This is a genomic window from Parafrankia elaeagni (assembly GCF_000374165.1).
Taxonomy (GTDB): domain Bacteria; phylum Actinomycetota; class Actinomycetes; order Frankiales; family Frankiaceae; genus Parafrankia; species Parafrankia elaeagni.
In genome coordinates this window covers 288,358-346,028 of the sequence record NZ_KB893670.1, presented here as the reverse complement: position 1 = coordinate 346,028, position 57,671 = coordinate 288,358, and the positions used below count along the sequence as shown (strand labels likewise).

General features: G+C 70.7%; 40 protein-coding genes (1 of these 40 running past the window's edge). 29 read left to right on the top strand and 11 right to left on the bottom strand.

Annotated features, from left to right (window positions below):
* Positions 1-187: 187 nt before the first annotated feature.
* Positions 188-1,711 carry a GGDEF domain-containing protein gene (locus tag B207_RS0101455; protein ID WP_018634729.1) on the top strand — a complete coding sequence of 508 codons (1,524 nt, stop codon included), beginning with the start codon at positions 188-190 and terminating at the stop codon, positions 1,709-1,711.
* Positions 1,712-1,889: 178 nt separating this feature from the next.
* Here the strand turns inward: B207_RS0101455 and B207_RS0101450 are convergent, their stop codons facing one another.
* Together B207_RS0101450 and rfbC are read right to left on the bottom strand one after the other, a co-directional pair.
* Positions 1,890-3,173: an NAD(P)H-dependent oxidoreductase gene (locus B207_RS0101450; RefSeq protein WP_018634728.1), complete on the bottom strand. Its 1,284-nt coding sequence runs from the start codon at positions 3,171-3,173 to the stop codon at positions 1,890-1,892.
* Positions 3,170-3,718, bottom strand: a complete 549-nt coding sequence (gene rfbC / locus B207_RS0101445) for a dTDP-4-dehydrorhamnose 3,5-epimerase (protein WP_018634727.1) — start codon at positions 3,716-3,718, stop codon at positions 3,170-3,172. Before rfbC ends, B207_RS0101450 begins: the two co-directional genes overlap by 4 nt.
* A 687-nt stretch (positions 3,719-4,405) precedes the next feature.
* On the opposite strand from rfbC, the gene B207_RS0101435 reads away from it, so the two are divergent.
* The 15 genes from B207_RS0101435 (at position 4,406) to B207_RS0101365 (ending at position 27,733) form a co-directional block, all read left to right on the top strand.
* Entirely contained in the window at positions 4,406-6,784 is a 2,379-nt protein-coding gene (locus tag B207_RS0101435) for a glycosyltransferase family 2 protein (protein ID WP_018634725.1), read from the top strand.
* A gap of 36 nt (positions 6,785-6,820) precedes the next feature.
* Entirely contained in the window at positions 6,821-8,695 is a 1,875-nt protein-coding gene (gene asnB, locus B207_RS0101430; protein WP_051102303.1) for an asparagine synthase (glutamine-hydrolyzing), read from the top strand.
* 561 nt (positions 8,696-9,256) lie between these two features.
* A complete protein-coding gene (locus B207_RS0101425) occupies positions 9,257-12,889 on the top strand; it encodes a fibronectin type III domain-containing protein (protein ID WP_154675068.1) in 3,633 nt (1,210 codons plus the stop codon).
* Positions 12,890-13,291: 402 nt separating this feature from the next.
* A complete protein-coding gene (locus B207_RS0101420; protein ID WP_154675067.1) occupies positions 13,292-14,158 on the top strand; it encodes a YveK family protein in 867 nt (288 codons plus the stop codon).
* A 113-nt stretch (positions 14,159-14,271) separates the two neighbouring features.
* Positions 14,272-15,735 (top strand): O-antigen ligase family protein, encoded by a 1,464-nt coding sequence (locus B207_RS32055; RefSeq protein WP_018634721.1) that lies wholly within the window; start codon positions 14,272-14,274, stop codon positions 15,733-15,735.
* Positions 15,732-16,961, top strand: coding sequence for a glycosyltransferase (locus tag B207_RS32050; RefSeq protein ID WP_018634720.1), 1,230 nt, complete (start codon positions 15,732-15,734; stop codon positions 16,959-16,961). The genes B207_RS32055 and B207_RS32050 overlap by 4 nt, the downstream gene beginning before the upstream one ends.
* Positions 16,958-18,229: a glycosyltransferase family 4 protein gene (locus tag B207_RS0101405; protein WP_154675066.1), complete on the top strand. Its 1,272-nt coding sequence runs from the start codon at positions 16,958-16,960 to the stop codon at positions 18,227-18,229. Before B207_RS32050 ends, B207_RS0101405 begins: the two co-directional genes overlap by 4 nt.
* Positions 18,230-18,906: 677 nt before the next feature.
* On the top strand, positions 18,907-20,379 hold the full coding sequence (locus tag B207_RS36610) for a DUF4082 domain-containing protein (RefSeq protein WP_018634718.1): 1,473 nt from the start codon (positions 18,907-18,909) through the stop codon (positions 20,377-20,379).
* A 132-nt stretch (positions 20,380-20,511) separates the two neighbouring features.
* Positions 20,512-21,423, top strand: coding sequence for a right-handed parallel beta-helix repeat-containing protein (locus B207_RS0101395; protein ID WP_018634717.1), 912 nt, complete (start codon positions 20,512-20,514; stop codon positions 21,421-21,423).
* 469 nt (positions 21,424-21,892) lie between these two features.
* Complete coding sequence (gene rfbF, locus B207_RS0101390; protein ID WP_018634716.1) at positions 21,893-22,675, top strand: glucose-1-phosphate cytidylyltransferase; 783 nt, start codon at positions 21,893-21,895, stop codon at positions 22,673-22,675.
* Between the two features lie 5 nt (positions 22,676-22,680).
* Positions 22,681-23,763, top strand: coding sequence for an NAD-dependent epimerase/dehydratase family protein (locus B207_RS0101385; protein ID WP_018634715.1), 1,083 nt, complete (start codon positions 22,681-22,683; stop codon positions 23,761-23,763).
* Positions 23,760-24,992 (top strand): class I SAM-dependent methyltransferase, encoded by a 1,233-nt coding sequence (locus tag B207_RS0101380; protein WP_018634714.1) that lies wholly within the window; start codon positions 23,760-23,762, stop codon positions 24,990-24,992. The genes B207_RS0101385 and B207_RS0101380 overlap by 4 nt, the downstream gene beginning before the upstream one ends.
* A complete protein-coding gene (locus B207_RS0101375) occupies positions 24,989-26,194 on the top strand; it encodes a class I SAM-dependent methyltransferase (protein WP_230204773.1) in 1,206 nt (401 codons plus the stop codon). The genes B207_RS0101380 and B207_RS0101375 overlap by 4 nt, the downstream gene beginning before the upstream one ends.
* 4 nt (positions 26,195-26,198) lie before the next feature.
* Positions 26,199-26,642 (top strand): NUDIX domain-containing protein, encoded by a 444-nt coding sequence (locus B207_RS0101370; RefSeq protein ID WP_035739612.1) that lies wholly within the window; start codon positions 26,199-26,201, stop codon positions 26,640-26,642.
* 167 nt (positions 26,643-26,809) lie between these two features.
* Positions 26,810-27,733, top strand: a complete 924-nt coding sequence (locus tag B207_RS0101365; RefSeq protein WP_018634711.1) for a hypothetical protein — start codon at positions 26,810-26,812, stop codon at positions 27,731-27,733.
* A gap of 90 nt (positions 27,734-27,823) precedes the next feature.
* Here B207_RS0101365 and B207_RS0101360 read toward each other — a convergent pair whose 3' ends face one another.
* The 4 genes from B207_RS0101360 to B207_RS0101345 all read right to left on the bottom strand — a co-directional run bounded on the left by B207_RS0101360 (position 27,824) and on the right by B207_RS0101345 (position 33,122).
* A complete protein-coding gene (locus tag B207_RS0101360) occupies positions 27,824-28,777 on the bottom strand; it encodes a glycosyltransferase family 2 protein (RefSeq protein WP_230204772.1) in 954 nt (317 codons plus the stop codon).
* Between the two features lie 63 nt (positions 28,778-28,840).
* Positions 28,841-30,322: a lipopolysaccharide biosynthesis protein gene (locus tag B207_RS0101355; RefSeq protein ID WP_268258181.1), complete on the bottom strand. Its 1,482-nt coding sequence runs from the start codon at positions 30,320-30,322 to the stop codon at positions 28,841-28,843.
* Between the two features lie 182 nt (positions 30,323-30,504).
* Complete coding sequence (locus B207_RS0101350; RefSeq protein ID WP_035739680.1) at positions 30,505-31,785, bottom strand: class I SAM-dependent methyltransferase; 1,281 nt, start codon at positions 31,783-31,785, stop codon at positions 30,505-30,507.
* Between the two features lie 62 nt (positions 31,786-31,847).
* On the bottom strand, positions 31,848-33,122 hold the full coding sequence (locus B207_RS0101345) for a glycosyltransferase family 4 protein (protein WP_230204771.1): 1,275 nt from the start codon (positions 33,120-33,122) through the stop codon (positions 31,848-31,850).
* A gap of 1,132 nt (positions 33,123-34,254) precedes the next feature.
* On the opposite strand from B207_RS0101345, the gene B207_RS0101340 reads away from it, so the two are divergent.
* From B207_RS0101340 to B207_RS32025, 7 genes are all read left to right on the top strand, one after another.
* Positions 34,255-35,181 (top strand): AAA family ATPase, encoded by a 927-nt coding sequence (locus B207_RS0101340; RefSeq protein ID WP_018634706.1) that lies wholly within the window; start codon positions 34,255-34,257, stop codon positions 35,179-35,181.
* Positions 35,182-35,198: 17 nt separating this feature from the next.
* Positions 35,199-36,317: a DUF58 domain-containing protein gene (locus B207_RS0101335; RefSeq protein WP_326828383.1), complete on the top strand. Its 1,119-nt coding sequence runs from the start codon at positions 35,199-35,201 to the stop codon at positions 36,315-36,317.
* Complete coding sequence (locus B207_RS32040) at positions 36,314-38,683, top strand: transglutaminaseTgpA domain-containing protein (RefSeq protein WP_084691945.1); 2,370 nt, start codon at positions 36,314-36,316, stop codon at positions 38,681-38,683. Before B207_RS0101335 ends, B207_RS32040 begins: the two co-directional genes overlap by 4 nt.
* A 1-nt stretch (position 38,684) precedes the next feature.
* Complete coding sequence (locus B207_RS32035; protein WP_035739609.1) at positions 38,685-41,516, top strand: PKD domain-containing protein; 2,832 nt, start codon at positions 38,685-38,687, stop codon at positions 41,514-41,516.
* A gap of 6 nt (positions 41,517-41,522) precedes the next feature.
* Entirely contained in the window at positions 41,523-44,057 is a 2,535-nt protein-coding gene (locus tag B207_RS36605; RefSeq protein WP_051102301.1) for a serine/threonine-protein kinase, read from the top strand.
* A gap of 59 nt (positions 44,058-44,116) precedes the next feature.
* A complete protein-coding gene (locus B207_RS39385; RefSeq protein ID WP_018634700.1) occupies positions 44,117-44,254 on the top strand; it encodes a hypothetical protein in 138 nt (45 codons plus the stop codon).
* A gap of 73 nt (positions 44,255-44,327) precedes the next feature.
* Positions 44,328-46,046, top strand: coding sequence for a hypothetical protein (locus tag B207_RS32025; RefSeq protein WP_195905214.1), 1,719 nt, complete (start codon positions 44,328-44,330; stop codon positions 46,044-46,046).
* Here the strand turns inward: B207_RS32025 and B207_RS0101305 are convergent.
* Entirely contained in the window at positions 45,944-46,621 is a 678-nt protein-coding gene (locus B207_RS0101305) for a TetR/AcrR family transcriptional regulator (protein ID WP_051102324.1), read from the bottom strand. The genes B207_RS32025 and B207_RS0101305 overlap by 103 nt on opposite strands.
* Positions 46,622-46,700: 79 nt before the next feature.
* On the opposite strand from B207_RS0101305, the gene B207_RS0101300 reads away from it, so the two are divergent.
* The 5 genes from B207_RS0101300 to B207_RS0101275 all read left to right on the top strand — a co-directional run bounded on the left by B207_RS0101300 (position 46,701) and on the right by B207_RS0101275 (position 51,520).
* Positions 46,701-47,585 carry a helix-turn-helix transcriptional regulator gene (locus tag B207_RS0101300; protein ID WP_051102299.1) on the top strand — a complete coding sequence of 295 codons (885 nt, stop codon included), beginning with the start codon at positions 46,701-46,703 and terminating at the stop codon, positions 47,583-47,585.
* A 173-nt stretch (positions 47,586-47,758) separates the two neighbouring features.
* Positions 47,759-48,388, top strand: a complete 630-nt coding sequence (locus tag B207_RS32020; protein ID WP_035739608.1) for a DUF4232 domain-containing protein — start codon at positions 47,759-47,761, stop codon at positions 48,386-48,388.
* A gap of 216 nt (positions 48,389-48,604) precedes the next feature.
* Positions 48,605-49,954 carry a wax ester/triacylglycerol synthase domain-containing protein gene (locus tag B207_RS0101285; protein WP_018634694.1) on the top strand — a complete coding sequence of 450 codons (1,350 nt, stop codon included), beginning with the start codon at positions 48,605-48,607 and terminating at the stop codon, positions 49,952-49,954.
* A gap of 34 nt (positions 49,955-49,988) precedes the next feature.
* Entirely contained in the window at positions 49,989-50,960 is a 972-nt protein-coding gene (locus tag B207_RS0101280; protein ID WP_230204769.1) for an alpha/beta hydrolase family esterase, read from the top strand.
* Positions 50,961-51,040: 80 nt separating this feature from the next.
* The gene (locus B207_RS0101275; protein ID WP_018634692.1) at positions 51,041-51,520 is read left to right on the top strand and encodes a hypothetical protein; all 480 of its coding nucleotides are present in this window, start codon (positions 51,041-51,043) and stop codon (positions 51,518-51,520) included.
* Between the two features lie 73 nt (positions 51,521-51,593).
* Here B207_RS0101275 and B207_RS0101270 read toward each other — a convergent pair whose 3' ends face one another.
* Positions 51,594-53,264, bottom strand: a complete 1,671-nt coding sequence (locus tag B207_RS0101270) for a protein kinase family protein (protein WP_026310546.1) — start codon at positions 53,262-53,264, stop codon at positions 51,594-51,596.
* A 149-nt stretch (positions 53,265-53,413) separates the two neighbouring features.
* Positions 53,414-54,343, bottom strand: a complete 930-nt coding sequence (locus B207_RS32015; protein ID WP_018634691.1) for a TetR/AcrR family transcriptional regulator — start codon at positions 54,341-54,343, stop codon at positions 53,414-53,416.
* Between the two features lie 358 nt (positions 54,344-54,701).
* Here B207_RS32015 and B207_RS0101255 point away from each other — a divergent pair, with 358 nt between their 5' ends.
* Positions 54,702-56,225, top strand: a complete 1,524-nt coding sequence (locus B207_RS0101255; RefSeq protein WP_018634690.1) for an MFS transporter — start codon at positions 54,702-54,704, stop codon at positions 56,223-56,225.
* Positions 56,226-56,261: 36 nt separating this feature from the next.
* On the opposite strand, the gene B207_RS0101250 is transcribed toward B207_RS0101255, so the two are convergent.
* Together B207_RS0101250 and B207_RS0101245 are read right to left on the bottom strand one after the other, a co-directional pair.
* Positions 56,262-56,999 (bottom strand): YceI family protein, encoded by a 738-nt coding sequence (locus tag B207_RS0101250; RefSeq protein ID WP_018634689.1) that lies wholly within the window; start codon positions 56,997-56,999, stop codon positions 56,262-56,264.
* A gap of 208 nt (positions 57,000-57,207) precedes the next feature.
* A protein-coding gene (locus B207_RS0101245; RefSeq protein ID WP_018634688.1) for a SulP family inorganic anion transporter crosses the window boundary here: on the bottom strand, positions 57,208-57,671 show its final stretch. 1,204 nt of this gene lie beyond the right edge of the window; only the last 464 of its 1,668 coding nucleotides appear in the window; its start codon lies beyond the right edge, outside the window; it ends in the stop codon at positions 57,208-57,210.

The window sequence follows — 57,671 nt, the reverse complement described above, 5'->3', positions numbered from 1 at the left end:
CGGGATCTTGATCCAGTTGACATGTCATGCGGCCGGAGGGCGTCAGGCGACGGCGGATGGAGGTCGGTGAGCGACGGCTCGATCTCGGACTCGCACGGCGGTACCGCGGCTCATGGCTGCTCGCGGCGCCGGAAACAGGGTTCGGCCCGTCTCACCTCGGGCAGTGGGGCGTGGGCGTGGCCTGAATATGAAGAGGCTGTTCGCGGCGTGCGGCGAGGCAGGCCGGGTGCTGGCTGCCAGGGACTGGTCCTCCACCACCCTGAATCCGCCTCGGGACTGGAGCCCGAGTCTGCGGACGGCGGTCTGCATCTGCCTGGAGTCCCGGTTCCCGATGATTGTCATGTGGGGATCGGAACTCGCCTATCTTTACAACGACCCGTGTATACCTCACCTCGGTGACAAGCATCCGGCTGCAATGGGCATGCCGCTGCGGCTGGTCTGGCCGGAGGTCTGGGAAGAGCTGCGCCCCCTGTCCGCCCGGGTGATGTCCGGCGGTGGCGCGACGTGGTCGACGAACAAGCTCCTCCTGGTCCGCCGGCACGGCTACCTGGAGGAGGCGTACTTCACCTTTTCGTTCAGTCCCTTGAGAGAAATGTCCGACGGTGGGCGTATACGGGGAGTCCTGTCGACCTATCAGGAGACGACTCAGGAGGTTGTTCGTTCCAGACGTCTCGCCTGTCAGCGGGAACTCACCGCCGCCCTGACGCGGCTGCGGACGCAGCGGTCCGTGTGCATCCGCGCGCCCTCGGTGCTGGGAAACCATCCGGAGGACATTCCGTACAGCATTGTGCTGCTCTGGGGCAGATACCCGTCGTTGTCGACACCGCAGTTGGTCACGACATCAGGACTGGGCGGGCGGCAGGCTACCCGGCGCGCTCTCGCCGCGTTCGACAGGAGTGGCCTCCTGTCCGAGGTGGTCAATGAGACGCCGCTGGCGGGCGGTCGAGTTGTCTCCGGGCTTCGGGGATGGGAGTCCGTCCTGTTGGCCGACGGTTCTCCCGCGCCGGCGACCGCGGTGGTGGTGGCGTTGAGGAACCGTACGAGTGCCGCGCCTGTCGGCATCCTCGTTGTCGGGGCCAGTGAACTCCTTGCCCTGGATCAGGACTACCGGGATTTTGTCGAAACGATTGCCGGTCAGATCTCGTTTGGTCTGATGCTGACGCGCGCGCGCGAGGCCGAGCGCACCCGTGCGGCCTCCGCGCGGCGCAGTTCTCTGCGCGATGCTCTCACCGGGCTGCCGAACCGGATCTCGTTCCTGCGGAATCTTGGGAAGGCGCTTCTCCGATCCCAGCGGGGAAACGGTCGGGTGGCCGTCCTGTTCATCGATCTTGATGGCTTCAAGGCGGTGAACGACACCCTGGGCCACCGCGCGGGTGACAATCTTCTCTGTGAGGTCGCGAGCCGCCTGCGGCGAACCGTCCGGCCGGCCGATGTCGTGGCACGGTTTGCCGGTGACGAGTTCGCGGTGCTCTGCGAGGAGATCGAGACGATGGGTGCGGTCGAGACGATTGCCAGCCAGGTGGTCGAGGTGCTCACGCTGGCCGGGTCCGGTGACAGGCCCACGATTGCCGCCAGTGTCGGGGTCGCTCTGTCCGGCCCGGGACTCCTCGACCCCGAGGAGCTGCTCAACGCCTCCGATATCGCGATGTATGCCGCCAAGCGGCAGGGGCGGGGGCGCTATCTCCTGTATGAGGAGTCCATGAGGAGCTGATGAGGTGCTGTGCGGTGAAGGGGTTCGTGCCGGACCACCTGCCCCCGCCGGACCACCTGCCCCCGAGGTCTGGCCTCCCAGGATGGGGTGGAGACGAACGCGGCCCGGCCCGACAGCGGACGCGCGGTTCGCTGCCGGGCCGGGCCGGGCCGGGCCGGGCCGTGGACGGTGTCGGTTGTCAGGCGAAGAGCTTCTCCTGCTCCTCGCGGAGCGTGTCGATCAGCCGTCCGGGCGGAAGCGTCACGTCCGCGTACGTGAGCACGTCGTCCTTGGCGACGTCCCGCGTGAGGACGCAGCCCTCGGCGACACCCATCGGCAGCAGGGCGCCGGCCCGGGTGGCGGCCGATGCCTCGGCCACCCCGTAGGTGTCGTAGCCGCCGAGCCCGTCAAGTGCGTGGCCGGCCTTCAGGTCCTGCTTGGCGGTGGCGACCACGTCCACCCGCGGGCCGGCCGGCGGGGCGAGCGCCGCGTCGGCGAAGTCGACCGCTCGGGCGACCGTGTTCGGCACCTCGAAGTGGCACAGGTGGTAAGGCGTGTAGAAGCTGTACAGCGGGCCCGTGCCCAGCTTGTAGAGCTCCAGGTAGTGACGCTGCTTCGGGTCGTCGTGGGTGCCGAGCACGAACACCCCGGGGCCGGGCTTCGACTTCACCACGTAGTCGACGATGCCGCCGAGCTCGCGCAGCTCGTCGACGTCGTACCGGCTCGTCAGCTCGTCGACGTGGCCCTCGTGGTCCCAGCCGTTCATGCCCCGCTTCGGCACGGTGAGCCCGAACGCGTTGGCCACGATCGCCTGCTCGAACGAGATCTTCGTGCCGTCGGCGAAGCTGGTGACCATGTACGGGTCCTGGCCCCAGCGCTCGGCGAAGGCCTTCTGCGTGGTCGGGGTGCGGTACTCGTCCTGCAGGCCCTTGATGTTGCCGGCGACGAGCGGGGTGACGCCCAGTCCGATGACGAAGCGCATCAGGTTGCCCTGCACGCCGGGCTGGTCACCGTCGGCACCGGTGAGCACGACACCGGCCTCGCGGGCGCGGTGCGCCAGCAGCGGGCCGACCGTGCCGTCGAGCTCGGCGTTCATCGTGACGATCGGCAGGCCGCGCTCGATCGCGGCCACGGTCACCCGGGCGCCGAACTCGACCGCGCCGGTGACGTCCACGATGCAGTCGAGGTTCTCGGCCTTGAGCAGCTCGAAGGCGTCCTCGATCACGGCGGGGGTGCCGGCGGCGATCGCGGCGTCCAGCGCGGCGGCACTCTCGACCCGGACCGGCTCGACGCCGGCCTCGGCGTAGGCGCGCTCGCCGTTCGCGAGGGTGCGGTTGGCGACCGCGACCAGGCGCATCCCGGGTGTGGAGTTGACGATCTGGTTGGCCAGGCCGCGTCCCATGAACCCGGCGCCGATCATTCCGACCCGGATCGGGCGGCCCTGTGCCTCGCGCCTGGCCAGCGCGGTGTCGACGATGATCATCGGGCTTCCACCGAGACCTCGGAGAGCAGCGGCCAGGCAGCGTCCTTCGGTGAGACGACCACCGGCTGGATCGGCCACTCGACGGCGAGCTGCGGGTCGTCCCAGCGCAGGCCGCGCTCGGCGCCCGGGGTGTACGCCGTGCTGACCTGGTACAGCACCTCGGCCTTGTCGGTCAGGGTGAGGTAGGCGTGCGCGAAGTCGCGCGGGACGTACATCGCGGTGCGGTTGTCCTCGTTGAGCTCGGCGCCGAACGACTGGAGGTACGTGGGTGACTCGGGCCGCAGGTCGACGATGACGTCGTAGATCGCGCCGCGGTAGCAGCGGACGAACTTCGTCTCGGCGTTCGGCTCCAGCTGGTAGTGGAACCCGCGCAGGGTCCCGGCCTTGTGGTTGAACGAGATGTTGGCCTGCTCGACCAGCGGTTCGAGCCCGGCGTCGACGAACTCCTGCCGGCAGAAGGCACGGGCGAAGAAGCCGCGATCATCGTCGAGGAGCTTCAGATCGACCAGCGCCGCGCCGGCGAGCGGGGTGGTGTTGATCAGCATGTCGGGAGGCTCGTCCAATCCGCTTAGTTCAACTCAATACTACGAGTGACCTTCGGCATCGTAGTAGAACCTCATGGCGGGCTGTCCGCCTCACTGTCATGGGCTGCGGAGGGTGGTCACCCGGATGGCCCGCCAGCGTGACATCCGCGACGGAGAAGCCTTCTTCCGCACGGTGTGGTCGCACGGAGCCAGTAACGGTGCCCCTGAAGGTGTCGACGTCACCACAGGTAATCGATCTGGCGGTCAGCGAGCAGCGCGGCCTCGGTCTCGGCGTCCCGGGCCAGCACGGCCTTTTCGGGTCGACGGTGCTCGGCGACGAAGTCCCGGTCCTGAACCCGGTCGGCTGCCCGGCAACGTGCCCACGACGGACAGATCGGCTTCCGGTGCGACGAGAACCGCACCTACGTCGGGGCGTCCGGGGTGCGTCCGGGACGGGTGCCCGAAGCGGGCCGGGTGGCCGGGTCGTCCCGTCGGGTGGCCGGCTCGCCGTGTGCCCGCCTGAGACAGGGGTCGCGTTCGGTGGCGGCCGAGAGGGGATTTCCGCCGCAGACGGGTCCCTGATGATGCGCACATCCATACGCATAGGATTTCGGAGACATGTCGGCTTGCCGTCGGGGCGTAACAGGATGCAGACCGACGGTGCCGGTGGCTGGGGGAGCCGTGGATATTAGTCGTATAGATCCGCTTTTGCCGGGCAACGGTGGCGGGCCTGTCGAGACGCCGGCTGTCTCCGTCGTCGTCGTCACCTTCAACAGTGCCGCCGTCCTCGGTGAATGCCTGTCATCCCTGCCCGTGGCGGCCGGCAGCGTGCCCGTCGAGATTCTCGTCGTCGACAACGCCTCCCAGGACGACACCCGGGAGATCGCCGCTGCCGCCGGGGCGGGCGTGCGGGTCCTGCCGCTCGGAGCGAACAGAGGTTACGCCGCGGCCATCAACCACGGGATGCGGGCAGCTTCCCCGACCTCCCGCGCCGTGCTGGTTCTCAACCCGGACATCCGGCTGCGGCCCGGGGCGCTGGCCGCCATGCTCAGGGCACTGGACACCCCCGGAACCGGAATCGTCGTCCCGAAGCTGTTCGGTGAGGACGGCACGCTGGCGCTGTCGCTGCGCCGTGAGCCGTCGGTCACGCGTATCTGGGGCGAGACGCTGCTCGGTGGCGACCTGGCCGGCCGGTGGTCGCCGCTGGGCGAGGTGGTGACCTCCGCCCAGGCCTACGCGGCGTCCACCGTCGCGGACTGGGCCACCGGTGCCGCGCTGCTGATCTCCCGCGACTGTGCGCGGGCGGTGGGCCCCTGGGACGAGTCGTACTTCCTCTACTCCGAGGAGACCGACTTCCTGCTGCGGGCCCGCCAAGCCGGCTTCACACTGCGGCTGGAGCCCACCGCGGTGGGTGTGCACCTCGGTGGCGACTCGAACACCTCACCGCAGCTGTGGACGCTGCTCACCGCGAACCGGCTGCGTCTGTACCGGACCCGTCACGGTGCCGCGGCCAGCACCGTCTTCACCGCCGGTGTGCTGTTCGGTGAGCTCATCCGCGCCGCGGCCGGCCGCGCGACGAGCCGGGCCGCGGTGACCGGGCTGCTCACCAGGAGCCAGCCGGGTCTGGTGAAGCGGGCCGGCGGGCAGCGGCCGGCGTCGGCGGGTTCGGCGGGTCCGGTCTCGGCCGCCGGCGGCTCGGCCCGCCGCGACAGGCTGGGTGATCGGCTCCCTGCGGTGCTCCCGATCCCGCTGCCGCCACCCGGCCCTGCCGCCGGTTCCGGTGCTGGTGCCGGTTCTCGCCTTGGCCGCCGGGCCGGCCGGCCCGGGCGGGCAGCCGGAACCGGGGTGGAGGGCGTCGTCGAGGCGCCGATCGTGTGCTTCTCCGGCCAGGACTGGTGGTACCACAACCGGGCCCATTCCGACTTCCAGCTGATGACCAGGATCGCCGCCCGGCGCCCGGTGCTGTTCGTCAACAGCCTCGCGATGCGCATGCCGCTGCCGGGCCGCAGCACCCAGCCCTTGCGGCGGATCCTCCGCAAGGCGCGGAGCATGTCGCAGGGAATCCGGACCCCGCGGGCGGACCTGCCGGCCTTCCACGTCTACTCGCCCGTGCTGCTGCCGTTCTACGGCAGTCAGGCGGGGCGCGCGCTGAACGCCTGGGTGGTGCGCCGGCAGGTCACGGTGGTCGCCCGTCGTCTCGGCATGGCGGAGCCCGTCTTCTTCGTGACGATGCCGACCGCGTGGGACGTCGTGAAGACGCTGCGCAGTTCCGGCGTCCTCTACAACCGGTCGGACAAGCATTCCGAGTTCACCGAGAGCAACAGCGCCGTCGTCGGTGCGTTGGAAGACGAGCTGTCGCGGCACAGCGATCGCATTCTGTACGTCAGCCACGAGCTCATGGAACGCGACGCCGCCGACGTCGGGGACCGGGCGTACTTTCTCGGCCACGGTGTCGACCTCGACCATTTCCGCGCCGACACCGCCGGTGCCGTGCCGGAGGACATCGCGGGTATCCCGGGGCCGCGGATCGGTTTCTTCGGTGCCCTCGACGACTACACCGTCGACTTCGACCTGCTGGAGCGGGTCGCCGCCGAGATCCCGGCGGCGAACCTGGTCCTCATCGGGGACGCGACCTGCTCGATGCGCCGGTTCGAGGCCTACCCGAACGTGCACTGGCTCGGGTTCCGCCCGTACGAGACGATCCCGTCCTACGGCACGGCCTTCGACGTGGCGATCATGCCGTGGCTGCGGAACGAGTGGATCCGGTTCTGCAACCCCATCAAGCTGAAGGAGTACCTGGCGCTGGGGCTGCCGGTGGTCACCACGGACTATCCGGAGATCGCCGGTGACCGGGACATCGTCCGGGTCGCGGAGAACCCGCAGGACTTCATCCAGCTGATCCGGCAGACGCTCGCCGACGGCGGCCCGGGGGATCCCGCGAGCCGGCGCGCGCACGTCGCGGCGGATTCGTGGGACGCCCGTGCCGCCGAACTGCTCGAACTGGTGGACAAGGTCGCCGCCAAGACGTCCGGCCAGGGGGCGGGAGCGGGCCGCAGGGACCGCGGGAGGGGCAGACGGCATGACTGACGGCATGGCTGACCAGAGTCCGGGGGTGAGTCGCTGATGTGCGGAATTGCAGGCGTCATACGTTTCGACGGGGCGGCCGTGGACGCGGAGCTGCTGTCGACAATGACCGGCATGCTCGTTCACCGGGGCCCCGACGCGGAGGGTTTCTGGGTCGACGGGCCGGTCGGTTTCGGGCACCGCCGCCTTTCCATCATCGACCTTTCGGGCAGCGCCCAGCCGATGGCGGCCGCCGACGGCCGGCACCACATCTGCTTCAACGGTGAGATCTTCAACTACCGGCAGCTGCGGGCGCAGATAACCTATCCGTTCCGTACGGGGGGCGACACCGAGGTCGCGCTGGCCACCTTCGCCACCAAGGGCGCCGCGGGCCTCGACGATCTCATCGGGCAGTTCGCGTTCGCCGTCCACGACACGGAAAGCGGCCAGACCCACCTTGTCCGGGACCGGGTGGGCGTGCTCCCGCTCTACTACTACCTGGACAGCACGCAGCTGGTGTTCGCCTCGGAGATCAAGGCGATCCTGCCGGCGCTGCCGCGGCGGCCGAGCGTCGACCACGTGTCGGTCGCCGACTATCTGGCAGCCCGCTCCGTGCCGGCTCCCCGGACCCTGTTCGACCGCATCCACAAACTGCTGCCGGGGCACCTGCTCACCGTCGCCCGGGACGGAAAGTCGCAGCTGCGCCGGTACTGGAGCCCGCCGTCCGTCGACGAGGTGCGACCGGTGGAGCCGGAGGAGGCGGTCAACCGCCTCGACGAGGCACTCCAGCGGGCGGTGGAACGCGCGACGGTCGCCGACACCCCGGTCGGCTCCTACCTTTCCGGTGGCGTCGACTCGAGCCTGGTCGTCGCCCTGATGACCCGGCAGACCGACGAGCCGGTGCACACCTTTTCCGTCGGTTTCGGTGTGCAGCGCCATGACGAGCTACCCATCGCCCGGTCCGTCAGCAGTTTCCTCGGTACCCGTCACCACGAGCTCGTCGTCGGACCGGACGACTTCTCCGACCTGTGGTCCACGCTCACCTGGCACCGGGACGCGCCGGTGTCCGAGCCCGCCGACATCGCCGTCCACCGGCTGGCCCGCCTCGCCCGCGAACACGTGCGGGTCGTGCTGTCCGGCGAAGGTGCCGACGAGCTGTTCGGGGGCTATCCCAAATACCGGATGGCCGGCCTCACCTCGCGCGTCGGGCTCATCCCGGCCTGGCTGCGCGGGCCGGTGTTCCACGAGGTCCAGCGGGTGCTGCCGGCGAACGCGAACCGGCTGCGGATCGCGCTGCGCGCCCTGGGCGAGATGGACGAGCAGGGGCGCCGTGAGGGCTGGTTCGCGCCGTTCACCGGACGAGAACGTCAGGAACTGCTCGGCTTCGCCCGCCGGGAGCGGGGCCGCCTGCTGCCCGCCGAGACCGGCGACGCGCTGCGCGGCATGCTCGAGGCCGACGTCCTGGGATGGCTGCCGGACAACCTGCTCGAACGAGGGGACCGGATGACCATGGCGGCGTCGGTGGAGATGCGCCCGCCGCTGCTCGACCACGAGCTCGTCGAGTTGGCGTTCCGGATGCCGTCGGAGGTGAAGGTGCGCGACGGCCAGGGCAAGTGGGTCCTCAAGCAGGTGGCGCGCAGGTACCTTCCCCCCGAGATCGTGGACCGCCGGAAGATCGGTTTCCGGGTTCCGCTGGACGAATGGTTCCGTCGCGGCCTTTCCGATTTCTCCCGGGACATGCTGACCGGGCAGAGTTCGTTCGTCGGTCATCTGTTGGGTACGGCGGCGGTGAAGCAGCTACTCGAGGCTCACGAGCAGGGCCGGCGTAACGAGGAGATCAGGATCTGGACCCTGCTCTGCCTCGAGGTCTGGCACAACGTGTTCTTCCGTGATGACGCCCCGGTGCGGACGGTGCGGCCGGTGCCGACGGTATAAGCGTGCGGGCTGTGGCCGGGCGGGGATGATCCACGCTCGGCACGGTTCCTGCGCGGAGAGTGTCGCCGGCGATTTCGGCTGCCCGGGCCGGCCCATTCGGTTTTCGGGCGGCAAGTGCAGCGAAATGTCCGGAAACCGACGGGTAGGCGACGCCTGTCGAGGACCTTTCGGTCATCCGTAGCCAGACGTCTGACCACGGTCTATATTGGGCGCTCCGACAGTATGGGCGGCGCCCGTCGGCGGTTACCGGCGGGCTTGCCGCGATCCGGGAGCATTGCTTTCGCCGATCATGGTGCCCGTTCACAGGATCCTGTCCCTGATCCCCCGGGCCGAGAGCGGTATGCCATCTCCTCGTTACGCGGGGCACCCGGCCGGCCGCCTGTTTGTTCCACCGGGCGTCCGTCAGATCTGTGGAACAGCTGTACGTATATGTCATGAGTTAAGTAGCCGGAGGGCGCAGTGCAACCAGTTCGACATGCGGTCCGGGGGACGGCCCGCGCGCCCGGCCGGAGGCTTCGCCACCTGCTGGTGGCGGGCCTCCTGGCCGTCATGCAGGTGGTCGTGATCGTAACACTGTCGGTGACCCCGGCCCGCGCCGACAGCGGGCCGCCGGTCGGGGACGAGTTCTCCGGCAATGCGCTCAACTCCGGGCTGTGGTCCGTGGTCGACCCGCTCGGCGACGCCGCTGTCAGCGTCACAGGCGGCCAGCTTTCGATTGCGATTCCGGGCGGTACCCCGCACGATTTCTGGAGCCCGGAGCTGAATTCTCCCCGGATCCTGCAGCCGGTGGCGGACCAGGATATCGATGTGCAGGCCCGGTTCACCTCCCCGGTAACCCAGGCGAGCCAGTCGCAGGGGCTGCTCGCTGTCGGCGGAGATCGGGTCGTCCGTTTCGATCAGTATTCCGACGGTAACAGCTACCATATCTTCGCGGCGACGTTCGAGAACCCCAGTTCTCCGACCATCCGCAATGTCGCCCAGGTCTCCGTGCTCACTCCGGTGAACCTGCGGCTCACCCGGACCGGGGATGACTGGACGCTGCGTTGGTCGCCGGACGGTGTCTCCTGGAACACTGCCGCGACCTTCTCGTTCGCGGTGGACCTCGAGCATGTCGGTGTTTTCGCCGGCACCGCCCGGACGCCCTCGCCGGCCTTCACCGCCCGGGTGGACTATTTCCGCACGGTGACCGCGGACTCGACGCAGCCGACAGTCAGTCAGGTCGCTGCCGCCCCGTCGGTCGACGGCGCCACCGTGACCTGGACTACCGACGAACCGGCGTCCTCGACTGTGGAGTTCGGCCCCACCGCTGGCTACGGCGACTCGGCCGGTACCTCCGCCCTCACGACCAACCACCAGGTGGAACTGGTCGGGCTGTCCTGTGCCACGAGCTACCATTTCCGGGTCCTGTCCACGGACGGCGGTGGCAACACCGCCATCGGTTCCGACGGGACCTTCACCACCGGCACCTGCCCACCGCCGGACACCACGCCACCGCAGATCAGCAACATCGACGCCCAGCCGACGGCGACCGGCGCCGTGATCACCTGGTCGACGGACAAGCCGGCCAGCTCGAGGGTGGACTACGGAGGCTCGGCCTCGTACGGGCACACCGCCCAGGGGCCGAACAACACGACCACGCACACGGTGACGCTGGGTGGACTGAGCTGCGGCACCGCCTACTTCTACCGGGTGTCCTCGACCGACGCCGCGGGCAACCAGGCCCTCGGCCCGGCCGGTACGTTCACGACCACTGCCTGCCAGGAGGAATCGGTCAGCACCGACGAGTTCTCCGGAACGGCGCTGAACACCTCACTGTGGTCACTCATCGACCCGGTCGGTGACGCGACCGTCGCCGTCGAGCAGGACCGGTTGCGGTTCTCGGTCCCGCCCGGGCTCTCACACGACTTCTGGATGCCGAACCAGGCCCCGCGGCTGATGCAGGGTGCCGCGGACGCCGATATCGCCGTCGAGGCCAAGTTCGATTCCGCGGTGACCGGACGCTTCCAGTCGCAGGGCCTGGTGGCGCAGGACGCCGCGGGCAGGCTTCTCCGCTACGACACCTATTCCGACGGCAGCAGACAGCTGCTGTTCGGCGCCACCTTCGCCAACGGCACGCCGAACACCGAGCTCGTCGCCGAGCTTCCCTCGACCACGCCGATCCATCTCGGGCTGCGGCGGGTCGGTGACGTCTGGACGCTGCGCTGGTCGGCCGACAACGCGACCTGGAACACCGCGGCGACCTTCACCTTCGCCATCGATCTCGCCGCGGTCGGGGTGTTCGTCGGGAACGCCGGCGACAACCCGGCGACGACGGCTCAGGTCGACTACTTCCGGGTGACCGGCTCCGGGGGGTCGACGCCGCCGCCCACGCCGCCGCTGACGATCAGCGGCGTCAGCGCCGCGCCGGACGGCACGTCGGCCGACCTGAGCTGGACGACCAACCGTGCGGCGAACAGCAGTCTCGACTACGGCACCACGACTGCCTACGGGCAGACCCTGCAGGACTCGGCGCAGGTCACCGCACATCTGATCACGGTCACCGGCCTGCAGTGCGCGACCACCTACCACTACCGGGTCACCTCGACGGACTCCGCGGCGGCGGTGGCGACCAGCCCCGACGGGACCTTCACCACCGCTGCCTGCGGGCCCCCGGACGGCGAGGACCCGCCGGGCGGCGGGTCGGATGCCTTCACCTCGGACGACTTCTCCGGACCGCTCGACACCGCCCGCTGGACGGTGCTGGACCCGGCCGGGGACGGGCAGGTGGGCACGACGGGCACCAACGTGGCGCTGTACGTCCCCACCAACACCACCCATGACATGTGGACAGGGCAGAAGACCGGGTTGCAGCTGCTGCAGGCGGCTCAGAACACGGACTTCGAGGTGGAGACCAAGTTCGAGACCAGGCTGGAGCTGACCAGGCAGACGATCGGCATGCTGGTCAAGCAGGACGCCGCCACGTTCCTGCGTTTCGACCTGACCACCGAGGGCTCCCAGGCGCGGATCTTCGCCGCCACCATCGCGGGCGGCTCGGTCGAGGTGCGGCTGAACCAGGTCGTGCCTGCCACCGATGCCGTCTACCTGCGTATCCGCCGCGAAGGCACCAACTGGACGCTGCGGCACTCGGGCGACGGTTCCAGCTGGACCACCGACGCCACGTTCGCCTACGCCACGACGGTGCACCAGGTCGGGCCCTATGTGGCGAACAGCCTCGGCCCGGCCGCGGTGGCGTCGGTCGACTATGTCAGCAACCTGGCGGCACCGGTCGACGACGACGGGGGTGCACCGCCCGCGCAGACCCAGCCCGGGCAGATCCAGCCGTTCTACGGCGACACCCTGGACGTCGGTGTCCGCGGCTTCCCGCAGCAGTGGGTCGGCGTGCTGGGGCGGGCAAGCGATCCTGACGGCGTCGCGCAGCTGTGGTACTCGCTCAACAACTCGGCTCCGCGGCCGCTCAACATCGGCCCGGATCAGGCACGACTCCGGGCGGCGGGCGACTTCGTCGCCGAGCCGGACCGGGCGGAGCTGCTGCCCGGGACGAACACGGTCGCGCTGACCCTGCTCGACCGCCTGGGCCGGCGGACGACCCGCACCGTGACACTGAACAACGTCAACGGTGCCGCGCCAACGCTTCCCCACACGGTCGACTGGGGGGATGCCGACAGCATCAGTGACTGGGGCCAGGCAATCGACGGCCCCTGGCAGATCATCGGGGACACGGTCCGCATCCTCGAACCCGGCTACGACCGGCTGATCGGGATCGGCAGCACCGAATGGCCGGCCGGCTACGAGGTCACCGTGCCGGTGACGGTGCACTCGCCCCACTCGGAGGGTGCCGGCATTCTGGTCGGCTGGTCGGGCCACACCGGAAACCAGCAGCCCCGAATCGGCCATCCCTACGGTGCGCTGGCGTGGTTCCGGGACAACCGGCTGGAGCTGGTGGACACCAATGCGGTGTCCGTGACCACGAAGGTCGCGGTCCTGCCGCTGGATGTTCCGTACAATTACAAACTGCGCGCCGAGCCGCAGGGCAATGGCAACAGCCTGTACAGTTTCAAGGTCTGGCCGGTGGGTTCTCCGGAACCCGCGGCCTGGGATCTGAGCACGACGCTACCGAGCCGCGCGGGGTCGACACTCCTGCTGGCCAACAGCGTCGACGCTTCGTTCGGCACGGTGGTGGTGAACCCGCTGTAACACGGTTCGGAAGCGACACAGTCGGGACCGCGATGTCCTGACAGCCGGTGGTGGGTCCCGTTCGTCGGACGGGATCCACCACCCATGCCTTTTCCAGATCTGCCCGACTGGGGCCGGACCGGCAAGGGGTGCTGTGGAGCGTCTGGAGCGGTGCGGAGCGCCGTGCCGCCGTCGGGGTACCGGGTGTTCCCGCCACGCGGCCCCCGCCCACGGATGATCATGTTCGCGTTATGATCAAAAAGGTGGGAAGATGGTCCCCTGTATGCCCTGGGATGACGTATGGCACTATGTCTCTGCAGTGCAGGTTCAGGGCGATGCCGGTGGGCGTGGTTGCGGTGGAAGCGCCTGGAGTGCCCATGAACATTGTCAGTGAATTGGGCTAGGCCTTCCGGGGGGTTTCAGGTGGATTTGGTCTATATCGTCGGTGCCACTCTTCGGCGCTGGTACGTGGCATTGCCCGTGGTGATTGTCGCCGGGATCTCGCTGCTCTTTGTGCGGTCATCTCTGCCGACCGTGTACCAGACCGCGACGACCGGTCTCGTCATCGGGCCGCAGGAGAGCATTATCGGCAATGCGACGGTGGAGGTTAACCCGTTCGTCTACCTGGCCGACTCGGTCAAGGTGATGGCGATCGCCGGTGCCTCCGTGGCCAACAGCCAGCAGGTGCGGGACAAACTCGCAGCCGAGGGACTCGACGCCGACTACTCGGTCGCCGTGCAGCCGGGCACCTCGTTCATCGACATCATGGTGAGCGGCACGGACAAGGAGGTGACCGAGCGGACCACGGAGCGAGTGCTTCGGGAGGTGACGGACATCGTCCGGGGCTTCCAGGAGAAGAGTCCGGAGGGCCAGCGGATGTCGGTGCAGGTCCTGCAGGAGCCGAACGTGTTCGAGACTTCGCCGGACAGCAGCCAGCGACTGATGCTGGTCATCGCAGCCCTGGGGCTGGCGGCCGCGATCGGTGGCGCGGTGACCACCGACCTCGTTCTCGGCCGTCGGGCGGCCCGGGCCGGCGGCGCTGCCCCCGGCCCGATCCCCGGTGGCCCACTCCCGGGACCGGGGCCGGCGGCCGCTCCTTCGGCGGAGCGGTCCGGTCGCCGGGAACCAGGTGAGACCGAGGCCGGCAAGGCCGGCGAGGCCGGCGAGGTCTCACCCGACACCATGCGGCTCAATGCCTTCCGCGAGGGCTCACCGCGTCCTTCGGAGCCGGGGAGGAGCTGGTACGAGGATGATGCGCTGGCCAAGTCCTCGGCGCCGAGGCGGCCTTGATGCCGGTGCGGCAGCACGCTCCCGCCGGCCCTGCTGACAGCCCTCCGTCAGATCCCTCCGGGCCGGGCTGGGGTGCTACCGCCGCCCGCCGTCCGCTGTCCGCCAGCAAACCGGTGGCGGCCCTCGCCGGGGGGATCTACCTGGCGGCCACCCTTCTCGCCGCGATAGTGGCCCCGCCCGGGGCCGCCCTGCTGTTTTTCGTGGTGGCCATCGCGCCTATCGTCATTCTCTGCCAGTGGGACGCGGTCTCCGTGTTGACGCTGGCGATCGTCTCGTTGTTCGGGCTGTCCGCCCGGTACTCCCTTGGGGCGGGCTCGCCGGTCGCGCTGATCGGCCTGCTCTGTTTCGTCCTGTGGGCGCTGGCGATGCTGCTGGGCCGAGGACGGGTGCGTGAGCGCAGTCCGGTGCGTGTCGCGACCCTGGTGCTGATCTGGTTTCTGCTGATCGGTTACGGCATCGCCTTCACCCGGGTGCTCAGCGTCGCCGAGACGAGTAACGGGCAACGGCAGTTCCTGACCCTGGTCGGGGCTGCCGGGCTGACACTGCTGGCCGCCGACCAGATCGGTGATCGCCAACGGCTGGACGTCCTGCTGCGCCGGGTGGTGGCGATGGTGTCCTTCATGTCGGTGATCGCGATCGTGCAGTACGTGTCCGGGCAGGATCTCAGCGAGTACCTCGTTCCCCCTGGTTTCTCCCAGTTGAGTGTGACCGACGCGGCGATCGCGGAACGGTCGGACCTGCGGCGGGTCGCGGGCACCGCCGGCCATCCGATCGAGTTCGGTGTGGTGCTCGCCATGGTGCTGCCGCTCGCGCTGCACTATGCGCTGACCGCCGCCCCCGGCCGCCCCCGGCAGTGGGCCTGGGTGCAGGTGATGATCATCGGAATGGGTCTGCCGCTGAGCATCTCCCGTTCGGCGGTGCTCAGCCTCATCGTCGCGCTGATCACGCTGGCGGTGGTCTGGGACGGCCGGCGGCAGCTGAACTTCCTCGGCGCCGTGCTGGTGTTCGGGGCGTTCTTCAACGTCGCGGTCCCCGGTGTTCTCGGGACCCTGCGGGCGCTTTTCCTGTGGGCGGGTGAGGACCCGAGTGTCAGCGGCCGTACCGACGACTATGCCCAGGTGTGGGCGATGGTCGCGGAGCGCCCCTTCTTCGGCCGCGGCCTGGGCACGTTCATTCCCTCCGAGTACTTCTTCCTCGACAACCAGTTGTTGGGTTCCCTGCTCGAGGTGGGCTATGTCGGCCTCGGGGCCCTGCTGGTGTGGATCGTCGTCGGGCTGTCCTGTGCCCGCGGGGTCCGGCGCCGGGCCTCGGCACCGGCTGACCGCCAGCTCGGGCAGGCGCTGGTCGCCGGGATTCTGGCGGTCCTCACGAGTTTCGCGACCTTCGACACGCTCAGCTTCAAGCAGGCCACCTTCACGCTGTTCCTTCTGGTCGGTTGCGCGGGAGCCCTGTGGCGGCTGACCGCGGCCGACCGCGGTGCCCACCGCTCTGACCACGCCGACGAGACCGGGGTGACGGGAGCCACCATGGCAGCAGGAGCCGTACGGCCCACGCCCGAGCCGGGTGTACGCGCATGACGGCCGCCCCGCCCCGATCCGCCCCGCCCGGCCTCCGCGGGCGACGGACGCCCGAGAACGGTGCCGCCGACATCGTGCTGGGGCTGGCCTGGGAGACCTGGGCCGACATCAACCGCCGTGAGTTCGCCTTCTCCGGCGACCGCCTGTTCGCTCACCTGTACTCGTCGGAGCGGGTGGACCGCCTGATGCTGGTGGACGCCTGGCGCAGCATGGTGATCCGCCTGGCGCGGCGGATGCTCGGCGGGGGAGGGAGTCTCCCGTTTCCCACCGACGGCGAGACCAGTCATCTGACGCCGATGCGGCTGCGCCGGGACGATTCGACCGACCCTGAGCGGATCATCGCCGACTACCGCCGTTACGACGAGGAGGTCGCCCGGACAGCGCGTGACCGCGGGCTGCGCGAGCCGGTACTGATCGCCACGAATCCGTTCCACGCGGCGGCCGCGGCCGAGACGGGCCGCTGGCGCACCGGAGTGTTCTACTGCTGGGACGACTTCGCCGCCCACCCGGCCTTCTCCAGGTGGCAGCCGGCGCTGCTCGACTGCTACCAGCGGATCTCGCGTGGCGGCATGCCGGTCGTGGCCGTCACCGAGGCGATCATCCGGCGGATCGACCCGCGGGGCCCGGCGCTGGTGCTGCCGAACGGGGTGGAGCCGGCCGAATGGACCAGCCCGGGCCCGGTGCCGCCGTGGTACGCCGCGCTGCCCCGGCCACTGCTGCTCTACATCGGCGCGCTCGGCCCGCGCCTCGACCTCCCCGCCCTGGAAGCGATGGCCGAGGCCAATCCCTCGGGCAGCGTGGTGCTGATCGGCCCCTGTTCCGATCCCGAGTACCTGGCCCCCCTGGTGCAGCATCGCAACATTCACGTCCGGGGTCAGCATCCGCGGGCGGCGGTGGTCGCCATGACCGCGGCCGCCGACGTGTGCCTGATGCCGCACGTGAGCTCCGCGCTGACCGAGGCGATGAGTCCGCTGAAGCTCTTCGAGTACCTGGCCGCGGGGCGACCGGTGGTCGCGACCGACCTGGGTCCGGTACGTGCGCTCCGGGACGCCGGCTACTTCGGGGACGCGGTGCACCTCGCCCGGGATCCGGCGCAGTTCGTCGACCAGGTCGCCCGCCTGCTCGACGAGCCAGCCGGGCCGGAGGCCGCCGACTTCGTCGCCCGCAACTCCTGGGCGCGGCGGTTCGACGAACTGTTCTCCTTCGTCCTGGACGGCCCGGCATGAGAGCACAGGTGGGTCTGCCCCCGCGGGTGCTCTACAGCTTCCCGCACCCGATGGGCGGGCCCGGAATCGGGAACCTGGCCTATCATCAGGTGCTCGCGCTGTGGCGGCAGGGCATCAGTGTGGACGTCATGTGCCTGAGCCTCGCCCGCCCGCTGCCCCCGGGGGTGCGTGTCATCCCGACTCTGGCCGCCGCCGGGTATCGGCTGCCGCCCCGGGCCATCGGGGTGAGGCGGGCCCGCGACTACCACGACCGGCTCGTCGCCGCCGTCGTCCGCCGGGGGCGCCACAACGTCGTGCATGCCTGGCCGCGGGCCTCCCGGCGCACGCTGACGGCGGCCCGTGCGGTCGGTGCCGCCGGCCTGCGCGAGGTGCCCAACACGCACACCGGGCAGGCGTTCGAGGTCGTCGCCCGCGAGGCCGAACGCATCGGGTGCCCGCTGCCCGAGGATGCTCCGCACGCGTTCAACCCGGACGTGCTGCATACGGAGATGGCCGAATGGGCGGCCGCGACCCGGCTGCTCGTGCCCTCGGAGGTGGTCGCCGAGACGTTCCTGGCCCGTGGCTTCACCGAGGACCGGATGGTCCGGTACCGGTACGGGTACGACCCGCAGGCGTTCCCGGTGCCGACGGAGCAGGAGTTCCACCGGCCGGCCGGCGCGCCGCTGCGGGTGGTCTTCGCCGGGTACTGCGATGCGCGCAAGGGCCTGCACCTGTTGTTGGAGGCCTGGGAACGGGCCGACCTGCGCGGCCGGGCCGAACTGACCGTCTGCGGGGCGTTCGAACCCGGGTACCGGACCCGCGTCGCGTCGGACCTGTGCCGGCAGGAGGTGCGCACGCGGGGCTTCGTCGAGGATGTCTCCTCCTTCCTGCGCGGTGCGGACATCCTGGTTCTGCCGTCCGTCGAGGAGGGCAGCGCTCTGGTGACCTACGAGGCGCAGGCGAGTGGCTGCGCGCTGGTCGTCTCCCGCCAGGCCGGCGCCGTGGTGACGCACGGCGAACAGGGGCTCGTCCACGAGGCGGGGGACGTGACGGCGCTGGCCGGGGATCTGGCCAGGCTCGCCGATGACCGGCAGTTGCTGACACGGCTACGCCGAGGGGCTCTGCGCGCGCGGGATCACCTCACCTGGGACCGGGCGGGGGTGGCGCTGATGGATGCCTACTGCGAGGCGTTGCGGGACGTGTCCGGGCCACAACGTGGCGGCAGGCCGTGCCTGACGCGGACGCCCGCGAGCGGCAGTGAGCCGTCGCTCGTGAGCCGTGGCCCATGAGCCGTCGGCGGGCATCCGCACGCGGACTGGTCGGGTGACGCCCGGGTACACCGGTGGGCCCGCGTGGACGGGGGCAGAGCAAGGATCACAACCCGTCGAAAACGGAATATCAACCATCCCACAATGTCTCGCGGCAGGTCTGCCCAGATGTGACGCCGCAGGACATTGCGAATACACTTGAACGCGGGTGGGGAAGACTAGAGGTTGTGAAGGATAGGTGAGAAAAGAGCAACAATTCACACCTAACTGCTTTCCGGAGTCTTTCGGTGTGTTCGGTGAATGATGATGAATTTGTGAACAGATTCGCTGAACGCAACACCCGTCACGGCCCCTGGGAGCAGCTTGCTGTCCGTAGCCCGACTGTCCGGGCTGCCGCAGTGGCTCTGGCTGGAGGCGGCGCGGGCCTGTCCGCTCGCTCGCCGGGCGGCGTTCCCGCCTGGGTGGGAACGCCCTGCCAGGAGCGACACGGCCGACGAGCCGGTCCCGAAAGGGGCTCGCGGTCAGGTCACGGACAGTGATCCTGAACAACACGTCGTTCGGCCCGCCCAACATTCCGGGGGGCGGTCGGTCTGACTGCCAGAGGATCTACTATGGATCAACGTGCCCAATCGCATCCGACCCGAAAGTCGTCCCGGCCGTCCGTAAGACGCAGACGGTCATTCGGCATCGTCGTCACAGTGGCTGGCACGCTGCTCGCGCTGCTGTCCGCCTGCGGCCCTCTGGGCTCATCGGGGGGAGGCGCTCCAGGAACCCAGAACGGCGCCGGTGGCGATCTGCAACCGGCGACGGCCTCGTACCAGAGCAACCAGGCGATCAACGTCGGCACGTCCTTCAAGCTCCTCGGTGACGCCCAGATCACCGGGATCCGTTTCTGGAAGGCCGCCGCCACCGTCGGTCCCTTCATCGGCAAGCTCTACAGTTCGGACGGCCGGTCGCTGGCGACGTTGCAGGCGGACCCCGGTGCCAAACAGGGCTGGGTCGAGGCCGGGTTCACCAAGCCGGTCACCCTTGACCGCAAGAGCAGGTATGTGGTGTCCGTCTTCTTCCCGCGCGGGCACTGGGCGGTGACCCCGCGGTACTTCCAGGAGAAGGGGCCGCGGCAGCTCGGACCGGCCGAGCAGCTCCAGGGCGCCTACATCTACGCCTCGGCGGTGAGGTTCCCCACGTCGACAACCACGGACCTGCTGTTCGTCGATCCGCTGTTCTCGCCGGTCACCAGCCCGACGCCGTCGGCGGCTCCGTCGACCACCGCGACGCCGACTCCCCGGGCGACCGCCACGGCCACCCCATCCGCGCCGGCGACCACCGTGCCGGCGACGGTGCCCGCCACCTCACCGGCGCCGAAGCCGTCGAGTTCCCCCAGCTCGTCCACTTCCCCCAGCTCGTCCACGCAGCCGCCCGGCTCCTCCACCGCCGCGTGTGGCCCCCGCCCGACCACAGGCACCACCGGCCCGCCGGCGGGTACGCAGCTGACGTCGCACCCTGGCGGTGAGATCCGGCAGAACGGTGCGGTGCTCGACGGGCTGCAGTTTGCCAGTAAGGTCTCGATCTTCGCGGACAACGTGACGATCAAGAACTCGGTCGTGAACGGTAGCATCATCATCTCGGGCTCCAACACGACCATCGACCATGTGCGGACGAAGGGCATCGGGATCAACCGCGGTCCCCTGCAGGTGATCCGGTACACCGAGATCACGGGCGGCTCGGATCACATCCACATCGACTCGTCGGCCACCATGGTGTCCGATGTGCGAGTGGAGAACAGCTACCTGCACGGCCCGGTCCCGCCGCCCGGCGCGCACATCGACGGGATCCAGGTCCGTGGCGTCAACGGGCTGCGGGTCACCTGCTCGAACCTCGACCTGGGGCCGTACCAGACGACCTACAACGCGGCCATCTACCTGGAGTGGGCCTCCGGCGGTAACCGGAACGTGACCATCGAGAACAACTGGATCAATGGTGGCGGCTTCACCGTCTACGTGGATGCGGAGAACCTGCGGATCGCCAACAACCGGTTCGGCCGCGCCGCGCACTGGGGTCCGTGCAACAACGACCGGCTGAACAGCGGCGGCGGGCAGCGGGCGTTCGTCAGTCAGAACAACGTCTGGGATGACACCAGCGCGGCGCTGAACCTCTGCCGCCAGGGCTGACCGCAGGGGGCTCCGCAGTCCGGACACCGGCCGCCGCCATCAGCTGACGGGGCGGGCCTGACGGCCCGCCCCAAGGGGGAGGGGGACGATGTCCGGCCTGAGGTCTGCCAGACCCGGAGCATCTGTTCGAGTGTGGACACGGTGAGCTGGCGGCGGATGCGGCCCGCGCCGCTGCTCGTGGTGGCGCTCATCGTGATCGGCGGGCTGTCGGCGATCCTGGCCTGGGCCTTCGTCGGTGGCGACGGCTCCGGGGGCGGTGGGGGCGCCTCGGGGCCGTCGGGCGCCTACCTCGCCACACCTCCCGACAACCCCTGTCCGGCCCGGCCCACCGCGGTCAACACCGGCCCGCCGCCGGGAACGTCCCTGACGCCGCACCCAGGCGGAGAGATCAGGCAGGGCAACGCGATCCTCGACGGCCAGGAGTTCTCCGGGCTGGTGACGATCTACGCGAAGAATGTGACGATCAGGAACTCGGTCGCAGCCGAGGGCATCGTCATAGCGGGCAGCGACGCCACTATTGATCATGTGCGGACCAGGGGTATCGGGATCAATACCGGTGATCGGCATGTGATCCGGTACACCGAGATCTCGGGTGGTGCGGACCAGATCCACATCGACTCCTCGGCCATGCTGGTGTCGGATGTGACGGTCGAATCCAGCTACCTGCACGACCCGAATCCGCAGCCGGACGCGCACTTCGACGCGATGCAGGTCCGTGGGGTCAGCGGATTGCAGGTCAGCTGCTCGGACCTCGATCTGGGCCCGTATGAGTCGACGTACAACGCGGCTATCTATCTGGAGTGGGTTGCCGTCGGTAATCGCGATGTGACCATTGACCACAACTGGATCAACGGTGGTGGCTTCGCCGTCTACGTGGATGCGGAGAACCTGCGGATCACCAATAATCGTTTCGGTCGCGACGCGCACTGGGCGCCGTGCAACAATGACCGTCGGAACAGCGGCGGTGGGGTGCGGCCGTTCGTCAGCAAGGGCAATGTGTGGGATGACACCGGCGCCCCGTTGAACCTCTGCGGCCAGGGCTGAGCCGGCCCGTCGCCGCGGTACTGCGGTGACGGGCCGCGAGTGCCCTACGTGGGTGTACCCGTCCGGGTATAGTGCTGGCGGGCCGCTGAGACAGTAGGCCCGACGATCATGTGCCTGGGGGGGAGTTCGCATGAGCGAGGTGACCGGCTTCCTCCTGCCCTCTGGGCGATCGCGAGAACCCTGGTGGGCTGGCCGGAGACTCTCGGTAACCGCCCGACGGGCAATCCCGGCTGCCGCCGAGGGCGCTCATGCCGGCTGGAAGGCCGGGGACCGCCGCCACGAGAACCGTTCCAAGGCGCTGGGATCGCGCGACGGGCCTGCCCATCGCGCCGTGGCGGCCGTTTCCGTCCACCTTCCTGTTGACCGCTTCTGATCGTTCCATCAAAATTCTCGGTCGCAGCCGGTTAACGGGACATGCGATCGTGTTATCCGGACAGTGCTTCGGTGACGTCGGATCGTGGGGGGAAACATGAAAGTCGGCATTCTCGCGGGTGGCCTCGGCAGCCGGCTTGCGGAAGAGACCACCATCAAGCCCAAACCGATGGTGGAGATTGGCAGCCAGCCGATCATGTGGCACATCATGAAGTACTACGCGCATTTCGGTTTCACCGATTTCGCGGTGGCACTCGGCTACCGCGGCGAGTACATCAAGCGGTGGCTGGTCGACTACGCCTCGTTGGCGAACGACCTGACCGTCTCCCTGCGGGACGGCACCGTGCGCCAGCACACGGCCGACGGTGAGCGTGAGGACTGGAACATCGGCCTCGTCGAGACCGGCCAGGACACCAACACGGGCGGCCGGATCAAGCGTCTTCAGCCCTGGATCGGCACCGAAGGAACCTTCATGCTCACCTGGGGTGACGGTGTCTCGAACATCGACCTCAACGCGCTGCTGGAGTTCCACCGGGCGCACGGCAAGCTCGCGACGCTGACGGCGGTGCGTCCGCCGGCCCGGTTCGGCCACCTCGAGATCGACGACGACAGCCAGATCACGGAGTTCTCCGAGAAGCCGCAGACCGGCGAGGGCTGGATCAACGGCGCCTTCTTCGTCCTCGAGCCGGAGATCTTCGACTACATCGAGGGCGACGCCACCCAGTTCGAGAAGGAACCGCTGGAGGAGCTGGCCAAGGACGGCCAGCTCATGGCCTACCGGCACGGCGGTTTCTGGCAGTGCATGGACACCCTCCGCGATCGTCGGCTGCTTCAGTCCATGTGGGACTCGGGTAGCGCCCCCTGGAAGGTCTGGTTCTGACACCGATGCGCATTCTCGTCACCGGCCACGACGGGTACATCGGTACCCGTCTGGTCCCTCTCTTCCAGCAGGCGGGCCACGAGATCCTCGGGCTGGACAGCGGCCTGTTCACCGACTGCACGATCGGTGCCGAGCCGGCCTCGATCCCCGCGGTCCGTGTCGACATCCGGGATGTCACCCCCGACCACTTCGAGGGCGTCGACGCGGTCGTCCACCTGGCGGCGATCTCCAACGATCCGCTGGGCAACCTCAATCCGCAGACCACCTACGACATCAACGCCCACGCCACCATCGGCGTGGCGCGGGCCGCGAAGGCGGCCGGGGTCAGCCGGTTCGTGTTCTCGTCGTCCTGCAGCCTCTACGGCGCGCACGGTGACGCTCCGATCGCCGAGAACGCGGAGTTCCTCCCGGTCACCCCGTACGGCGAGTCCAAGGTCATGGCAGAGAAGGAACTGGCAGAGCTCGCTGGTGACGACTTCAGCCCGGTGTTCCTGCGCAACGCGACCGCCTACGGGCTGTCGCCCCGGCTGCGCGGCGACCTGGTGGTGAACAACCTCACTGGGTATGCGGTGACCACCGGCAAAGTGCAGATGAAGAGCGACGGCACCCCGTGGCGTCCGCTGGTGCACATCGAGGACATCGCCCGGGCGATGCTCGCGGTCGTCGAGGCGCCCCGCGACCTCATCCATCTGCAGGCCTACAACATCGGCCGGACCAGCGAGAACTACCAGATCCGCGATGTTGCCAAGATCGTCGAGGAGATCGTGCCGAACAGCCGCATCACGTTCGCCGAAGGGGCCAGCCCCGACAAGCGCAACTACCGGGTGGACTGCGACCGCTTCGCCGAGACCTTCCCGTCCTTCCAGCCGGTGTGGACCGTGCGCAAGGGCGTCGAGGAGCTCTACGCCGCGTTCCTGGCCACCGAGCTGTCGTACGACGACCTGATCGGCGCCCGGTTCCAGCGGATCCGGCGAATCCAGGAGCTGATCGACCAGGGCCTCCTGGACGACACGCTGCGGTTCACCTCACCGGGATCCGCCGCCCCTGCCGCTACGACAGCGGGCGCCGCGGGCGCCGACAGATCGTGAGCGACCTGCTGGGCTGCCGCTCCTGCGGGCAGACCGGGCTCAAGCCGTTCCTGGCTCTCGGCACCACGCCGTTGGCCGACGCGCTGGTCACCGCGGAGCGGCTGGGCGAGCCGGAGCCGCGGTTCCCGCTCGACGTTGCCTTCTGCTCAGCGTGCTCGTTGGTGCAGATCCTGGAGGAGGTGCCGCCGGAGCAGCTCTTCGTCGAGAACTACCTGTACTTCTCCTCGTTCTCCGAGCACCTGCTGGGGCACGCCCGTGAGCACGCGCTCGGGCTGATCTCCCGGCGCGGGCTGGGCGGTGACAGCCTCGTTGTCGAGCTCGCCAGCAACGACGGCTACCTGCTGCGTACCTTCGTCGAGCACGGCATCCCGGTACTCGGGATCGACCCGGCGCCGGACCAGGCCGCCGCGGCTCAGGCGGCCGGCGTGCCGACACTCGCCGAGTTCTTCGGTACCGACCTCGCGCGCCGGATTGTCGCCGAGCACGGGCACGCCGACGTCGTGATCGCGAACAACGTGATGGCGCACGTGCCCTTCCTCAACGACTTCGTGGCCGGGATGGCCCTGCTGGTCGCCGACGACGGACTGATCACAGTCGAGAACCCTTATGTGCGGGACCTGATCGAGCACCGCGAGTTCGACACTGTCTACCATGAGCATTTCTGTTACTACTCGTGCACGTCGGTCGACACGCTCGTCCGTCGGCACGGTCTTTTCCTGAACGACATCGAGTACTTCCCCGATCTGCACGGCGGCACCCTGCGCTGGCACATCGGCCCACGCGAGCAGGTCAGCGATGCCGTGCGCCGCTACCTGGCGAACGAGGCGATGGCCGGGCTGACGTCCTTCGACTACTACGTCGATTTCGGTGTGGAGGTCGAGCGGATCCGCCGCGACCTGCGGTCACTGCTGGAATCCCTGCGGGCGGACGGGAAGCGGATCGCCGCCTACGGTGCCGCCGCCAAGGGCAGCACGCTGATCAACTACGTCGGCATCGGCACCGATCTGGTGGACTTCGTCGTCGACCGCAACGTGCACAAACAGGGCCGGTACATGCCGGGCGTGCACCTGCCGGTCCGCGAGCCGGCAGCGCTGCTGAGTGAGCAGCCCGACTACGTGCTCCTGCTGGCCTGGAACTTCGCCGACGAGATCATGCAGCAACAGGACGAGTACCTACGGCGGGGCGGAAAATTCATCGTTCCCGTCCCGACCCCGAGGATCGTGCCGTGACGCAGCATGCCGTGACCCGGCCCATCGACCAATGTCCGGCCTGTGGCGACTCGAATCTCACGCCGTTCTACGCCAAGGATGGCGTTGCCTCGCACAGCTGCCTGCTCATGGACGACGAAGCAGAGGCTCTGACTTTTCCCAAGGGTGACCTGAGGATCGTCTTCTGTCAGAACTGTGCGTTTGTTTTCAACACTCACTATAATGGCTCGCTTGCCGCTTACTCTGCTCGCTACGAGGAGACGCAGGCGTTCTCGCCGCTGTTCCGGGATTTTGCCCGAGATCTCGCGAAGCGTTGGGTGGAGAAGTACAACCTGCACGATTCTTCGGTGCTGGAGCTTGGGTGCGGCAAAGGCGAGTTCCTGGTCAACATGATCGAGGAGGGAGCTGGCTCCGGTATTGGCATCGATCCGGGAGTGCACCCGGAACGGATCGACCCGGCGTTGGAAAGCCGGATCACCTGGATTGCCGACTACTACGGTCCGAAGTACAGCCATCTGAAGGCCGACGCGGTGGTGTGCCGGCACACCATGGAGCACATCTCACCGGTCGGTGACTGGATGCGTGACATCCGCGCTGCCATCGGCGACCAGCCTGACACGGTCGTCCTGTTCGAGCTGCCGGACGTGTTGCGCATCCTGGAGGAGGCCGCCTACTGGGACGTGTACTACGAGCACTGCTCCTACTTCAGCGCGGGCTCGCTGGCCAGGCTGTTCCGTGCGACAGGGTTCGAGGTGCTGGAGATTACCCGGGAGTACGACGACCAGTATCTGGTGATCGAGGCTCGGCCGACGGCGACCCCGGCGCCAGGCGAGCCGCTCGCGATCGAGGACGACCTCGATCGGCTGCGCGCCTCCCTGGAACCGTTCGAGCAGTCGGTTGCAGCCAGTCTGGCGACCTGGGCGGACGAGATCCGCACGGTGCGCGCCCGGGGCGGCCGGGTCGCGATCTGGGGCTCTGGCTCCAAAGGGGTGTCCTTCTTCGCCGGGCTGGGCGAGACGGCCAGGTCGGTCGACTACGCCGTCGACATCAACCCGTACAAGCACGGCAAGTTCATGGCGGGAAGCGGCCACCGGATCGTGGCTCCCGAGCAGCTTGCGGCAGACCGGCCCGAGCTCGTCATCGTGATGAACCCGATCTACCTGACCGAGATCGGCGAGCTGCTTCAGAGCCTTGGAGTGCGTACTGATCTGCGGGCAGTCTAGCGCTGTGACGGAGTCGGTTACGGCGAACTCGTTGGTCGTGGGCGGCAGCGCGGTCATCACCGACGAGCGGGGATGGATTCTGCTGGAGCGTCGCCGCGACAACGGGCGCTGGGGCCTGCCCGGGGGTGGCATGCAGATCGGCGAGTCGTTCGCCGACTGCGTGGTCCGCGAGGTCTGGGAGGAAACCGGCTTCGAGGTGCGGGTGGACCGTGTCGTCGGCGTGTACTCCAACCCGGACAACATCATGGTCTACCAGGACGGCGAGCGCCGTCAGGAGTTCAGTGTGTGCTGTGCGTGCACGATAGTCGGCGGTGAGCTACGGGTGAGCCATGAATCCCTGGCCGTCGAGTTCGTCGCCCCGGCGGGCTTTGACGGGCTGGAGTTCCACGAAAGCGCACGGCTGCGGATCCAGGACTATTTCGCGGGTGGACCGACAGTGCTACGATGACCCTCCTTCGCGCTGGGTCGTGTGCCCGGCCGGAGGTGTGTTTCGAGGGCCGCCGTCAGCGGAGACCAGGATCGCTGCCGCACTGCGCAGACAATGGAACAGGCTTGGTGGGGACGGTCTGCCTGCTGTTTTTCGCAGCGTGGCCGTTCAAGCGTTAAGGACAAGCTATGACCGCGATATTCGCCGATGCCGCGATGCCTGACGACAGGCGGCGGACCCTGATTTACCAGGGGAACATCTTCGTCGTCGCGCCGAACGCGGCCACCCTGGCGCTCACCGAATTTGCTCGTGGTCTGCTCGAGGAGGTGTTTTCGCCGCATCATCCGACGCGGGCCCAGTACGAGATGCCGGTCGAGAGGTTCGTGGAGATCTTCGGCCCGGTCAAGCCTCGCTTCATCCACCATCCACGGACGAAGGATCTGGTGCGCGATGTGGTGGAGCAGCTCGGCGCTGACCTGGCTGAGACCTACATCGACGTGCCCAGGCTGCGTGGGGTGACCAGCGATGGTTACCTGACCGCCGGAGCCGGTTACGCGTTTCCCCTGCATCGTGACGTGTGGTGGTCGGCGCCGCTGGCGCAGATCAACTGGTGGCTGCCGATCTACGACTTCGAAGCGGAATCCTCGATGGCGTTTCACCCGCACTACTGGGAGAAAGGCATCAGTAACGGGTCGGAAGAGTTCAACTACTACGTCTACAACGCGACCGGGCGGGCACAGGCAGCGCAGCACATCAGCAGGGACACGCGGAAGCAGCCTGGCCCCCGAGAACCCGTACAGCCGGACCCCCAGCTTCGAGTCGTCTGCCCTGTCGGCGGAATCATCGGGTTCTCGGCGGCGCAGATGCACTCGACGGTGCCGAACACCTCGGGCCGTACGCGGTTCAGCATCGACTTCCGCACCGTGAACGTCTCCGACCTCCGCGAGGGCCGGTCCGCGCCCAATGTGGACAGTTACTGCGAAGGCACCAGCCTGCGTGACTTCCGGCGGGGTACCGACGGGGCGCAGGTTCCCGGCGAACTGGTCGCACGGTACGACAGCGGGGAGGTCCCGGAGGGCGCCGTGCTGGTCTACGAGCCGACGTCACGGTAATCCCGACCTCGACACGACACATCCTCACGGCAGCAGGAGGACCATCACCACCGATCCGCCGCATATCCGTCGAAGGTTGGAGGCGACACGCTACTGGATTCCCGCGCGGGGCTTCCCGGTGATCGCGGCGCGTGCTTCGCCCGCCATGTGCCGCCAGTAGGGGCGCGCCCAGTTCTGGGTGACGGCATCCAGACAACGACGCCGCTCGGCAAGATCCAGCTCAGCCTTCCGCACAGAGCCGATCAGATGAACGGTCATCTGTGTCATCGGCAGGGACTTACGCTTACGCAAGGCGGGGTCGAACCACGCCGCCCGGTCCTGGTAGTCCGGATTCGCGTTGACCGAGTTCTCCTCGTGGAACCGCCGGAAGAAAAGCCGCTCCGGCACCTCCAGAAAGCGGCCGCGCAGGGCCATCTCAGCCAGAAACACGACGTCTGACCCCACGAACCGATCGATCAGCCGAGTCTCGCGGACCACCTCGGACCGCATCACACCGAAAACAGGATGGTACTCCGTCCGGGCGGCGAGGAAGTGGGCCAGGCGTTCGTGCGGGGCCCGCTCCCGCAGATCCATCCCGTCCTCGAAATCGCCCACGACCTGGTCCTGCTTGTCGATGAGGGAGGTCTTCGGGTAGGCGAGCACGGCCTCTGGGCCGAAGTCCTGCAGCGCTGCCACGCACCGGGAGACGAGAGTCGGCGCGAACAGGTCGTCGTGCGCAGTCCACCGGAAGAAATCGCCCTCCGCGGCGTCAAAAGCGCGGTTGTAGTTCCAGGCGGCACCACGATTTACCGGGGAGCGCAGGTAGACGATCCTGCCGTCCCGTTCCGCTGCCTCCCGGCAAAGTCGCTCGGTGATGTCGGTGCTGCCATTGTCCAGCAGGAGGAGCTGAAGGTTCGGGTAGTCCTGCGCGAGCAGTGACCGAAGCGCTCCGGCCAGGTAGTTCTCGCCGTTGAAAACCGGTAGGGCAACTGTCACCAGTGGGAAGCCGCGGTCCGCCGCCACGCTGCCGTCGTCACCTTCGGCATTTCCGGACGGCTTCGTCAACGTGTTCTCGCTGGGTTTTGCTGTCGTGCTCACAGGCACGTTCCCCTCCCCTGAGAGCCGGTCTCAGCCGCTCTGTGGCAGCGCCTGGCTGACATCATTCTGGTTGGATTGAGCTTGAGCTGCCGGCGCACTCGGGCGACCGACCCCGGCGAATCGCCGAAGATCTTGTAGGGCATCCGGACGCAGGACCGCCATCAGGCCGACGTAGCAGGCCCCTCCCGCGGCGACGGAGCCTACCAGGTTGGCTGCGGCCGGCAGTCCGGCCAGCGTTGCACCATACTGCACCACGGCTGTCAGCGCGGCGGTCACCAGCGTGGTCCATAAATACGGCCAGATGCTCTGGAACAGTTCGGAGATCCGAGCGTTGATGAGTCGGAACGGGATGATGAAGCCCGGTGGCAGCAGCAGGATGATGACGATTCCATAGGCCGCCGCCACACCGTTTGTGCCCCAGGGCAGCCCGGCGAAGTAGCTACCGAGCATCAGCAGCCCGGAAAAGATCCCCCAGCGCAGGTACAGGTCCGTCCGGCCCTGGGATTCGAAGATTGTTCCGGTGCTGAAGCTCACCGCCTGGATACCGCCGATCGGTGCCAGGATCTGGATCAGGGGGACCAGTGGATCCCACTGCTCACCGAGCACGACGTGGACGAGGTTGTCCGCTACTACAGCCAGCACAGCCATGGCCGGAAAGCAGAGCATCGCGCAGACGGCGCAGGCTCGGAAGTAGATCCGGCGCACCTCCGCGTGATCATCCTTGATGCGTGACAACCCGGCGAACATGACCTCCTGCAGTGAGGTCAGCACGGAGGTCACCGGGTACATCAGCACCCGCTGTGCCATGCCGTAGAAGCCGAGCGGACCGGCGCCGAGGAAGCGGCCAACGATGATCTTGTCGCCGTTCAGGAGAAAGAAGTTGAAGACGTTGAACGCGCTCAGGTTTGCGCTGAAGCCGAGGAGCTGGCGGATATCGGTGAAGGAGAAGTGGGCGTTCGGCCGCCACGGCGAGGCGAACCAGACGATCACGGTGGTCATCGTGTAACCGGCCACGTTGCCGACGACCAGCGACCACACCCCCGCGCCCAGGACGCCGAGGACGATCGACGAGACGCCGTTGACCAGCGTACCGATGATGTTCGCGGCGGCGACGGGGGCGAACCTCAGATCGCGGCGCAGAAGCCACTGCTGTAGGTCTCCGGCGCTGAGCACGAACAGGCTGAGCCCGATGACCTGCAGCACCGGAGTCAGCGCGGAGTCACCGTAGCCGGCGGACACCAACGGCGCGAGCAGGGCGAGCAGCCCGGTGATGGCCACACCCAGCCCGAGGTTGAAGAAGAACACGCTGCTGAGCAGGCCTTGGTCGACATGGTCGCGCTGGACGACGGCCATGCCCGTCCCGAAGCCGCGCAGGATCTCCAGGAAGGACAGGACAACCAGCGCCATGACCATCAGCCCGAACGCCCGGGGCTCCAGGATCCGCGCCATGGCGAGCTGGACGACCAACCGGATGATCTGCACCCCGACCTGGTTGATCGACATCCAGCGCACGCCGCTCACCATCGAGCCGGCAGCGGGTGCCTGACTTCCGGGCACAGTGCCGTCCGACCCCGGGCCAGCCGGCACAGCGCCGCCCTGTTCCGGCCGGCTCTGGTGGGATCGGCGCCGGTGCCGACCACCCCCTGCCTCGCGGCCCTTGACCAGACCACGCACTGCGTCGCCCCTAGCTTCGGTCAGAGGGGAACAACGTCCACCCGGACATCAAGATCGTCGAGAAGCGCCCTGACCTCGTTCAGGTACAGCGCGTTCGCCAGCAGCACCCGGGTGACGGCCGTGCCGGGGACCTCCTCAGGTGCGATCACCTGGTGGCCCGTGCCCGGAATGAAAGTTCCCTGCTTGTTCGGATTGAGATCGACGACTCCCAGGACCGCCGGCCCGGGCCCGATGACGTTGAGAAAGTTCACTCCCTTGGAACCAGCCCCCCAGACGAGCACACGTGCCTGATCGGACGGTGGCGGCTCCGCGATGGAGCCGTTCTGCAGGATCTCGATGGTCAGGTCAGGCATTGTCGGGCCGGTGGGTGGGATGGTCGAAACATCGAGCTCACGCATCCACCGGCTGATGACGTCGGGATAGCGGCGGCCAAAGCTGCGCGCGTGCTCGACATAACGACTGACCGCGGCCAGGTCCTCGCCCGGCGCGAGCATTCCCGAGGGAGCTGCGGCATCCTCCGGCCCGGCTGTTTTCGCTTCGACCCACAGAAACTGCTCGCCGAACGCCGTGCCGCCTGCCGTGACCTCGAAGCCGGCTGCGGTGACTACGCCACTCAGGCCCGCCGGAGAGAAATACGTCACATGTGGGTAGATGTAGTCCCAGGCCCCGGCCTCGCTGAGCAGAAAGCCGCCGTTGGGCACCTCGAGGTAGATCGATGCCTCGCGGTCCCCGAGAGCCTCGCGGATGTTCTCCAGGAAGGCGCGCGGGTCCGTTACGTGTTCGAGGACGTGCCGGCAGACGACGAAGTCTCCAGGGAGGTGGCGGTAACGCGGACCGTAGTAGTCGACGACGAAGGCGACGTCGACATCCTCGGCCCGCTGCGGCCCGATGTAGGTCGGGTCGTACCCCGTCCCGGACGTGCCGGCGAGACTGCACAGCTCCCGGAGAAAGTCACCCTTGCCCGAACCGATCTCGACGACAGGACGGCTGGCGAGACGATGTGTCGTGATCAGGCGGTGCGCCAGCTCGGTCGCGTAGGCTCGAAAGGTGCTCGAATAATGCAACGAGTTGTCATAGTGGCCGTCGTATTCGACCAGGTCGGGGTCGAAGGCGACGTTGACGAGGGTCCCGCACCTGCCGCACAGGTGAAGGTCGAGTGTCCGCCGCAGTGCGCCGAGTGCTTCATCCCTGGTCGCGCAGAGGACTCCGGTGAGGACCGGCGAACGCTCAACCAGGAACAGGGGCTCCAGGCCGGTGGCCTGACAGGCCGGACAGGTCCCTCGCGGTTCGGATCCGGGCACGGCGCGATCCTCGAACTCGATGTGGTCGGGGCTGGTCCGGCGTGGGGTCATCCGGCGTGGGGTCACGAGGCGGAGGTACGGCCCGACACGCCGCTGTCACGGGCGACCGACCTGCCGAGCAGGCGGTCGTAAACCCCGACATACTGGCGGGCCGAATGCCGCCAGGACAGCTCGTTCTCGATCCGCTCCCGCCCGATCGTGCCCAGCTTGCTGCGCCGCTCCGGATCGTCGATGAGCTCGGCCAGGGCCCGCGCGAACGCCGACGGCTCGTCGGTGGTCGCGTAGACCGCTGCCTCCCCCGCGCTCACCCGGGTCTCGGTCAGGTCGAAGGCCACGACCGGTAGGCCGAACGCCATGTACTCCAGCGTCTTGTTCATGGTCGAGACCTCGTTCAACGGGCTGCGCGGGTCGGGCGAGAGGCCGACGTCCGACGACGACAGGTAATCTTTGATCATCGTGTCGTCGGCCCGGCCGGTGAACTCGACCCACTCCTGGAGCCCCAGCCGGCCCACCTGTGTCTTCAGATCAGCGAGACAGTCGCCGAAGCCCATGAGGACGAAGTGGCAGTCGGTGCGGCCAAGCACGTGGACGTAGTGGTCGATCGCCTCCACCAGGCCGTCGACGCCGTCCTGAGGCCCCATCACACCAAGGTAGGCAGCCATGTGCGGACGGCCTCGGCGTAGCTCCGGACGAGGCGGCACCGGCTGCATCTTGGCCAGGTCGGGGCCGCTACGCACTACTGTCACATCCTCCGGGGGACGCCGCCCCCGGGTGAGCGCGATCCGGCGGTAGGACTCGTTGGTCACGAGAACGTGGTTCGCGAACCGCTGGTTGCCGCGTTCCAGCACCAGCAGGAGGCGGTACAACAGATCGTTGTCCCGGCGGAAGCGGGACTGGTAGACCTCCGGACACAGGTCATGGTGATCGAAGACGAACTTCTTGCGGAACAGTCTGTGGAACAGCGCGAGCGCCCAGTAGGTGTCAGGCGGGTTGCATGCCTGGATCACGTCAAAACCCGGTTTTCTGGCGGCCGCGAAGGACAGGAAGAACGTCCGTAGCCAACAGTAACCGAACTCGAAGGCGTAACTGGCCAGCCCGGTGGTGGCCGGAGCCCCGCGGTAGGTCCAGATATGCACGCCGTCAACGACCTGGTACCTGCGCTCTTTCGGCCCGCGCGGACAGATGACCGAGACGACGTATCCGGCCCTGATCAGGGACTGCGCTTCCTGCCAGACGCGCCGGTCGATACGGACCGGCAGGTTCTGCACGATGATCAGCACTCGCCCGCGGGGCTGGCGCCCGGCGTCGGCTCCGGCGGCGTCCTGTGGCTCGGGCAACTGGGTCCGCTCCATACCGGCGTGGTTGTCGAGTCGCGGCGTTGTGGTCGACTGCTCACTCGTGACGGCCTCAATAACCGACGAGCTGCGACCGGCGTCTTCCTGTCCCACCATCCCCCCCAGGCGGTATGGGAACCAACTCGCCGGCCGTTCGGCCGACGTTCACCCTCCAGGAGCGCCCCTGACCCGCGAGTGAGGTGAAGCGGTCACATTGCGGAGGAGCCGGAGTGCCGGCGGCAGACCAGTGGTGGACCGGTAGCCCACGCACGACAGTCTGTCAGATCTACGCGCCACGGGAATGCTACCCCGACCGGCCGAGGCGCCGAGGGCGCCTCCCGATTCGCCCGGCGGAATCTGATCGCCGGCGATCGGGTTCTCTTGCTTGCTGTCACCCCAAGGTTACGCATTGTTGTTTTTGCTTTGAGGTGGTGTGGCGACCTGCAGGTTTGGTGTTGGCGGGTGGCCAGCGCCTCGCGCTCCCGGACGATCTCATCGATCAGCGACGAGCCGGCCGCCGGACCATCGGCCGAATCCCCGTACGGAGCCCGACCCCGGTCTACCCGCACTCGCTGGTCTGGCGCCGGGACAACGCCCATCCCGTCCTCGGCATGCCTGTCGATCACCTTGCATCCACGCGAGTCAGCCGGCCGTCAGCCACATCTCGGTGAGCAGTCCATACCAGGTTGCCAGGCCCGCTGTTCGCGCGACCCGCGCGGCCGCCTCCGGCCGCCGCGCGCGTGCTCGCCGACGAGGAGCAGCGCGCCTCGCCGGCCGTGGCGGCTGTTCTCGGGCCCGCCGCTGACCGTCCCCGGGGGGCGCGGGTGAGGCGGCGCGGTGCGGGCCGGCCTGCCGTCACCGCGAGGGCGTCGGAATCGTGACATGGTGGGCGTTGTGAGGGTTCTCTACTACTCTGTCGGGCTTCCGTCTAGTCTGTCGTAGCTGTGGTGCCGGGGCTTCGTCCGCTTCATTCCTCTACGTGGCCCGGCGGAAGCCGGGCGGCACGATCGCAGGGATGTCGTGGGCACCCGGATCCGTGCAATACTGGGGGAATTTTCGAGGGATTGTGAATACTCATGCGGGCTCGGTCACGTCTGCGGCCGATGTTGACTGGTTCGTCGGGCAGCACCGGTTGTTGACGGGTAATGTCACTCAGTTCTTCCGCGGCAACACCGCCGTCGTGGAACTTGTGCTGACCTGCATGTATGCCGAGGGGCACCTGCTTCTCGACGATGTCCCGGGAACCGGGAAGACGTCACTGGCGAAGGCTGTCGCCCATTCCGTCGGCGGGTCGGCGCGGCGGGTGCAGTTCACCCCGGACCTTCTCCCGTCGGATGTGACCGGGGTGCAGATCTGGGACGAGCGGTCCCGCTCCTTCGAGTTCCATCACGGGCCGGTCTTCGCGAACGTCGTGCTCGTCGACGAGGTCAACCGGGCGTCGCCGAAGACCCAGTCGGCCCTGCTGGAGGTGATGCAGGAGCGGCAGGTCACCGTCGACTCGGTGACGCATCCGGTGCCGCGGCCGTTCGTCGTGATCGCGACCCAGAACCCGGTGGAGCACGGCGGGACCTACGAGCTGCCGGAGGCACAGATCGACCGTTTCATGGCCCGTGCGTCGGTGGGGTATCCCGGCCACGAGGCGGAGGTCGAGATCCTCACCGCGGGCACGCGGGGCGCCGCTCCGGAGGATCTCGAGGCGGTTGTCACCATCGCCGACCTCGTGCGCATGACCAGTGTGGTCCGCGGGGTGTACGTCTCCCGGGAGGTGTTCGACTACATCGTCATGATCGTCGCTGACACGCGCCGCCGGCCGGAGCAGATCCGGCTCGGCGTGAGCCCGCGCGGGGGGCTGGCACTGGCCCGTGCGGCGCAGGCGCGGGCAGCGGCGAACGGGCGGTCGTTCGTGACGCCGGACGACGTCAAGGCGCTGGTGCCCGAGGTACTGGGACACCGGATCATCCTACGTCCCGAGGTCGCGCTCGACGGCGTCACCGCGGACGGCATCCTCGGCCAGATCGCAGCCTCGGTGCCCGTCCCGGAGCACCGCGCCGCCCGGGGATGATCACTCGGTCGGGCTGGGTGGCAGTGGCCGTCACGGTCGTGCTGTTCGCGAGCGGGCTGGCGCTCGGTTATCGGGAGCTGGTCGCGCTGGCGTCCACCGGCCTGGCGACGCTGGCGGCGGCGGCCGGGTGGATGGCCGTCCGCCCGCAGGTGCGGATCGTGCGGCGGATCGAGCCCGCGCGGGTCACCGAGGGCGGCGCGGCGCGCGGGCTCCTGGCGGTGACCAACACCGGAACCCGTCGCTGCCCGCCGTTCCTCGCCGTCGAGACGGTGGGAGGCAGGCGGGTGCGGGTGGCGGTCCCGAGCCTCGCGGCTGGCGAGACGCGGGAGGTGGCCTGCCTGCTGCCCACCGACCGGCGGGGGATCTTCCCCGTCGGTCCGCTGACCGTCGGGCACAGTGACCCGTTCGGGTTGTTCCACGCGGCGCGGTCGTACCCGTCGCAGGCGCGGCTGACAGTCCAGCCGAGGCCGGAGTCCGTCCTCCCGCCGCCGACCGGGCGGTCACGTGAGACCGACGGCCGGACCTCGGCTGCCGCACCCACCGGTGGCGTGGCGTTCCACAGCCTGCGCGAGTACGTCCGCGGCGACGACCTGCGGCTCGTGCACTGGCCGTCGTCGGCCAGGACCGGGACGCTGCTGGTCCGGCACAACGTGGTGCCGCACGAGCCGCGGATGGTCGTCGTCCTCGACACCAGCGCCGCGCCCTACACCGATGACTCCTTCGAGGAGGCGGTGCGTGTCGCCGCGTCGCTGACCGTCGCCGCCTTCGACGGGGGCCTGCCCGTCGACGTGCGTACCACCTCCGGGGCGCGGTTCGCGGCCGAGAGGGGGCTGTCGGCCCGCGGGGAGCTGCTCGACCTGTTCGCCGCCGCACACCGCGGCGAGGACGACCCCGGCCTCCCGGCACTGCTGCGCCTCGGGTCGGCCGGCGACGGCGCGGCGCTCGCCGTCGTCACCGGGGCGCCGGTACCGGCCGCGCTGGGAGCGGTCACCGCTGTCCGGCGGCAGTTCGCGATGCTCAGCGTGGCTATGATCACCAGCGAGCGGGTGGCGGCGCCCGCGGGGGCGTTCGTCGTAAACGCCGCGACCAGCGGGGCGTTCGCCGCCGCCTGGAACCGGGCGGTCGCCGTCCGATGAGACAACTGCTGAGACGACTACGGCGGCCACCAGGCACGGGGCGGGCATGGCCGAGGCCGGATCTGGCCTGCCTCCTCGTCTGCCTGTTCGCCGTGGCGTGGGCCGCGAGCACCCTGTTCACGGGCTACGGAGCCCTGGCTGTCCTGGCAGGCGCGGTGCTCGCGGCCGCGGCGGTCGTCACGGTGACAAGCCGGCGCACACGGCGGTTCGACGTGCTCGCGGCCGTCAGCGTGGCTGGCTTCGCCGGCTACTCGCTGGTGACCCTGTTCGGGCCGCTGAGCACGCACGGCCCGTTCGGTGCCCGCGCCTTCGTCCCTGCGCTGCGCGCCGGCTGGTCCGCCCTGCTGACGACTGGTGTTCCCGCCGACCCGGAAGCCGTCCTGCTGGTCACCCCCGTGCTGCTGGTGTGGCTGGCGACGGCGGCCGCGGTGGCGCTCGCGGTCACCACCGGGGCGGCGCTGCCGGCGCTGGTGCCGGTGCTCGCCGGGTTCGTCGCCGCGCTCGCGCTGACCGCGTCCCACAGAGGTGGCACGCTGCCGGCGGCCGTCCTGCTGGGGCTGTCCGGCCTCGGCTTCGTCCTGGTCAGAGCCGAACCGCCCGTCTCGGGCGACGGCGCTGCCGCTCCCGGCGACGGCGCTGCCGCCCCGAGCGGAGTCGTTCGCACCGGGGGCGGCGGTGGGCTGTCCGGGCGGTTGCTGCTCGGCCTGCCGGTCGTGGTCGTGGCGGTCGGGCTGGGGGCGGTGGTGGCGATCGTCATGCCCTCCCGCGCCCCGGCCGATCCCCGCACGCTCCACGACCAGTCGGTCTCGTTCAGCCGGGAACTGAACCCACTCGTCGAGGTACGGGGTCAGCTCACCGCCACACCGCCACGCCGGCTGGGCACCGTCCGGCTCGCGTCGTCCACCGGTCGGCTCCCCGTGGACCGGGTGACGACCGCTCTCCTCGGCGACTTCGACGGCGCGCGCTGGCGCAACGGGAACACGTTCGTACGGGCGGGTGGCGTTCCCCCGGAGGGGGAGCTCGCCCCGGTGGAGCCGGCGGTGACGGTGCGTGCGGACATCTCCTTCGACACGCTTGCCTCGCCGCTGCTGCCCGGCGTGGGCTGGCCCACCCGGCTCGCCGGCGCCGGCCTGGCCGTCGACTCCGAGACCGGTGCGCTGCTGGCGACCGGGCCGCCCGCGGACGGCTACCGCTATCAGCTCACAGCGGCGGTGCCCGCACCCGACCAGCCGCGGCTCGACGCCGCCGTGCCCGGATCCGGCCCGGAGTTCGCCCGGTACCTCGGCGTGCCGGCGGGTCTGCCCGCGGATCTCGTCGCCGTGGCCACCACCGCGACAGCGGGCGCGCGGACCCCGTACGCCCAGCTCACAGCACTGGAACGGTACCTGCGCGATGCGGCCCGGTTCCCCTACGACCTGAACGGGCGTCCCGGCCAGTCGTACGGCTCGCTGACCCGGATGCTGACCAGCCCGGACCAGCAGGAGCAACGCGGGTACGCCGAGCAGCATGCAGCCGCGTTCGCCCTGCTCGCGCGGGTGAAGGGCTTCCCGTCCAGGATCGCGGTCGGCTATCTGCTCGCCCCCGGCGGTGACGGTGGCCAGGGCGTGTTCGAGATCAGCCAGTCGCGGGCGCACGCCTGGCCCGAGGTCTACCTCGACGGGATCGGATGGGTGCCGTTCGAACCGACGGACACCAGCGACCTGGACCGCCAGTCGCCCGTCGACGCCGCCAGCGCGGAGGGCGACGGAGCCGCACCGCCGGAACCGGACCCGGCTGTTGACGAGGCGCCGCTACCGAAGGTGGAACCGATCCCGCTGCTCCACGCGCCACCGTCCGGGGGCGGCGGCGCGATCCGGTCGGCCACGCTGTGGCTCCTGATCGTGCTCGCTGCCGTGCTGGTCGCGGTCCCGCCGCTGCTCGTCGCGGAGAAGTGGCGCCGGCGCCGGCGCCGGCGGGGAGGCGGGACGCCCGAAGCGCGGATCGCGGGCGCCTGGCGGGAGGCCCGCGACCGTCTGTGGGACTGGGGCGTGCCACCCGACCGGTCACGAACAGCCACCGACGTGGTCGAGGACGCGCGTGCCCTCGGAGCGCCCGCCGCCGAGGTGGTGGAACGGCTGGGTGTGCTCATCACCGCGGCGGCGTACGCCCACCCGGGCAGCGTCGGCCCGGCGGACGCCGCCCATGCCTGGGCGCTCGTGGACGACCTGCGCCGAAGGCTTGGCGAAGGACGTCCGCTCACCCGCCGGCTGCGCGCCGCGGTGAACCCGCGCCCCCTCCTCGGCCGGCGTTTCCCGCTACCGCCACCGCACCCGCGTTCGCGTTCGCGCGCCGGTGTGCCCGCGGCGTTCACCGGCAAGGGGGCATGACATGGCTGGCACCGCACCCACCGGGCGACCGCGACGTCGGGCCGGGGCCCGGCGGCTGGAGATCGGCGTGGCGGTCGCGCTGCTGCTGAGCGGGCTGATCGTCGCCGGCACCGCGACCGGGCCGCGCCAGCGGGCGGTCAGTTTCAGCGACGGCAAGGCCTGGCTGGTGTCGGACGCCGTCGGGCAGGTAGCGCTCGTCGACGGCGTCTCGGAGAAGATCGTCACGCAGGTCACGGTGGGTGCTCCGAACCTGCCGCCGGGGACACTGGCCGCCACCCAGTCGGAGCTCGACGCGTACGTCACCGACAGCGCGGCCGGCGTCGTCGGCCGGGTCAGCGGCGCCACCTATGCCTGGACCGGTCGGGAGGGAGTGGCCGAGCCCGGCGACCCGGACCAGCTTTTCGCCGGTGCGCACGCGCTCTACCTGGTCAGCGGTCGCTCGGGCATCGTCACCACGCTCGACCCGCAGACCATGCGGGTGCGTGGCCGGCAGTCACTGGCCGCCCGGATCGGGCCGGACAGCGGCGTCGTGGACGAGCGCGGCTGGCTGTGGGTGATCGACGGCATCACCGGCGACCTGGTCTGGTTCGACGGGACGACCCGCCGGGAGCACCGGGCCGCGGTCGACCCCGAGCACACCCGGCTGGTCCTCGTCGACGGGCGTCCCACCCTGGTCGACCTCGGCGGGCGCCGGGTGGCACCCATCACCGCCGATGGTGCGATCGGGACGTCCACCTGCCTGGACGTCGCGCCCGGCGACACCACGGCCCGCGTTGCCGGAGACCCGCAGGAGCCCCGGGTCCTCGCGGCGATCGGCAGCCGCGGCGTCCTGATGATCGCGGATCTGGACAGTGGGCGCTGCCAGTCGGTCGTCGACCTCCACGCGGCGAGCCACGACCTCGGGGCGCCGCTGACCGCGGCCGGGCGGGCCCTCGTCCCGGACTACACCTCAGGCCAGGTGCACATCGTGGACCTGACAACCGCCGAGCTCCTCGCCGCGCCCGAGGTGCTCCCCGAACGCCGCCGGTTCACGCTCGCCTCCCAGGGCGGCTTCGTCTTCTTCAATGATCCGTCCAGCGACGAGGCGGGTCTGATCCGTCCGGACGGGTCGACGGCGGCCGTGCGCAAGTACCTCGCCGCGGACGCTGCGGACGCTGCGGACGCCCGAGGCACCGGCGGCACCGGCGGCACCGCCGGGGCCGGGGCTGGCGGAGGCACCGGTACGGGCACCGGGAGCGGTGCGGGCGCCGGGGGCGAGCCGCCGACGACCCCGCCAGCCGGTCCCTCGACCGAGCGGACCCCGCCTGTGGCGTCCCCCGGCCCGGATCCCGGAGACACCACACCACCTCCCGGTCCGGACCCGGCTCCTCGACGTCCACCCGGGCAGCCGGGGACCCCGCCGCCGTCCGGCCCCGGTGTCCCCGGCGGTCCCGGTGACCAGACAGATGACCAGACAGGAGACCAGCGGAACCTGCTGCAGATCGCCGCCAGTGAGACCGCCCCTTCGGTCGGCGAGGCCGTCGTCCTCCGGGCCACCATGGCCGACAACACCGGTGTGGACAGCGTGACCTGGAGCTTCGGCGACGGCGACGGCGCCACCCTCGCCGGCGGCCGCGCGAACCATGCCTGGGCGGCACCCGGCAGCTTCGTCGTGACGGCCGATGCATCCCTCGCCGACGGCCGGTCCGTCACCGCCGTCGCCACCATCCCCGTCAGCCGCGACGACCCGGAGCCGGGGGAGCCCGGGCAGGATCCCGTGCCTCGGCTCACCGTCGACCCGAGAAGCGGAGGCTCTCCGCTGACCGTGACGGCCGACGGCTCGGCGTCCACCGCGGACGGCGGCCCGATCGCCAGCCACTCGATCGACTTCGGTGACGGGATGACGCAGCCCGGGCCCGGCGCGACCCACACCTACACCCGGCCGGGGATCTTCACGGTCACCCTCACGGTGACCGACGCCGCCGGTCGGCGGGCCGCCGTCACAGAGCGCGTCCAGGTCAACGAGGTGGCTCCCACCGGGCCGGACGCGCAGCTCGGCGTGAGCGCTGCCGGGACGTCGGCGCCGACCGAGATCGTCGCCGACGCGTCCGCCTCCACCGCCGGCTCCACCCCGATCGCCACCTACAGGTTCACCTTCAGCACCGGCCAGACCGTGGGGCCGCAGGCGTCCTCGACGGCCCGGATCGCAGTCAGCGCGGGCGGCACCTACGCGGTGACGGTCACGGTGAGTGATGGCGAGGGTCGGGAGTCCACCGCGAACGGCAGCGTGACCGTGCCGAGCGCGATGGTCGGGCCCCGGGCCGCTCTGGCACTCATCACCCCGCCCGCCGGCGGCCAGGGCGGCACCTACAGCCGGGCGCTCGACGCCTCGGCCTCGGCGCCGGGCTCCTCGCCGATCGTGTCGTACACCTTCGACTTCGACGACGGCCATGTGGAGGGCCCGCAGCCGGACCCGGTCAGCGGCTACTACATGTACGGCGAGGGCGGCGACTTCGTCGGCACGGTCACCGTCATCGACCAGAACGGGCTGCGGGACACGGCCAGCGTCGACATGCTCGTCCGTGCCCGGGATGCCGAGATGTCGCTGTCCAAGACCCTCGTGTCCACCTCCGTCGCCGGAACCCGGTACGAAGTGACGATCAGGGGCGGGGTGGATCCCATCGTCATCAGTTCGATCAGCGGCCCGGTGGACGGGGGATGCTCGGGAACACGCCTGATCCCTGACCACACGTGCACCTTCGGTGCCACGCTGCCGGCGGGCAGCACGTCAGCGGTGGTGACCGTCACCAGCGACGCGACGAACAGCCCGCAGTCCATCGACCTCGGCCAGTAGCCCGCGATGCTGTTCGAACGGGCCCAGATCCAGGCCGCGCTGCCCGGCTACGAGATCGAGGAGCCGCTCGGGCGGGGCTCCAGCGGCCTGGTGCTCGCCGCGAGCCACCGGCACATCAGACGGCGCGCGGCGGTCAAGGTCCTCACCGTGTCCGCGCGGGCGGACCGGGCGGGCTTCCGTCACGAGGCGGACGTCCTCGCCGGCCTGGATCATCCGCACATCGTGCGGATCTACGACTACGTCGAGCAGGACGAGCTCTCCCTGCTGGTCATGGAATCCCTGCCGGGCGACACGCTGGCGGCCCGGCTGGCGCAGCCGAGGCCGCCCGTCCCGGCCGCCGAGGCGTGCGCGCTGGTGCTCGCGGCCGCCGACGCGCTGGACGCCGCCCACCGGGCCGGCGTGCTGCACCGGGATGTCAAACCGACCAACATGATGTTCGCGGCGGACGGGACGTTGAAACTCGTCGACTTCGGCATCAGCAAGTTCTTCCACCCGCCCGGGACGTCGGTGACGACGATCGCGGGCACCCCCGGCTACATGGCGCCGGAGCAGTTCGGTGGTGCCCGGGTCGGCCCGGGCACCGACCTGTACGCGCTGGGGGTGGTGCTGTACCGGCTGCTGTGCGGCACCCCGCCGTTCGGCCCGTCCCTGCCGCCGCTGGAGCTGTGGCGGCTGCAGCGGTCCGCGCCACCGCGCCCGCCCGCGGGGATGGCGCCGCAGCTGGCCGACCTCGTCGTCCGCGCCCTGGCCCCCCGGCTGGAGGACCGTTTCGCGGTCGCCCGCGACTTCGCCACCGCCCTCGCCGTGGGCGCGTGCACGGTGTTCGGTCCCGACTGGCTCGAGCGGTCGGGGCCGATGGTGCGCGTCGACCGCGAACTCCTCGACCTGGCCCGCGGCGTGGGCTCCGACGGCGCCGCGAAGACGCCCTCCACCGGCGGGTCGGTGCCCGACACCGAGTCGGTATCCCGCACTCTGCGGCAGAACGTCGCCCGTCCCCGCCCGTCTGGTCCAGCCGGGCCGGCGGCGGACGAGCCCGTGACCGACCGTCCTTCGCCGGGCGAACCGTTGGCGGACGAGTTCTCCGTGGATGCGCCCGCAACGGGCGCTCCTCGGGAGGCGCCGTCCACGGACGATCCCACGGTGGAGGCCCCGGCCGGGCACCCGCTGGCCGGGCTGGGTCCGGATCCCGGGAAAATGACCCGGCGGCTCGATCCGTCGGCCACGCCGGCGGACGAGCCCACGCCGGTGCTCGCCCGGCGCGTGTCTGAGGTTCCCGCACGGCCGCTTTCCGCACGGCCGGTCGCGGCACCGGTGGCGTCCGGCACGGGTGAGCTCCTGGTCATCGAAACCGGCGTGACCCCGGGAGCGCGGCCGCGGGCGGGTCTGCGTTCACCCGTCCTGGTGGTGCTGCTCGCCGCCGCCGTCGCCGTGGTGGCGGCGCTCATGGGGCTGGCACTGCACGGGAACGATCATCCGGCGGCTTCGGACGGTGTCAGCACGGTTCCGCTCGACGGGCAGGCCGGTTCCGCCGCGAGCCCTCGGGGGGTGGCCCAGCTCGGCGAGCAGGCGCTGGACGGTGGCACAGGCGCCCGAGCCGAGGACGTCGCCGTCTCTCCCGACGGGATCCGGGTGGCGGTCGGACGGCGGTTCAGCGGCGGCGGGCTTACCGAGCCGGTCGCCTGGCGATCGGTCGGCGGCTCGCCCTGGGCGCCCACGCCGGTGACGAACGGTGGTGGCGGCGGCGCGATGGCCGCGGTGACCTTCCTGCCCGGGTCCGGTTTCGTGTCTGTCGGCTCGGCCCCCGCCCCCGCCCCGGCCCCGAAGGAGCCTGAGCCGGAGCGGGCCGCGCCGGTTGCCGCCGTGTGGACCTCCCCGGACGGGGAACGATGGCAGCCCGTACGGGGAACCTGGTCCGCTCCCGCCGCCGGTCCGGTGGGGGAACTCGGCGAGGTCGTCATCACCGGCGACGGTGCGCTGCTGGCTGTCGGGCATGGGACCGGCCCCCGGGAGACCGAACGGTTCTGGCGCTCCACCGACGGCGGCGCGGCCTGGGAGCAGCTGCCCGTGAGCGGGCTGGACGGCCCCAGCGAACAGCACGTCGCCAGGATCGTCGGGCTGCCCGGCGGGCGCCTGCTCGGCGCCGGGACGGAGCCGGAGGCGGGCCGCAGCATCACCCGGCTGCGATGGTCCGGCGACGGGACGGACTGGCGTAGAGCGACCTCCGAACTGCCCAGGGGTGCCCTCGTGCACGGCCTCGCCCGGCTGGCTGACGGCCGGGTGCTCGCCGTCGGCAGCATCAGCGTGGACGTCGACGGACCGATTCCGCTGGTCAGCGTCAGTGACACCGGAACAACCCGATGGGAGGGGTACCGGGCCGAGGTGGACGGGGACCTCTCGGGGACGGTGACCCTGTTCGGCACTGTGGACGCCGGAAACGAGGTGCTTGCCGCCGGCGGTGTTTCGGGTGACGAGCCGGAAACCTGGAAGGCGGCGGTGTGGAGCGTCGAGCTGCCGCCCCTGGCCGGCGCCACAGCCGGCTGACGCCCTCGCGAGGATCCGGGAACAGGCAGCCCCCGACACCTGATACCGGCATACCGGCGGTGGTACGTCTGTCGGCGACGAGCCCGGGCACCCGCTGGCGCGCCGGGCGCAACCCCGCGGCCTCGGAGCTGGGCGTCCTCGTCGGTTCCGCCGGCCCGCCGACGCGGCCCGGCGGCGCGGGCCATGTCCTGCTGTAGTCACTGCTGTGCGGAACGGGGTGTCGGCACCCGCCTGGGTGCACGTTCGGTTGAGCTGAGTGATTTGCCTGGGTTGTCGGCCGTCGCTATGCTCCGGACGGTGTCGGGCCAGGTTCTCGTACTGCCCGCGAGGCATCGTGCCCCGCGGCGCGGGGCGGCGGTACGGGTCGCGTGGCACCGCACCGGTGGCTGGTGGCACATCCCTTTTCTGGTGCTGCTCGCGGCGGGCCTCGCCGTCCGTCTGGTAGCGGTCGCCGGGTACCGGCCGGCGCTGTGGTTCAACGACAGTTACGACTACATCGGCGTCACCCTGCGGCCTGAGCCGTATGTGGTCCGGCCTTCGGGTTACAGCTTCTTCCTGCGGCTCCTGCTGCCCTTTCACAGTTTCGAGCTGGTGGTGCTCGTGCAGCACCTCGTCGGGCTCGCCGTCGGCGTCGCGATCTACGTCCTGCTGCTGCGGCTGGGGACGCCCGCGTGGCTCGCCGCGGCCGGCGCCGCCCCGCAGCTGCTCGACGCCTACCAGATCGCGCTGGAACATATGGTCCTGTCCGAGACGCTGTTCACCGCGCTGTTGGTCGGTGCCGTGATCTGCCTGCTCTGGAACCGGCGGGTCGGTGTCCTCGGCGCGCTCGGTGCCGGCCTGTTCCTGAGCGCCGCGTCGGTGACCAGATCCGTCGGGCTGCCGCTGGCGGCCGTGGCTGGTCTGTGGCTGCTGGTCAGATGGCCCGGGTGGCGGTCGGCGGGTGTCTTCGCCGCCGCCCTCGCGATCCCGGTGGCCGCCTACTGCGGCTGGCATCAGGCCGAGCACGGAACGTTCGCGGTCTCCGGCAGCACCGGAATCTTCCTGTACTCCCGGACGGCGACCTTCGCGGACTGCGCGGTGCTCAACCCGCCGGAGCGGCTGCGGATCCTCTGCCCGACCGGACCGGTGGACTCCCTGCAGGTCCCGTCCGACTACATCTGGCACGGCGAATCGCCGCTGTTCGGCATTCCCGGGTACACGTACGACCCGGAGAACATTCCCGGGTTCACGTTCGCCCCGGAGAAGGAGAAGCTGGCGCGGGAGTTCGCGGTTCTCGCAATCACCCGGCAGCCGGGCGACTACCTGCGCACCGTCGCCCACGACTTCCGCCGGACGTTCCGCTCCCGCCTGGACGACTACCCGAGCCGGATGGTGGCCGAGCGCTACTCCTTCGCCGGAGCGATGGTCCCCATCACGGGCAGGACCGACCGTCAGGTGGCCGACCTGCGCGCCTACGAGCGGGGGGAATTCACCACCACGGCGCACGACCCGGCTGCCCGGTGGCTGGTCTCCTACCAGCGCGACGTGCGGGTGCCCGCGCCGGCCATCGGCCTGCTGCTGGCGGCCGCGCTGGCCGGCGCGCTGCTGTCCGTCCGCGACCGGGCGCTGCGTGCCCCGCTCCTGCTGCTGGCCGCGGTCGCGCTGCTGGCGCTGCTCCTGCCGCCGGCCACCGCCGGCTTCGACTACCGGTACGTGCCGCCGGCGTTCCCGTTCCTCGGGGCCGCCGCCGCCCTCGCCGCGGCCGGCGCGCTCCGCTTCGGCCGTGGACTCGGCCGCGGACTCCGCCCCGGCCCAGGCCCGGCTGCACCCGACCCGGCCATACCCGTCCAGGCTGGACCCGGTCGGGGGAATCTGGGTCAGGTCGAGCCGGGTCAGGTCGAGCCGGGTCAGCCGCGCGGGGATCCGGGCCCCGCGGGCCCGGCCGGCTCGCCGGGATCCGCGGGTTCGAGAGCGTCCAGCCAGCGCTCCACCACCTCCAGGGTCTCCTGATGCCCCGTGGAGAGCCCCAGCGCGCTCTCCATGACCAGCACGCGCGAGATGCTCGACATCAGAACCGTCGCGACCACCGGTGGGAGCTGGACGGGATCGACGCCGCGGGCCGCCAGGACGATGGCGAGAGCGGCCCGCTCCGCCTCGCGGAACCGCTCGGCGTAGGCGGCGATCTCCGCCCGGATGGTCTTGCGGTGGTTGGCCAGCGCCATGAACTCGACCATCATCGCCGTCCCGCGCGGGTCGACGTCGATCGCCCACAGCGCCCGCAGGCAGCGCGGTGAGCTCAGCGCGCGCTGCAGGCGGGCCAGGTTCGCCTCGGCGCCACGGCGGAAGACGGCGAGGAAGAGGTCGTCCATCGAGCGGAAGTAGTAGTGCACGAGGGCCGGTTTGATGGACGCCCGGGCGGCCACCCGGCGTGAGCTGACCGCCGCGTACCCCTCGTCCAGCATGATCTGCGCGGTGGCGTCGAGCAGCGCCGCGCGGGTCTTCGAGTCCTCCCCGCCGAGACGGCGGGCCGGGGCCGTGCCGGCGGCGCTGGCCTCCCCGGTTCCTGGAGGCGAGGAGCTCGGCACCCGCACAGCATAGTCGCGGGACGGTCACGCGCCGCGTGGAAGCCGCCCGGCCGGTGCGTGGCTCCGTTACCCTGACAAGATGGCCGCATCTGCTCATCTGACCGAGAGACCGGCAGAAACGGTCAGGGTCGGCCTGGTGGACATGCGCCGCGGCGGCACCGCGCTCGGCGGCAGCTACCTGCACGAGGGTGCGGGAATGGTCACCGGGTGGCACTCCCACAACCTGCACCAGATCGAGTACGCCATGGCCGGTGTGGTCGAGGTGGAGACGGCGAGCGCCCACTACCTGCTCCCGCCCCAGCAGGCCGCCTGGATCCCCGCCGGCCTCGAGCACCAGGCCACGCTCAACCCCGGGGCCCGCACGATCGCGGTGCTGTTCGACCCCGGCATCATCCCCCGTTCGGACGCCCGCGCCAGCATCCTGGCGGTGCCGCCACTGATCCGGGAGATGATGATCTACGCGGTGCGCTGGCCGATCGCGCGGCCCGGCGGCGACGCGGTCTCCAACGGCTTCTTCCGGACGCTCGGCCACCTGGTCGCCGAGGCGCTGGAACACGAGGCCCCGCTGAGCCTGCCGACCTCGTCCGACCCGGTGGTGGCGGCGGCGATCGCCTACACCCAGGCGCATCTCGACGCCGTCTCGGTCGGGGAGGTCGGTCGGGCGGTCGGGGTCTCCGAGCGGACGCTGCGCCGCCAGTTCCAGACCACACTGGGCATGTCCTGGCGGGAGTACCTCCTGCAGGCACGGCTGCTGCGCGCCATGGCACTGCTCGCCAACCCGGCGATGTCGGTGCTGGAGGTCTCCACCGCGGTGGGCTTCGAGAACCCGAGCGCGTTCGCGCGGGCGTTCGCCCAGCACTGCGGTGAGAAGCCGTCCGCGTACCGGCGCCGGACCACCGGTGCCGCGGCTCAGCCCGAGCCGGACCTGCCGTCTCCGCGCCGGCCGGGTGTGAGGACGTCCTGACCGAACCTGGCCGAACCTGGCCGGTCACGTAATGCCGGGTGCCGGGTGCCCCGTCGGGCGTCGGGTGCCGGGCCGGGTGCCGGGTGCGGCGCTGCGCGACCGGGGAGCCCGAAGGGGGTCATACCGGCCCGTCCGGTGGTCACCGGGCACGGCCGCGGGGTAGGCAGGTCTGCATGCGCACCACTCGAAGCAGATCCGGCCCCCTTCTCCTGGCTGCCGCGACGTCACTCGCGGTGCTGCTCACCGGATGCGGCGGAGAGGACGCGGCTGACCAGGCCGTCGAGCCCGCCCCGGTCACCGCGGGGGCGAGCGCGCCGTCCCGGCCGGCCGCGGGCGGCCCGGCGACCACGGAGGTGACCGACGTGAAGGACGGCCCACCCACCTGTGCGGCGTCCGGCCTCACCGCGGTCGTGGCGGATCTCGAAGGCGCGGCGGGCCACGTGTACGGGCACCTCGTGCTCACCAACAGCGGCTCGACGCCCTGCACGATCACCGGGTACCCCGGTGTCTCGGTCGTGGACGACGCGGGTCGGCAGATCGGGGCACCGGCCGACCGGACCGGGCCGGCGGGTGAACCCGTGACGCTGGCACCGGGTGGCCGGGCGACCGCGACGCTGGCCATCACGCAGCCCGGGCTGCTGCCGGGGTGCGAGAGCACTGATCAGACGGTGCGTGGGACGAGCCTTCGGGTCTACCCGCCGGACGACCGGGCCAGTGTGCTGGCGCCGGTGGCCGACGGGGTGCGGACCTGCCGCGACCCGGCGGTCCACCAGCTGACCGTGACCACCTTCTCGGCTGCCTGACCCGGCCGGCGTGCGGAGCCGGCCGGCGTGCGGAGCCGATCGGCGTGCGGAGCCGGCCGGGCAAGTGCCTCCGGCGGGGTGGAAACGGGCCGCCGGGTCGCCGGTGTCGGTGACCGGGGTTACGTTTCCGGACGGCGTCCAGCCCGCGCAACAGCTCCGAGCCGGCGGTGGCTCCGCACCGTCGGTGGCCTCGGGGCAGGAAGCGAGCGTCAGCCGATGGTCCGGATCCGCCCCCTCAACGCCTTCGACACCGCCCTGCTCGACTACCAGCTTCTGCACGCCGACGTGCCGATCAACGTCAACTGCCTGCTCGTCGGGACGGGCCCGGCACCCGGTATCGAGGCGCTGCGGGCCTGGGTGGCCGAGCGGCTGCTCCGGTTCCCGCTGCTCACCGAGCGGCTGGTCTGCCTGCCCGGACGCCGGGCCCGGTACGGGTGGCGCGCGGATCCCGACGTCGACCTCGACCACCTCGTTCGGGAGCACCCGCCCGCCGGCGTCCTGGGCGGGGGCGACGGCGGGGCCGGCGAGCCGGGTTTCGCCGGCACGGAGCTGCGTGACTTCGTGGAGCGCCACAGCAGCGCGGTCGTCCCCGTTGCCGGCCCCCCCTGGCAGCTGTGGCTGCTGCGTGCCGCGGACGACACCGCGTTCGCCCTGCTGTACCGGGCGAGCCACATCCAGCAGGACGGCACCGCCAAGAACCTGGTGCTGTCGGCACTGTTCGGGGTCGGCTCCGACCCGACGGCGTTCGTGCCGCCGCAGCGCCGGGAGCCGGGGCGGGCCCGGTCGCGGGAGGTCGGTGCGGCCGTCGCGCGCTCACTGCAGTGGCTGGCTCCCACCGCCAGGTCGGCGCCGTTCACCGCACCCTGGCTCGGGCGGACCACCCACAGCTGGGCCACGACCTCCCTGGCCCGCCTGCGGGCCATCGGCGCGCCGGTCGGCGGCACGGTCAACGACGTCTTCCTCGCCGGACTGGCCGGGGCACTGCGGCGCTGGGAGGGAACCAGTGAGGCCACGGAGGGCCTGCCGGTGGCGATGGCGATCAGCACCCGCCAGCCGGGCGAGCGTGCCATGCTCGCGAACTTCGTGGCCGGGGCACGGATCGTCCTGCCCTGCGCCGAGCCGCTGCCCCTCGATCGGCTGCTCGCCGTCCGGGACCGCACCGACCGGCTCAAGCAGGGCGGCACCCTCGGGGTGGGGGAGCGGCTGCTGTTCGAGCTGCTGCCCGCCCGGATCCGCCCGCGCCTGTTCGGCGCCGGGCTGAGCGGGCGGTCGTCCGCGCTGTCGGTGTCCAACCAGGCCGGCGCACCGGGCCCGCTGGCCGTCGCCGGCCAGCCGATCACCGCGGCGGTGCCGATCCCGACGTTGTTCCCGGGGCAGCGACTGGCCTGCCATCTCAGTGGCCTCGGCGACACCGTCAGCGTCGGCACGGCGGCGGACGCCGGGCTGCCCGGGTCCAGGGATCTCGCCGGTCTGTGGGAGGCGGAGGTCGACCTGCTGGAGGAGGCCGTCCGCGCGCTGCTGGTCGGCAACGGGCAGTGGGGTGGCCGGCGTGCCCGCCGCGGGTAGAGCCGCGGGTAGAGCGGTGGCCGCGGGCAGGGCGGTGGCTGCGGGCAGGGCGGTGGCCGCGGCGGCCGTCCTGGTGGTCGCGGCCTGCCTCACTCCGGCGGCGGCGAGCGCGGACGGACCCACCCGGCCCGGTCGGGCGGGTGCCGGTGCCGGTGCCGGTGCGGGTGCGGGTGCGGGTGCCGGGGAGGGCCCCGGGGAGCATCTGGTCCGGCTGCGCCATGCCGGGATCGACCGCCACGCCGTCGTGCATGTGCCGGCGGCGGCCCGGTCGGGCAGCTCGCTGCCGGCGCTGTTCCACTTCCCGGGCATGTTCGAGACGCCGGAGATCGCGGACGCCTCCGCCGGGCTGGCGGCGTTCGCGGACCGGGCGGGGTACCTCCTCGTGATCCCCGGGCATGAGGGGATCGGCTGGCAGGGCGTGCCCGGTGGACAGGACGCGCCGCCCGTTGACGACCCCGGTTTCGTCCTTGCCCTGACCGATCTGGTGGTCGCCCGGTACGGCGCCGACCCGTCCCGGCTGTACGCCTCGGGCATGAGCAACGGCGGCCTGTTCACCCAGGGCCTCGCCTGCCGGTACCCGGACCGTTTCGCCGCGTTCGCGACCGTCGCCGGGTCGGCCCCCGGCGTCGGCTGCCCGTCCCGGCCGCCGGCGCCGGCGCCGGTGCCGATGCTGGTGATCCACGGCAGCGAGGACAAGGTGATCAACTACGGGCAGGCGGAGGCCGGTGCCCGCGGCTGGGCGGACGTCGCCGGCTGTGCCCAGACCACCCTGGACACCCCGCTGCCGGACCGCGACCGGGCCGACGGCACCACCGTCGTGCGCCACGAGTTCACCGGATGCCCGCCGGGCACCCCCGTCATCCTCGACGAGATCGTCGGCGGTGGCCATCTCTGGCCCGGCGGGGACCCGCTTCTCCCCGGGCAGGCCCTCGGGCGCGGAAACGGCGATCTCGACGCGAACGAGGCGATCTGGGCCTTTGTGTCGCGCTTCCGGCTGCATCCCTGACCGAGGGGGCCTGGTCGCGGACAGATCGCGCATACGCTTCGAACGGAGGGCGTATCCCGACGAGAGGAATGTCATCGGCGATGGCAGTCGTGGGAATCACCGGGCACCGCGTCCTGTCACCCCCCATCACGGAGTACACGACCGCCGAGACGCTGCGGCTGCTCCGCCGGCACCCGTCCGGTGACCTGGTCGGGGTGAGCTGCCTCGCCGAAGGCACCGACAGCACCTTCGCCGACCTGATCCTCACCATCGGCGGCAGCCTCGTCGCCGTCGTCCCCGCACGGAACTACCGGGATTTCCTGCCGGCCGAGCACCGGCCGGAGTACGACCGCCTGCGGGACGCCGCGATCCGGGTGCGGACCCTCGAGCCGGCCGAGGTCGACCTGGAGGCGCTGATGGCCGCCAGCCGGGCGATGGTCGACGAGTCGGACGAGCTGATCGCGGTCTGGGACGGCCGCCCCGCGCGCGACTACGCCGGCACCGGCGACGTCGTCGCCTACGCACGAAGCAGGAACAAGCCTGTCCACGTGGTGTGGCCGCAGGGCGCTGTGCGCGACTGACCATCCGGCGCGACTGACCATCCGGTCGAGCGATCACCCGGTCGAGCGATCACCCGTTCGGTGATCGCTCGGGTCAGCGAGGGGCCAGCGGCACCACACTGATCTGTACCGGGGTGAGGCCGCTGGTGGAGCCGGGCGCCGGAGGCGGCGGGTCCGGGGCCGCGGGAGTGGCCGCCGCGCCAGCCGGGCCGGTGCCGGCGGCAGCGGCCGGTGGCGGCGGAGTGGGCTGGGCCACCGCAGCGGCACCCGGCACCGGCTGATCGCCGGGTGCCGGGCGGACCGCCTGCTGAGGAACCCGTGCCGGCCTGGGGCGTGGCGCCTGCGGTTCCGGCGCGACCTCCGCCGCGGTGGCCACTCGCGGCGGGGCCTGCGGAGGCTGCGCGGTGCCGGCCGGTTCTGTGGCTTCCGCGGCGCCTGCGGGGGGCATGCTCGCGGAGTTGCCCGGTGCGAGGGCGGTGCCGGTGCCGGGAACCTCCGCCTCCTCCGCGGCGGGGCGCGGCGTGGCATCGCGCCGGGAGTGCTCCGGTAGCGGTGGGGCGGCGCGGTCGGGCGCCGCCGGCCCGGGCAGCACCGCGGTGGTCCGCGCCGCGGCGGTGGCGGTGATCGGGCCGGCCGAGGGACCGGCGACGGCGGCGACCGCGACCGCTGTGACCGCACAGAGCGCGGCGGCCGAGACCGGGCGCCACCGTGCCGCCGGCCTCTCCCGCCGCCCGTCCACCAGAGCAGGCTCCTGCGGCAGGGAAGGCTCCTTCGCGCGGGTGGGCTCTGCCGTGCGGGTGGGCTCTGCCGTGCGGGTGGGCTCTGCCGTGCGGGCGGGCCCTGCCGTGCGGGCGGACCTGAACGGCCAGCCGGGCCGCGGCGGGGCCGGCCGGGCGAGGCCCGGCGCGAGTGCCCGGGGCTGTTCCACCGGCGCTGCGAGGTCGGGGAGCCAGGGTGCTCCCGCCACCGCGGCCCGCATCGCCGTGCGGGCCCGGCCGGGCGGCAGTGCGTCGAGGACCGCCGCGGTGGTCCGGTCCACCGCCGGGGAGCCGCGGTGCCGGGTGCCCACCACCGCGGCGCCACGCCGCGGCCAGCCGGACGGGGCGGGCTGCCCTGTGGCGGCGAAGGCGACCACGCGCGCCCAGGCGGTGCCCGCCGGGTCCACCGTGACCTCGCCGCCGGGCGGCGTGGGCGTGAGACCAGGCGTGGGCGTGAGACCAGGGGAGAGCACACGCGGCCCGGCGAGCGACAGGACGATCTCCTCGGCCGCCGGGGCCGCCCGCGCACCCGCCCGGATGTCGGCGCCGGCCGGCGAGGCCAGCAGGTCGAGCAGGGTGACGGCGACCCGGTTCAGCTCGGTGGGGGACAGCGGCCCGCGCTCGGCAACCTCCTGGGCCAGCGTCGGGCCGTCGACGTACTCGGTGACCAGGTACGGAAGGCCGTCGCCGTCGTCGCCGATGACTCCGACGTCCAGGACAGCACAGCGGGCGGGGTGGGCAGCGGCGGCAGCGTGCTCGGCGACCGCGGTGAACCGTGCCCGCAGTCGCTCCCTGGCCTGCTCCCGGTCGGCCGGCTCGGGCCAGGTGCCCTGGACGGCGGCCGGGTCAGGCAGATGGAGCGCGACCCAGGCGCCGCCGACGGCACGGCTGAGGAGCACGGGCCCCGCCGGGCCCTGCGCGATCCGGCCGAGCACGCGGTAGGGCCCGACCGAGGTCGGGTCGCTCGCCAGCGGCGGCTGGGCGCGCCGGGGCAGGCCGGTCGTCATGCCGGCGCTTCACGGGTGACGCGGGGCTGACCGAGGGTGCTCACCCGATCGAAGGTAGTCGGTCGGATCGTTTCCGTGAAGCCCGGATCGTCCCCGTCCGGTACGACTGGTCCCGCCGGCGCGGTGCTGACCGGCGCGCGGACAGGCGTTCACGTGCCGTCGCGGTAGGTCCGTTCGATGCCGTCGAGGAGCCAGGTCAGCGCCTGTTCGAACCGCTCCGCGGCGAACGGGGCGTCGCCGGCCAGCATCTGGGCGAGGTGGGGGAACACCCCGCTGTCGAGAAGCCCACGCAGCGCGGGGTCGGCGTCGATGCGGCGGCGCAGCCCGCACATCGGCTGCGGGACGTCCGCGCCGAGTGCCTTGGCGGCCAGCTCCTGCGTCGCGCACCCGATGACGAGGTCGTCCACCGCGTGGATGATCGTCCGCTGGGCCGCCGGGTCGCTGGTGATCCCCGAGGCGGCCGCGAGCACCTGCTCGATGTGGCGCAGCTTGTTCGGGCCGAGCGCGGGGCGCAGGCCGAGGGCGAGCACCCAGGGGTGGCTCAGCAGGCACTCACGCGTCCGCCGGGCGATGCGGGTGAGGCCGGTGCGCCAGTCGGGGCCGAGGTCGGTGACGAGATGTTCGGCGAACAGCGCGTCCCGCATCAGCGCGAGCAGGGCGTCCTTGTCCTGGACGTGGGTGTACAGCGTCATGGTGCCGACCCCGAGCGCTGCCGCGACGCGGCGCATCGAGACGGCCTCCAGCCCTTCGGCGTCGGCGATCCCCAGGCCGGCGGCCACGATCCGGTCGGAGGTGAGGGAAACGCGGGGTGTGGCCTGCCGCTCGCGGGCCCGGGCCGGCGGTCTGGGCGCCACACCTCGCCCGCTCTCCGTGCGAGCCGGGTCGCCGAGGGCGGGAGCCAGGTCACCAAGGGCGCGAGATGGGTCACCGAGGGTGGGAGCTGGGTCGCTGCCGGCGGCCGGCTCGGTGCCAGCCGCGTCGACCTCGCCGTCGACCTCGCCGCCGACCAGGCCGGGCGGCGCTCCGGCCACGCCGGACAGGCGCTCGACGCCAGCCGGAACGGTGCCTGTGGTGCTCATCTCACCCGCCAGGGACATCGTCTTTGTGGGGTGCCAATCGTACGGCGTACGCTCGACCGATTGGTTGCCCGTACAGCGTACGAAGCGTACGCGGGCAGGGGCGGGCGGTGCGGCGGGGCCGAGTCTCGGACCGCCGCGGCGCCGACAGGCGTGGGCTGCGGGAGGCGCTATGGCGGACGACGGGGCACTGGCGGGGAGCGGAGCGCAGAGCGGCGCCGAAGTCGGAGACGGCGGAGACGGCGCGGTGGGGAAGCCCACAGCGGCCGTGCCGACGGCAGCTGAGGTGGCCGTGCCGACGGCAGCTGAAGCGGCTGAGCCGACAACGGCCGAAGCGGCGCAGCCTCGCCCGGTCGGACCTGTGACGGCGAAGCCGCCGGAGGAGGTCCCGGCCGCGGCGCGGGCTCCGAAGCGCGGCCCCGCGCGCCGTGCGCCGGCGTGGGCGGTACTGGCCGTGTGCTGCCTCGCCCAGTTCATGGTCGTCCTGGACGTGACGATCGTGAACGTGGCGCTCCCGTCCATGCAGTCCGACCTGGGACTCTCCGCGTCCGGGCTGCAGTGGGTGGTGAACGGGTACACCCTCGCCTTCGCCGGTCTCCTGCTCTTCGGTGGGCGGGCCGCGGACCTGTTCGGTCGGCGCCGGGTCTTCGTCACAGGGCTGACGCTGTTCACCGCGGCGAGCCTGGCCGGCGGCCTGGCCACCACCGAGGCCACGCTGATCGCGGCGCGCGCGGTGCAGGGGCTCGGCGGCGCGGTGCTCGCGCCCGCCACGTTGAGCGTGCTGATGACCTCGTTCCCGGACCCGCGTGAGCGGGCTCGCGCGCTCGGCCTGTGGAGCACGACCGCTGCCGGCGGTGGCGCGCTCGGCGTGCTGGCCGGTGGCCTGCTGACCCAGATCGCGGACTGGCGCTGGGTGTTCTTCGTCAACGTGCCGATCGGGCTGGCGCTGATCGCGGGTGCGCGGATCGCGCTCATCGAGTCCCGCGGCCAGGCGCGCGGGGTGCGGGATCTGGACGTGCCCGGCACGGTCACGGTCACCGGCGGTCTGGTCGCGCTGGTCTACGGCATCGTTCGGACGGAGTCGGGCAGCTGGGGCTCCCCGGTCACTCTCGGCTGGCTGGCGGCCGCGGTGGTGCTGCTCGCCGCGTTCGTGGTCATCGAGCTGCGGACGGCCAATCCGCTGGTGCCCCTGGGTGTCTTCCGGCGCCGTGCGCTGCGCTACGCCAACCTGATCATTCTGATCATGGGAACCGTCATGTTCGGGCTGTTCTTCTTCCTCACCCTGTATCTGCAGCGGATCCAGGGCCAGGAGCCGATCGAGGCCGGTCTCTCGATGCTGCCGGTGCCACTCATGATCATTGTCGGCTCGCAGTTCAGCTCGCGGACGGTCGGCCGCCTGGGCCCGCGTCCGCTTGTCATCGCCGGCACGCTGACCGCGGCGACCGGCATGGCCTGGCTCGGCGCCCTGAGCGCCGGCGGCTCGTACTGGACGCAGGTCTTCGGCCCGCTCGCGCTGTTCGGCCTGGGCATGGGCACCAACATGGTCGCCGTGACCACGGCGGCGACGTCCGGCGTGCCGCCGCAGCTCGCCGGACTCGCGTCCGGGCTGCTCAACACCGGTCGGCAGATCGGTGCGGCGGTCGGCCTGGCGCTCCTGGCGACCATCGCGCACCACCACAGTGAGGGACGGCTCGCGGCTGGCACGCTGGAGGCGGAGGCGTTGACCTCCGGGTACTCCCTCGCCTTCGTGATCTCGGCCGGGCTTCTGCTGCTCGCCGGCGTGGTCGCGTGCCTGCTGCCCGGGCTTCCACCGGCGGCGCCGGTGACGATCTCCGAGCAGCCCCGCGGAGACAGCGAGCGGGTGGAGGCCCTCGCGGAGGCGTGATCTCCGCCTGATGCCTCGACCTCGACCGCCCTGCCGCTACTCGATGGCCTCGCCGCGCGCGAGGCGCAGGGAGACCTCCATGATCCCGTGGTCCTCGGTGGAGATACCCGGGATGCTCGGGTTCGGGATGTCGTAGTCCGCGAAGGTCACCGGGATCTGGCCGACCACCTGGATCTGGTCGTCGAGGCGCTGCGCCTGCAGGTCCATGGTCACCTCGCGGGAGACCCCGCGCAGGTTCAGGGTGCCGGTGGCCTTGTAGGTGCGCTTCTCGTCGCCGGCCGGGACGGAGCCGAGCTCGATCGGCCGGGTCAGGGTGAACTCCGAGACCGGGTAGGTGTCGACGTTCATGATCCGGTTGCGGAACTGGTTGTCGCGGCGCTCCTCGTCGCTGCGCACCGTCGCCATCTGGACCTCGAAGTTCGCCTCGGAGACCTCGGTGCCGGAGATGGTCATCGTGCCGGTGACGTCCGAGGTGCGACCGGCCGCCGTCGTGTTCTGGCCGAAGAGGACCTCCTCGACGCGGTAGCCGGCCTCCGAGCCCGAGGTCACCCTCCAGGTGCCGTCCAGGGAGCCGGTGGCGGCCGTCCCGGCGGTCGAGCCGCCGCCTGACGTCCCGGTGGCCTGGTCGTCGAGCGCGAACTCCTCCGGGGCCTCCTCCTTGATGACGTTGATGTAGAACGCGGTACCGCCGACGACCAGGACGGCCACCGAGAGGACCGCGCCGATGAGGTAAAGCGGCCAGCGCCGCTTTCCGTGAGGCGTGCTGTCTGCCACCGGTCACCCGCCTTGTGAAGGTTCGAACGTTCCTGGCGGCAATGTTGCACACACAATCTGAGCGGAACCTGATGATGCGGTGTCAGTGGCGTGTCGCGCTCCGCCACGTTGCTGTGCGCGTCTGCCGGCGGCGTCACCCGTCTGCCGGTGTCGTCGTCGCCCCGTCTCGTCGCCCCGTCTCGTCGCCATGGCCGTCCGGGCTGCGGTGCTACCCGCGGGGCGTGCTGGGCGGCTCGGCCTCCGCGTCCGACCCGGCGATGTCGGCCCCGGACGGCGGCGGGCTGACAGCCGGCTCCTCCGGTTCCGGTTCCGCCATCGAGCCGACGGCGGGCTCCTCCGGCGCCGAGCAGCGTGACAGCATCGCCGCGGTGCTGCCGGTCGCCCCGGCGAACCGGGCCGTGACGCCCCGTTCGCGGAACTTGTGCTGCACATCCTCGAGCGCGGCGACGCCGGCGGAGTCCAGCAGCTGAGCCTCGGACAGGTCGACGACGACTCGCGGCGGGTCGTGGGCGTAGTCGAACGCGTTGACCAGGTCGTTGCTGGAGGCGAAGAACACCGGGCCACTCACGGCGTAGATCCGCTCGCCGCCCTCCGGGTCGAGGACGCTGGTCACCTCGGTGAGATGGGCGACCCGCCGGGTGAACAGCAGAGCCGACAGCACCACCCCGACGA

Excerpts from the sequence above, each read along its gene's own strand:
- B207_RS0101405 (WP_154675066.1), top strand. The coding sequence starts at position 16,958 with ATGAGAGCACAGGTGGGTCTGCCCCCGCGGGTGCTCTACAGCTTCCCG.
- B207_RS0101270 (WP_026310546.1), bottom strand. The coding sequence starts at position 53,264 with ATGACGACCGGCCTGCCCCGGCGCGCCCAGCCGCCGCTGGCGAGCGAC.
- B207_RS32020 (WP_035739608.1), top strand. The coding sequence starts at position 47,759 with ATGCGCACCACTCGAAGCAGATCCGGCCCCCTTCTCCTGGCTGCCGCG.
- B207_RS0101300 (WP_051102299.1), top strand. The coding sequence starts at position 46,701 with ATGGCCGCATCTGCTCATCTGACCGAGAGACCGGCAGAAACGGTCAGG.
- asnB (WP_051102303.1), top strand. The coding sequence starts at position 6,821 with ATGTGCGGAATTGCAGGCGTCATACGTTTCGACGGGGCGGCCGTGGAC.
- B207_RS0101285 (WP_018634694.1), top strand. The coding sequence starts at position 48,605 with ATGGTCCGGATCCGCCCCCTCAACGCCTTCGACACCGCCCTGCTCGAC.
- rfbC (WP_018634727.1), bottom strand. The coding sequence starts at position 3,718 with ATGCTGATCAACACCACCCCGCTCGCCGGCGCGGCGCTGGTCGATCTG.
- B207_RS32050 (WP_018634720.1), top strand. The coding sequence starts at position 15,732 with ATGACGGCCGCCCCGCCCCGATCCGCCCCGCCCGGCCTCCGCGGGCGA.
- B207_RS0101365 (WP_018634711.1), top strand. The coding sequence starts at position 26,810 with ATGACCGCGATATTCGCCGATGCCGCGATGCCTGACGACAGGCGGCGG.
- B207_RS32015 (WP_018634691.1), bottom strand. The coding sequence starts at position 54,343 with ATGAGCACCACAGGCACCGTTCCGGCTGGCGTCGAGCGCCTGTCCGGC.
- B207_RS0101450 (WP_018634728.1), bottom strand. The coding sequence starts at position 3,173 with ATGATCATCGTCGACACCGCGCTGGCCAGGCGCGAGGCACAGGGCCGC.
- rfbF (WP_018634716.1), top strand. The coding sequence starts at position 21,893 with ATGAAAGTCGGCATTCTCGCGGGTGGCCTCGGCAGCCGGCTTGCGGAA.
- B207_RS32040 (WP_084691945.1), top strand. The coding sequence starts at position 36,314 with ATGAGACAACTGCTGAGACGACTACGGCGGCCACCAGGCACGGGGCGG.
- B207_RS0101455 (WP_018634729.1), top strand. The coding sequence starts at position 188 with ATGAAGAGGCTGTTCGCGGCGTGCGGCGAGGCAGGCCGGGTGCTGGCT.
- B207_RS32035 (WP_035739609.1), top strand. The coding sequence starts at position 38,685 with ATGGCTGGCACCGCACCCACCGGGCGACCGCGACGTCGGGCCGGGGCC.
- B207_RS36605 (WP_051102301.1), top strand. The coding sequence starts at position 41,523 with ATGCTGTTCGAACGGGCCCAGATCCAGGCCGCGCTGCCCGGCTACGAG.
- B207_RS0101385 (WP_018634715.1), top strand. The coding sequence starts at position 22,681 with ATGCGCATTCTCGTCACCGGCCACGACGGGTACATCGGTACCCGTCTG.
- B207_RS0101275 (WP_018634692.1), top strand. The coding sequence starts at position 51,041 with ATGGCAGTCGTGGGAATCACCGGGCACCGCGTCCTGTCACCCCCCATC.